This window comes from Burkholderia sp. COPS, from assembly GCF_019425585.1.
Lineage (GTDB): Bacteria > Pseudomonadota > Gammaproteobacteria > Burkholderiales > Burkholderiaceae > Burkholderia > Burkholderia cepacia.
This window is the reverse complement of the sequence record NZ_WIXR01000066.1, coordinates 1-46,315: the sequence shown is the minus strand read 5'-3', so window position 1 is coordinate 46,315 and position 46,315 is coordinate 1. Positions and strand designations below refer to the sequence as shown.

Here is a 46,315-nt window from a genome sequence, read left to right as displayed (position 1 = left end):
ATGCAGTCGAAGGCCGAGCACATCGTGCACATCGAGCAGCCGTCTGGCTTCGGTGAGGCCGCGACGGGCGACACGCCGGCGGCGTTCGGCCTGGCCCGCGCGCGGCCGCTCGGGGCGAAGGTCCTCGAACTCGGCGCGGAAAACGTCGGGGCGTTCATCGGCGAGCCGTTCCAGGGGGCGGGCCAGGCCGAACGCTTCCGGCGTTTCGCCGGTCGCGGCCTCACCGAAGAAATACGGCTGGTCGATGTGCACGATGTGCTCGACCTTCGACGGCATCTGCTCGTGCATGTAGCCCATCCCGCCGAGCGTGCCGCCCGCGATCGTCGAGCCGTGGTAACCGTTCTTGCGCGAGATCACGAACTTCTTCTGCGGCTGGCCCTGCACGCGCCAGTACTGGTGCACGAGGCGCAGCACGGTGTCGTTGCCTTCCGAGCCGCTGTTGCAATAGAAGAAATGGTTGAAACCCTTCGGCGTGACTTCCGCGAGCATCGCGGAGAGTTCGATCACCGGCGGGTGCGTGGTCTTGAAGAAGGTGTTGTAGAACGGCAGTTCCTGGATCTGGCGATACGCGGCGTCGGCGAGTTCCTTGCGGCCGTAGCCGACGTTCACGCACCACAGGCCCGCCATCCCGTCGATGACCTTGTTGCCGTCCGAGTCCCACAGGTAGACGCCGTCGGCCTTCACGATCACGCGGCTGCCCGCGCGGTTCAGTGCCCCCATGTCCGAGAACGGGTGGATGTGGTGCGCGGCGTCGAGCGCGCGGTATTCGGCGGTCGAATGCGGTGAGAAGGCTTCGTTTCGATCGGTCATGTTTCCTCCGGATAACGCTGCCGCACGCTCAGACGTGCAGCAGCAGATGGCGGCGTTCCCACGAGCTGATCACGCGGAAGAACGCTTCGTATTCGGTGTCCTTCAGCGCCAGGTAGGCCTTCACGAACTTGTCGCCGAGAATGCCGGCCAGCGGCGTGCACGCCGCCATCAGCGAGATCCCCTCCTCGAGATTGCGCGGCAGCTGGTACGGCAGGTTGTAGCCGTCCGACGCGATCGGCTCGGTCGGCGCGAGCTGCTGCGACAGGCCGAGATAGCCGGCGGCGAGCGTCGCCGCGAACGCGAGGTACGGGTTGCAGTCGACACCCGGAATCCGGTTCTCGATGCGGCGCGCCGATGCACCCGACTGCGGGATGCGGAAGCCGACCGTGCGGTTGTCGTAGCCCCACTGCACGTTGATCGGCGCGGCCATGAAGCGCGACAGGCGGCGATACGAGTTGATGTACGGCGCGAAGATCGGCATCAGCGCGGGCGTGTACTTCTGCAGCCCCGCGAGATAGCTGTGGAACATCGGCGACACGGCGCCGTCTTCGCCCGAGAACAGGTTGCGCCCCGTGCGCGCGTCGGCCAGGCTCTGGTGGATGTGCATCGCCGAGCCGGGCTCGTCCTGCATCGGCTTCGCCATGAAGGTCGCGTACATGTTGTGGCGCAACGCGGCCTCGCGCACCGTGCGCTTGAACAGGAACACCTGGTCGGCCAGCGACAGCGCATCGCCGTGCACGAAGTTGATCTCCATCTGCGCGGCGCCGACTTCATGGATCAGCGTCTCGATATCGAGCCCCTGCATCTCGCAGTATTCGTAGATGTCCTCGAACAGTGAATCGAACTCGTTGACGGCCTCGATCGAATACGACTGCCGGCCGGTTTCCGCGCGCCCGGTGCGGCCGACCGGCGGACGCAGCGGCAGGTCGGGGTCCTTGTTCATGTCGACCAGGTAGAACTCGAGCTCGGGCGCAACGACCGGCTGCCAGCCTTTCGCCTTGTACAGGTCGAGCACACGGCGCAGCACGTAGCGCGGCGAGATCTCGACCGGCGAGCCGTCGAAGTGCACGCAGTCGTGAATCACCTGCGCGGTCGGATCGACGGCCCACGGGATCAGGCAGATCGTCGACGGATCGGGCACGCACACCATGTCGGGATCGGTCACGCCGGTCAGCGTGCCGTCCTCCGGATAGTCGCCGGTGACGGTCTGCACCATCACGGCCTGCGGCAAGCGCATCGATTCGCCGGATTCGAACTTGTTGCGCGGAATGATCTTGCCGCGCGCAATGCCGGCCATGTCGGGAATGATCGCCTCGACCTCGGTGATGCGGTGCTGTCGCAGGAATTCGCTCAGTTCGGGTTGCATGATCGGCCTCTATCAGTCGACGTCGGATGCGGCCGGCGACGGCATAGCGCCGCCGGCCGCATGAATGCGATGGGTCATGCGCGCGCGGCACGCCGCGCCGAATGCCGCGAAGATGTCGCGCGACAGCGGCTGTTCCGCGTAGCGCCATTCGGGATGCCACTGCACGCCGAGCGCGAACGCACGCGCGCCGCGCACGCTGATAGCCTCGACCAGCCCGTCGGGCGCGCTGGCTTCGACGACGAGCCCCGCGCCGAGCTGCGCGATGCCCTGGTCGTGCAGCGAATTGACCGTCGCTTCAGGTGCGCCGCGCGCGATCCGCTGCAGCAGGCCGCCCGGCGCGAACTGCACGACGTGCGCGGGGCCGTACTGCCGTTCGAGCGGATCGGCCGGCCGCTCGCGGTGATCGTCGAAGCCGGTCGTCGCGTGCAGCCGCTGATGCAGCGTGCCGCCGTAGGCAACGTTCAGCTCCTGCATGCCGCGACAGATCGCGAGTACGGGCACGCCCGCGTCGATCGCCGCGCGGATCAGCGGCAGCGCGGTCGCATCGCGCGCGGGATCGTGCAGCGTGTCGGGCGCGCTCGCGGCACCGCCGTAATGATGCGGCTCGACGTTCGAATAACTGCCGGTCAACAGCAACCCGTCGACCGCCGCGACGATCGCATCGGCCGGCTGGCGCGCGCCGAGCGCGGGCAGCACGAAGGCAAGCGCACCCGCGCCGTCGACGAGCGCGGCCAGGTACTTCTCCCCCGCCGTGTGGTTCGGATGCGCACCGCGCAGGATGCGGTCGGCGGTCACGGCTACGATCGGTCGCGCATGCATGGGTGTCTCTCCGGCAATCGCGCGCGACACGTTCGCACGCGGGACGATGAAGGTTCGCGCCGGCACCGCACGCGCGCACCACGATGCGCCGCATGCCCAAACGCGATCGCGCCGCGCGGACGTTGCGGCACCAGGCGGTGCGGCCCGGAACGGACGTGGAAAGGGACGCTAGGGCAACAACGATGCGCTGCCGTCGCACTGCACCGCGCTGAATACGCGGGCAGCCACGAGGTTGAAGCGGCGCAGGCCGCGACGGGAAATGGCGAAGAAACGAGGTTCGCGCAAAGAGGCGGCACGCGTGCCGCGATCAGCATGCCGGATCGGCCCGGCCTGAGGCGGCGCGCCCGCCGACGGACTTCGCGTCCGGCGTATCGAAGGGCTGGCGGCTTTCACGATCGTACTCGACTGACGAATGCAGGACACGTGTCGCGATGAAGCGCATGCGGCAATGCCGCGCGGCGACACGTCGGCAAGGTGTCTCGCCGCGCATTCCGGTGCGGTGCGGCCACGATCGATGGCCCGCCGCCGGTGCGCGCGTGACGACTTCCTGACATTCAGCTTATATCACCCAAAAATTGCGTCAAATTTTCAGGTGCGGATGACGACATCGATCAGACGAAACCCGGACGAAAAAAAACGGCACCGATCTCGTGGATCGATGCCGTATTGTGCAGTGCATCGGTGCGTCACGCTGCGGGCCGGCGGGCCGGCGAGCCGTCACGCACCTGCTCCGCCGCGCTGCCGCATCCGTGCGGCCCGGGTTCAGCGATACGCGAGCGCGGTTTCGACGAGCGTCTGCAATAGCGGCACAATCCGCGCCGCACGCGTTTCGTCGTACGCGTAAGGGCGCGTCTCTTCCATGTAGGTGATCTGCGAGAGCTCGAGCTGCACGGCCTCGACGCCGGTTTCGGGCACGCCGTAGTGGCGCGTGATGTAGCCGCCCTTGAAGCGCCCGTTCGCGACGGCCGTATAGCCGCCATGTTCGAGCACGCGCGCGGCGAGCGCCTCCGCCAGGCCCGGCGCGGCACTTGCACCGCTCGACGTGCCGAAGTTGAAGTCCGGCAGGCGGCCGTCGAAGAAGCGCGGCACGTGCGAGCGGATCGAATGCGCTTCCCACACGAGCACGCGGCCGTGCTCGCGCTTCAGGCGTGCGACCTCGCGTTGCAGCGCGTCGTGATACGGCAGCCAGTAGCGATCGCGGCGGCGCATGATCTCGTCGTTGCCGGGCAGCGCATTCGCCGGATACAGCGGCGCCTTGTCGAACGTATCGACCGGCACGAGCCCCGTCGTGTCCTGCCCCGGGTACAGGTTCTCGTTGTCGGGCGGACGGTTCAGGTCGACGACGTAGCGCGCATGCGACGGGACGAGGATCGATGCGCCGAGGCCGGCCGCGAAGCCGTACAGCCGTTCGAGATGCCAGTCGCAATCGTCGACGAAACGCGCGTCGGCCGTCATCGTCGCGGCGATGTCGTCGGGGATGTGCGTGCCTGCGTGCGGAATCGAGATCAGCAGCGGCAGCGTGCCCTGCTTCAGCGTGAATACAGCCGGTTGTTCAGTCATGTCGCATCACCGTTGAAGGTCTGCCGGCGCACGCAGGCGGCGTGCGCCGGTTGCCGCGCGTCAGCGCAGCAGTTGCGCCAGCGCGGCGCGGTAGTCGGCATACGCGGCGGCTTCGTCGCGATGGCGGCGGCCGCTCACGACGCGCTCGCCGCCCGTGTAGACGTCGAGCACCGGCGTCTCGCCGTGCTCCGCGAACACGATACCCGACAACCACGACGTGCTGTCGTGTTCGGCGATCGCCGGATGATCGGGATCGAGCACGAGCCAGTCGGCGCGGCACCCTTCGCGCAGCGCGCCGACGCGCCGCCCGCTGGCCTGCGCGCCGCCCGCGAGCGACGCGTCGAACAGGCGATCGGCGACATGTGCCTGCGTGTCGCTCGCCAGCACGTTGCGCGCGCGGTGCACGAGCCGTTGCCCGTATTCGAGCAGGCGCAGCTCGGCACGCCAGTCGACCGACGCGTGGCTGTCCGAGCCGACGCCGATCACGCCGCCTTGCGCGAGATAGTCGACGGCCGGGAACACGCCGTCGCCGAGGTTCGCCTCGGTCGTCAGGCACAGGCCGGCGACCGCGCGACGCTGCGCGAGCGCGGCCGTTTCGGCCGCGTCGACGTGCGTCGCGTGCACGAGGCACCAGCGTGCGTCGACATCGAAGCGATCGAGCAGCCATTGCACGGGGCGCGCGCCGTAGGCACGCACGCAGTCGTCGACTTCGGCCGTCTGCTCGGCGATATGGATATGCACGGGCGCGTCGTCGGGCAGCCCGTCGAGCAGCACGCGCAACCCGTTCTCGGACACCGCGCGCAGCGAGTGCGGCGCGACGCCGTAGCGCAGCCCGCCGTGCTCCGGCACCGCGCGACGCATCGCGTCGAGCAGCTCGAGCAGGCCGTCGGGCGTATTGATGAAGCGGCGCTGATCGTCGCGCGGCGGCTTGTTGCCGAAGCCGGCGAACTGGTACGACACGGGCAGCATCGTGATGCCGATGCCGGCCGAGCGCGCGGCGTCGACCACGCGCGTGCCGAGTTCCGCGATCTGCGGATAACGCGAGCCGTCCTGCGCGTGATGCACGTAGTGGAATTCGCACACCGACGTATAACCGCACTTGAGCATCTCGACGTACAGCCAGCGCGCGATCGCGGCGAGTGCGTCGGGCGTGATCTTCAGCGCGAAGCGGTACATCAGGTCGCGCCAGCTCCAGAAGCTGTCGGCCGGATTCGCGCGGTATTCGGTGAGCCCCGCCATCGCGCGCTGGAACGCGTGCGAATGCAGGTTCGGCATGCCGGGCAGCACCGGCCCGGCCGCATGCGCGACGCCTGCCGGGGCGTCGGTGTCGGGCGTCACGCCGGTCAGCGTGCCGGCCGCGTCCCAGCGCAGCAGCACGTTACGGCGCCAGCCGTCGGGCAGGTACGCATGGTCGGCGAACAACAGGGTGTCGGTCATAAGGCTATCTATCCATTCATCCGGCGAAACACGGTCGTGCCGCCGCGTACGACCTGCTCGCACAGCGGCCGGCCGATCCAGTAGGCGAGCTCCGCCAGCGAGCCGACCGACCATGCGGCGAAATCGGCCTGGCGACCGACCTCGAGCGCGCCGTGGCGATCCGCGCGGCCGAGCGCCGCGGCCGCGTGGCGCGTCACGCCCTGCAGCACTTCGGGCACCGTCATGCGGAACAGCGTGCAGCCCATGTTCAACGTCAGCAGCAGCGATTCGAGCGGCGACGTGCCGGGATTGTGATCGGTCGCGAGCGCGATCGGCACGCCGTGCTTGCGCAGCAGCTCGATCGGCGGCAGTTGCGTCTCGCGGATGAAGTAATACGCGCCGGGCAGCAGCACGGCGACCGTGCCGGCCGCCTTCATCGCCTCGATGCCGGCTTCGTCGAGAAATTCGAGGTGGTCGGCCGACAGCGCGCGGTAACGTGCGGCGAGCGCCGTGCCGCCCGCGTTCGACAGTTGCTCCGCATGCAGCTTCACCGGCAGCCCGCGCCGTGCCGCGGCTTCGAACACGCGCTCGGTCTGGGCAAGCGAGAAACCGATGCGTTCGCAGAACACGTCGACCGCGTCGACGAGCCCCTCGTCGGCCAGCGTCGGCAGCATCCGGTCGCACACTTCGTCGATGTAGTCGTCCGCGCGGCCCGCGTATTCCGGCGGCAGCGCATGCGCGCCGAGGAACGTCGTGTAGACCGTGACCGGGAAACGCTCGCCGAGCTGGCGCGCGACGCGCAGCATCTTGCGTTCGCTCGCGAGGTCGAGCCCGTAGCCCGACTTGATCTCGATCGCGGTCACGCCTTCGGCCAGCAGCGGCTGCAGCCGCGCGGCGGCCTGCACGAACAGCGTCGTCTCGTCGGCCGCGCGCGTCGCGCGCACCGTCGACACGATCCCGCCGCCCTGCCGCGCAATCTCCTCGTAGCTGACGCCCGCGAGGCGCTGCGCGAATTCGTCGGCACGCGTGCCGCCGTACACGAGGTGCGTATGGCAGTCGACGAGGCCCGGCGTCACCCACGCGCCGTGCAGGTCCTCGCGCCTCCAATGCGCATAACCGTGCGGCAGCGCGGACATCGCGCCGAGCCAGACGATCGTGCCGGTTTCGTCGACGGCGATCGCCGCGTCGTCGATCGTCTCGTCGGGATGGCCGTGCGGACACAGCCTCAGGTGATGCCAGACAGTCGGTTTCATGCGTTCAGTCTCGTTCGCCGATGGCGAGCGACACGGCGAGCAACGCGCCGCTACCGCTCACGACGACGTCAAACGCACGCCGCGGCCCGTCGAGCCGCAACGTGTCCATTTCTTCCAGTGTGTAGCGCGTGCCGTCGATTTCAACGGCGACCTCGCCGGCCGCGCAAAACAGCAGCACGGTATCGGCATGCCCGATGCGGTGCGCGCCTGCGCGCCACACGTCGAGCGTGCCGCGCGCGGCCGAACGGCGCGTCATCAGGTTGAAGTCGCGCGTCGCGCCGTCGTGCAGCGTCGCGTCGATCGCCGCCTCGCCCGCGAAATCCGCGCGGGCCAGCGGTGCGTCGAGCACGTGGCGTGCGCCGCCTTCCTCGGCGAGCGTCATGCCTGCGCCGGACAGCAGCACGAGCGTGCGGTCGACGCCGTCGAAACGCGAGAACGGGCCGTCCGTGCCGACGTCCGCGACGCTCACGCGCCACGCGAACGCGTCGAGCGCGGCGCCCGGCGGCGCCCCGAAGGAAGTCCCCTTGGGGGAAAACGCCGCGATTTCGCGCGTCACGCCGCCGCCGTTCTTCCATGGCGACGCGACAAGATCCGCTGCGCGCATCATCGTCGCGTTCACCGGCGCCTGATCGAGCGCCGTCATGCTCAGCGGCCGAGCATCGGCAGCTTCAGGCCGGCTTCGCGGGCCGTCTGCTGCGCGAGTTCGTAGCCGGCATCCGCATGGCGCATCACGCCCGTCGCCGGGTCGTTCAGCAGCACGCGGCCGAGACGCTCGTGCGCTTCGGCGGTACCGTCGGCGACGATCACGACGCCCGAGTGCTGCGAGAAGCCCATGCCGACGCCGCCGCCATGGTGCAGCGACACCCACGATGCGCCGCCCGCGGTGTTCAGCAGCGCGTTCAGCAGCGGCCAGTCGCTCACGGCGTCCGAACCGTCCTTCATCGATTCCGTCTCGCGGTTCGGGCTCGCGACCGAACCGGTGTCGAGGTGGTCGCGGCCGATCACGATCGGGGCCTTCAGTTCGCCGTTCTTCACCATCTCGTTGAATGCCTGGCCGAGGCGATAGCGATCCTTCACGCCGACCCAGCAGATCCGCGCCGGCAGGCCCTGGAACGCGATGCGCTCACGTGCCATGTCGAGCCAGTTGTGCAGGTGCGGATCGTCGGGGATCAGCTCCTTCACCTTCTGGTCGGTCTTGTAGATATCTTCCGGATCGCCCGACAGCGCGACCCAGCGGAACGGGCCCTTGCCTTCGCAGAACAGCGGACGGATATAGGCCGGCACGAAGCCCGGGAAGTCGAACGCGTTCTCGACACCCATTTCGAGCGCCATCTGGCGGATGTTGTTGCCGTAGTCGAGCGTCGCCGCGCCGCGCTCCTGCAGCGCCAGCATCGCGCGCACCTGGACGGCCATCGACTGCTTCGCGACCTTCACGATGCTCTGCGGATCGACCTTCTGCGCTTCGCGCCATTGCGCGACGGTCCAGCCTTGCGGCAGGTAGCCGTTGATCGGGTCGTGCGCGCTCGTCTGGTCGGTCACGCAATCCGGCGTGATGCCGCGCGTGACGAGCTCCGCGAACACGTCGGCCGCGTTGCCGAGCAGGCCGACCGACACCGGCTTGCCGGTGCGCTTCGCTTCCTCGATCATGCCGAGCGCCTCGTCGAGCGTCGTCGCCTTCTTGTCGACGTAGCGCGTCTTCAGGCGGAAGTCGATGCGCGTCTCGTCGCATTCGACCGCGATCATCGAGAAGCCGGCCATCGTCGCGGCCAGCGGCTGCGCGCCGCCCATGCCGCCGAGGCCGCCCGTCAGGATCCAGCGGCCCGACGGATCGCCGTTGAAGTGCTGGTTCGCGACCGAGAAGAACGTTTCATAGGTGCCCTGCACGATGCCCTGGCTGCCGATGTAGATCCAGCTGCCGGCCGTCATCTGGCCGTACATCATCAGGCCCTTGCGGTCGAGCTCGTGGAAGTGGTCCCAGTTCGCCCAGTGCGGCACGAGGTTCGAGTTCGCCAGCAGCACGCGCGGCGCATCCTTGTGCGTGCGGAACACACCGACCGGCTTGCCCGACTGGATCAGCAGCGTTTCGTTTTCCTCGAGATCCTTCAGCGACGCGAGGATCTGGTCGTAGCATTCCCAGTTGCGCGCCGCGCGGCCGATGCCGCCGTACACGACGAGCGCATGCGGATGCTCGGCGACTTCCGGGTCGAGGTTGTTCTGGATCATCCGGTAGGCCGCTTCGGCCAGCCAGGTCTTGCAGACCTTCTCGCTGCCGCGCGGCGCGCGGATCGTGCGCGTCGGATCGAGACGGGGATCGATGTGTTTCGGATGGTTCATGACGACTGCTCCCGAGGGAAATGAATATCAAATAGGAATCAGAAATGCCCGGTGAAGCGATAACGGCTGCCGGGATGCCACAGATTCGCCACCGAGGCGACGACGCCCTGCGACCAGGTGCGCCGATGTAAAACCAGACACGGCTCGACGTCGTCCATCCGCAGTTGCTCGCGCCGCTCCGGCGCCGGGGCCGCCGCTTCGATCCGGTACTCGACGCGCTGCAGCGGAGCCGCGCGCATCAGGTACAGGTTCGGCGTCGTGTTCGTGAAATCCTGCTCGGCGTAATCCGGCGCGACCGCCGGATTCACCCACCGCTCTTCGAGCTGCACCGGCTCGTCGTTCTCGAAGTGCAGCACCTGCGAATGAAACAGCTTCGTGCGCACGGCCACCTGCATCTCGTCGGCGAGCACCTCGTCGGCGCGGATCGTGTCGAGGCCGAGCACGCTCGCGCGATACGCATGCCCGCGCGCGCCGACCTCCTCCGAGATGCTGCGGATCGCCACCAGCGTCGACTCGTACTTCGGCCGCGCGACGTAGGTGCCCGCACCCTTCATGCGCGTGAGCACCTGCTCGGCCGTCAACTCGCGCAGCGCGCGGTTGACGGTCATGCGCGCCACCTTGAACTCGCGCGCCAGCTCGTTCTCGGACGGCACCTGGTCGCCCTCCTCCCACTCGCCTGCGTGGATGCGGGCCAGGATGAAATCCTTGATCTCCTGGTAGACCGGCGCGCTCATGGGCTTACTGTTCCGACGCGAACGAGAACGGCGCGACCTTCGCGAACGCACGCTCGCCGACCAGCTTCGCGATCACCGCGATGTCCGGTGCGAAGTAGTGGTCGAGCTCGTAGTGCGCGACCTTGCTGCGGATCGTTTCCATCACCGGCGCGAGCTTCGGGCTCGTGTGGTGCGGCGCGCGCAGGTCGACGCCTTGCGCGGCGGCCAGCAGTTCGATCGCGAGGATGTGCTTCGTGTTGTCCGCGATGTCGGCGAGCTTGCGTGCGGCGAACGTCGCCATCGACACGTGGTCTTCCTGGTTCGCCGAGGTCGGCAGCGAGTCGACCGACGCCGGGTGCGCGAGCGTCTTGTTTTCCGATGCGAGTGCGGCAGCCGTCACGTGGGCGATCATGAAGCCCGAGTTCACGCCGCCGTCCCGCACGAGGAACGGGGGCAGGCCCGACAGCGTCGCGTCGATCAGCAGCGCGATGCGGCGTTCGGCCAGTGCGCCGATTTCCGATGCTGCCAGTGCGAGGTTGTCGGCCGCGAACGCGACGGGCTCGGCGTGGAAGTTGCCGCCCGACAGCACTTCGCCGGTATCCGGGAAGATCAGCGGGTTGTCCGACACGGCGTTCGCTTCGATCAGCAGCACGTCGGCCGCGTGACGCATCTGGTCCAGGCACGCGCCCATCACCTGCGGCTGGCAGCGCAGGCTGTACGGGTCCTGCACCTTGTCGCAATCGCGGTGCGACTGGTTGATCGGCGAGCCTTCGAGCAGGTCGCGATACGACGCTGCCGCGTCGATCTGGCCTTGATGGCCGCGCAGTTCATGAATGCGTGCGTCGAACGGCTTCACCGAGCCGGCAGCCGCGTCGACCGACAGCGCGCCCGCGACGAGCGCGGTGCGGTACAGGTCTTCGATCGCGAACATGTTGTCGAGCGCGAGCGCGGTGGATGCCTGCGTGCCGTTCAGCAGCGCGAGGCCTTCCTTCGCCTGCAGCGTCAGCGGCGCGAGGCCCGCGACGCGCAGGCCGTCGAGCGCGCTCGCGCGCTCGCCGCGGATGAACACTTCGCCGACGCCCAGCAGCACGGCCGACATGTGCGCGAGCGGCGCGAGGTCGCCCGATGCGCCGACCGAGCCCTTCACCGGGATCAGCGGCAGCACGTCCGCGTTGAACAGCTTGATCAGCGCGTCCATCACTTCGCGGCGGATGCCCGAGTGGCCGCGGCCGAGGCTCGACAGCTTCAGTGCCATCAGCAGGCGCACCGACGAACGTGCCATCGGCTCGCCGACGCCGACCGCGTGCGACAGCACGAGGTTCTTCTGCAGCAGTTCGAGCTGGTCGTGCGGGATGTGCGTGCTCGCCAGGCGGCCGAAGCCCGTGTTGATGCCGTAGGCCGGCTCGCCCTTCGCGGCGATGTCGGCGACGGCCTTCGCGCCGGCGTCGATCTTCGCGAAGCTGGCCGGATCGAGCGCGAGCTGCACGGATTCGCGTGCGATCTGGCGCAGTTGCGGGAGGGTCAGGTGGCCGGGGGTCAACGTAATCATGTGAGCAATCCTGTCTAGACAAGTTCGGAGTGGTTTGAAGTGTAGCCACCTGAACTTGTCTAGACAACCCGTTTTTCACCGATTTCGACTTGGGAGTTTCCCTGATGCCCGGTGCGGCCCGCCGGAGCGATCGGCGGGATCCGGCTCTTAACATATGTTGCGGTTATTTTATTTTTGGCAACATACGAATCGCCACTTGCCACGGAGCCCGTCATGCCCTTCCCGCCCCGTTTCATCGCCCGGTTCATTGCCCGGTTCATTGCCCGTTTCGGCCGCCCCCTGCTCTTCGCCGCGTGCGCATTCGCATGCGGCGCCTCGTTCGCCGCGGAGCCGCTCTCCGGCACGCTCGAGAAGATCCGGCAAAGCAACCTGATCTCGATCGGCCACCGCGAAACGTCGGTGCCGTTCTCCTACGTCGACGCGAGCGGCAAGGTCATCGGCTTCTCGCAGGACTTGTGCGACCGCGTGATCGCCGCCGTGAAGGCGCGCATCGGCAAGCCCGACCTGCAGGTGCGCTTCATCCCCGTCACGTCGCAGAACCGCATCCCGCTCGTGCAGAACGGCACCGTCGATCTCGAATGCGGCGTCACCACGAACCTCGCCGCGCGTCACGCGCAGGTCGCGTTCTCGACAACCTTCTTCGTCGCGACGACGCGCCTGCTCACGCGCACGAGCTCGGGCATCCGCGACTTCCCCGACCTCGCCGGCAAGACGGTCGTGACGAACCAGGGCACGACGTCCGAGCGCCTGCTGCGCAGGATGAATGAGGAAAGGAAGATGAACATGCAGATCATCAGCGCGAAGGACTACGGCGAAGGACGCCTCACGCTCGAATCGGGCCGCGCGGCCGCGTACATGATGGACGACGTGCTGCTCGCGGGCGTGCGCCAGCTCGCCGCGAAGCCGGCCGACTGGCAGATCGTCGGCACGCCGCAGTCGTCGGAGGCCTACGGGTTCATGCTGCGCAAGGACGATCCGCAGTTCAAGGCGCTCGTCGACGGCGTGCTCGTGCAGTCGATGAAGCGCGGCGAGATCGATGCGCTGTACGACAGGTGGTTCATGAAGCCGGTGCCGCCGAAGGGGCTCGCGTTCGACTTCCCGATGAGCGACGTGATCAAGGCGCGCTACGCGGCACCGAACGACGCGCCGCTCGAATGAGCGCAGCGCGTGGACGCCGGCTCACGCACGCGTCCACGCGATGCACGCCGCGTAGCCGGGCGCCGCGTCGAGCCACGCCGCGTCGAACGCCGCGACGCCGGCGGCGGGCGCGGCCGGCTCGACGATCGTCGTCGCAGGGGTCGCGACATCGCGCGGCGGCACGACCGCGAACGCTCGCAACCCGCCGACGATGCCGGTGCCGAGCGCCTTGAGCAGCGCTTCCTTCGCCGCCCACACGCGCATGAACGCCGCCGCGCGCGCGGCGGGCGACACGCTGTCGAGCCACGCAGCCTCGGCAGGCGCGCAGACTTCGCGTGTCAGCGCGCGCCAGTCGGCCGCGCGGTCGCAGCACTCGATATCGACACCGACACGACCCGCGGGCGCCCACGCGAGCAAGGCATGATCGCCCGCATGCGACACGTTGAAATCGAGTGACGTCCGATGCGCGGGGGCCGGCGACGGCCGCCCCGATGCGTCGACGACGATCGCGACCGCATGCGGCGCGACACCGAGGGCCGCGCCGAGCACGTCGCGCAGCGCGGCACGCGTCGCGGCGCTGCGCACCGCATCCTCGTGACGCATGAAGCGCGCGGCGCGCGCGCGCTCGTCATCGCTCAGCGCCGCATAGGCCGGCGACGCGAGCGGCACGCTCCAGTCGAAATCGATACGCGCGACCCGCACACCCGCGCGTGCAGCGGCGGGCGGCACATCGAGCGCGTGCACGCGCCATGCGCGGGCGGTGTCGGCCGGAGAGGCGGAATCGGACGGAATGGACATCGGTGCGCAGCAGCCTGTGCCGTGAAAGGAAACGCCCGATGTTAATCGATCGCGCCGGCGTATGAACCGGCCCGGGTGCGACTCGTCGCGGCCGCATCGAATCGGAGCGGCTTCATGAGCCGCATGCGAAGGCCGAGCACGGCAGCACGCCATGCCCGCGACGCACCGGGCAGCCGCCGCGCCTCACCCGTTCGCGGCGACGCCCGGCACGCCGCTGCCCGCCCCTCGCCCGCGCGACGCCGGGTGAAGCGCATGCACGTGGCCCGGCGCATCGGCCGGCAGCACGCCGTGCTGCAGCCAGTACAACGCGAGCGGCCACAGCGTGTCGGTGAAGCGGCTGTGGAAAAACGCGAAATGGCCGATCGCATCGACGCCGATGTCGGCCGGCGCGATCCGCAGGTGCGTGACGTCGCTGCCCGTGTAGTAGCCGACCAGCCGCTCGATCGCCTCGACCGTGCCGAACCCGTCGTCGTCGAGGCCGATCGCGAGCATCGGCGCCGACAGTCCCGCGAAGCGGGTGGGCAACGCGGCGCGGCTTGCGACGGGTTCGGCGAGCAGGCCGCGCGTATAACCATCCTCGAAGCGCGCCTGCGAGCGCACCCACGACAACGCGACGCCGCGCGGCGTGTCCTCCATCCAGCCGAGCCGCTTCGCGGGCACGTAGCCGAACACGGCCGCGAGCAGCGGCATCGCAACGTGCCACTTCCACCACATGCGCCGCCGTTCGGCCGGCAGGTAATCGCGCCAGTACGCGTACTGCGCACCGACCGTCACTGCGTGCCGCACGTGAGCGTTCGATGCCGCGAGCCCGAGCGCGAAGCCGCCGATGCTGTGCGCGACCACGTCGATCGGCTGGCCCGGAAACGCGTCGCGCGCGTACTGCAGCGCGGCGTCGCAATCGAGCCGCCCCCAGTCGAGCCAGTTCGCGCGCAGCTTCGCGAGCTGCGCCGGGCGCGACCCGCCGATGCCGCGATAGTCGTAGACGAGCACGTCGCGCCCCTGTGAAAACAACCAGGCCGCGAAACGAAAGTAGTAGTCGCAACGCACCGATGTCGCGCAATTGATGACCGTCACGGGCCGCGCGGCGCTGCCGCCGCGATGGCGCCACACATGGCCGCGCAATTCATAGCCGTCGGCCGCGCGCAGCGTCACGGGCTCGGGCGGCAATGCGCCTGCCGCACGGCTGCCCTGCGTCGTCCCGCTGCTTTCGTTCGAAATCGTCATCGAGTCTCCTGTCGGTCCGAGTTAGCGCTTTAGCGCTTACTCGGACCCCATGCTTCGCGGTCGGTCCGAGTTAGCGCTTTAGCGCTTACTCGGACCCCATGCTTCGCGGTCGGTCCGGGTTGGCGCTTTAGCGCTTACTCGGAACCCATGCTTCGCGGTCGGTCCGGGTTGGCGCTTCAGCGCTTACTCGGAACCCATGCTTCGCGGTCGATCCCGGTTAGCACTTCAGCGCTTACCCGAACCCCATGCTTCGCGGTCAGCCCCGCACTCCCCGCGCCAGCCTCCATTGAACTTGACGCGCCCCGCGTTCTCAACCAATCTTGCTGCTCCGTTCGCATGAGTCACGCGCATGTCAACGCCACTCGTCCGCCTCCCGTCGCTCGACCTCGTCCGCGGTTTCGTCGCCGTCGGCCGCCGCATGAGCATCACGCTCGCCGCGCAGGATCTGTGCGTCACGCAATCGGCGGTCAGCCGCCAGGTGCACGCGCTCGAAGCGCATCTCGGCGTCGCGCTGCTGCAGCGCGGCTACCGGAAAATCGCGTTCACGCCGGAAGGCGAGCGGCTGTTTCGCGTCGCCGATGCGGCCCTGCACAGCCTGCAGGACACCGCCGCGTCGCTCGCCGCCGCACGCGAGCGCCAGCCCGTCACGATCACCGCGAGCATCGGCGTCACCGCGCTGTGGTTGCTGCCGCGGCTCGGGCGGCTGCAGGCGCGCCTGCCGGAGATCGACCTGCGCGTCGCCGCGAACGACAAGGTACTCGATTTGCGCGCCGAAGGCATCGACCTCGGCGTCCGCTATTGCCCGCGCGAGCGCGCGCCGGCCGGCGCGCTGCACCTGTTCGACGAGATCGTCGTGCCGGTCGCCCATCCCGCGCTCGCCGCACGGCCGGTCACGAACGCGGCCGAGATCGCCGACCACGTCCTGCTCGAATTCGACGGGCCGCCGCAGCCGCAACTGCAATGGCGCACGCACCTGCTCGCGGCCGGGCTCGGCGACGCGCGCCCGAAAGGCGTGCTGCGCTTCAACCAGTACGACCAGGTGATCCAGGCCGCGATCGCAGGCCAGGGCGTCGCGCTCGGGCGGCTCGCGCTCGTCGCGCCGATGCTCGCGGACGGGCGGCTCGCGGTGCTCGGGCCGCACACGCAGGCGCTGTCGGAGGCTTACGGCTACTGGCTGTTCCAGCACGATCCGGCACCGCGCCGCGAAGTCGCCGAGGTCCGAGACTGGATGCTCGCCGAAGCAGCCGAATGCGATATCGCAATGCGTGCGCACGATACGGCGTCGGCATAGGCCGAAGCCGGAGCCGGAGCCGGTTCGGCGAATGCCGCCGGCCCAGGCCGGGCACGCCCGCCCGATCCCCCGCGCCCTTCGTCGCATTCCCCACACGCATGCCAACCTGACCGAATGATCGCTTGAGGGTCGACGGGCCCGATCGTTTAATCGGATCGAGCGCGGCCGTTTTGCCGCGCCCCTTCCGGAGACACGCATGACCCCGATCGAGCACGAAGTCCGCCGCCGCTGGCTGCCCGTACTGGCCGGCGGCCTGATCATGGGCGCCGCGCTCGGCATCCGCCACGTGCAGGGCCTGTTCCTCGCGCCGGTGTCGCTCGACCACGGCTGGTCGCGCGAAGCGTTCGGGCTCGCACTGGCGTTGCAGAACCTGATCTGGGGCGTCGCGCAGCCGTTCACGGGCATGATCGCCGATCGTTTCGGGTCGCTGCGCGTGATCGTCGCCGGGATGCTGCTCTATGCGGCTGGGCTCGTCACGATGGCGCATGCGGCGACGACCGGCATGTTCACGGTCGGTGCCGGGCTCGTGATCGGCATCGCGCTGTCGGGCTCGGCGTTCGCATCGATCTATGGCGCGCTGAGCCGCCTGTTTCCCCCCGACCGGCGCGGCTGGGCGCTCGGCGTCGCAGGCGCGATCGGCGGGCTCGGCCAGTTCTGCATGGTGCCCGTCGCGCAGGAACTGATCGGCGGCATCGGCTGGCGGCATGCGTTCGTCGCACTGGCGCTCGTCGCGGTGGTGCTCGCGCCGCTCGCCGTGCTGCTGCGCGACCGGCCCGCGCAGGTTGCCGGCGCCGCCGCCGGCCCCGACCAGTCGATCGGCGAAGCCGTGCGCGAGGCGTTCGCGCATCGCGGCTTCTGGCTGCTGAACGCGGGTTTCTTCGCGTGCGGCTTCCAGCTCGCCTTCATCGCGACGCATCTTCCCGCGTACCTGCTGGATCACGGGCTACCGGCGCGCCACGCGAGCGTCGCGCTCGCGCTGATCGCGCTGACCAACGTGGCCGGCACCTATGCGTGCGGCCATCTCGGCGGGCTGCTGCGGCGCAAGTACGTGCTGTCGGTGCTGTACCTCGTGCGTGCGCTCACGATGGCCGTGTTCGTCGCCGCGCCGCTGTCGCCCGCGAGCGTCTACGTGTTCGCGGCCGTCATGGGGTTCACGTGGCTCGGCACCGTGCCGCTGACGAACGGCGTGATCTCGCAGGTGTTCGGCGTGCGCTACATCGCGACGCTGTTCGGCTTCGTGTTCTTCGGGCACCAGCTCGGCAGCTTCTTCGGTGTCTGGCTCGGTGCGCTCGTGTACGACGCGACGCATTCGTACATGCCGCTGTGGATCGGCTCGATCGCGCTCGGCGTACTCGCGGCGCTGCTGCACCTGCCGATCAACGACGCGCGCGTCGCGCGTCCGGCAGCGGGCAACGCGGCGTGGGCATGATCCGCGCGGCACTGGTCGCCGGCACGCTCGCGTTCGTCGCGTGGTGCGGCGCGGCCTACTTCGATTCGGGCGTCGCGTACGCGCTGCTCGAACACGTCGCGTTCTGCAATTGACGCGGCAACCCGGGGCGGGCGGTCAGCGGCGCTTCGGCAATGCGGCCAGTGCATCGAGCGCGCGGGCACGCGCCGCCGCATGCTCGACGAGCGGCTCCGGATAGTCGACGCCGAGCCGCACGCCGGCCGCTTCGAGCTCCAGCGGCGAGGCCTCCCACGGCGCGTGGATCGATGCGGCGCCGACGCCGGTCAGCTCGGGCACCCAGCGCCGCACGTACGCGCCGTCCGGGTCGAACTTCCGCCCCTGCGCGACCGGATTGAAGATGCGGAAATACGGCGCGGCGTCGGCACCGCAGCCGGCCACCCACTGCCAGCTCGCCGCGTTGTTCGCGGGATCGGCGTCGACCAGCGTGTCCCAGAACCACGCTTCGCCCGCGCGCCAGTCGATCAGCAAATGCTTGATCAGGAACGACGCGACGACCATCCGCACGCGGTTGTGCATCCAGCCGGTCGTCCACAGCTCGCGCAGGCCCGCATCGACGAGCGGATAGCCGGTCAGCCCGCGCTGCCACGCGCGCAGCGCGGCGGGATCGTCGCGCCACGGCATCGCATCGAACTGCGCGCGGAAATTGTCGGTCGCGAGTGCCGGAAAGTGGTACAGCAGCGTGTAGCTGAATTCGCGCCAGCCGAGTTCGCTCAGGAACTTGTCGGCACCCGCCGCGCATGCCGCGCCGCCGGCCTGCGCGGCGCCCTGCACCGCGTGCCACACCTGTCGCGGCGACACGTTGCCGAAGCGCAGGAACGGCGACAGCCGGCTCGTCGCGGGGCGGTCTGGACGGTCGCGCGCATCCGCGTAATCGGCGAGCGACGTCGTCAGAAACGCGTCGAGCTGCGCGTGCGCGCCGCCTTCGTCGGGCGCGGGCCATGCGTCGCGCAGGCCGCCGGCCCAATCCGGCGCCGACGGACGCAACGCCAGCGCATCGAGCGCCAGCGCGCGGTCGCTCAGGGCCTTCGGCCAGCGATGAAACCCGATCCGTTCCGGCTCGGGCAGCGGCGCGGCCACCGCGCGATCGCGGCGTGCCGCGCGCCAGTACGCGGTGAATACCTGGTACGGCCCGCCGCTGCCCGTCAGCACCTCCCACGGCTCGTTCAACAGGCTGCCGTTGCTGCTCTCGACCGTGACGCCGCGCGCCTTGAGCGACGCCTTCAGCGCCGCATCGGCGTCGCGCTGCGGTTGCGCATAACGACGGTTCCAGTAAACCGCTTGCGCACCCGTGTCGTGCACGACGCGTTCGATCTCGCGCGGCGCGTCGCCGCGCAACAGCAGCAGGCGGCCGCCATGACGCGCAAGCGCCGCGTCGAGCCCGGCCAGCGACCCGTGCAGCCACCAGCGCGCCGCGCCGCCGGGCGCGCGCCCGGCGGCGGCGTCCGTGTCGTCGACGAATACGCATACGAGCGGCCGGCCCGACGCCACCGCGCGCGTCAGCGCGGGCTGATCGGTCACGCGCAGATCGTCGCGGAACCAGACGATCGCGGGAGCAACGGACGACTTGGCGGACACGGGCACCTCGATGACGAAAGCAGGAAGAGACGCGTATTGTCGCGGCTGTGCCGCGCGGTGTCGATGTTCGGCACGCCGGCGGATCGACGACGGTCACGGCCGTCGCGTTCCCCTGCCGCCCCGGTGAAACGCCTTAGTCCATTCCGACGATTCTTCTCCGCATGCGCCGGCCTACGCTCGATGTCGGGTACGCCGCACGGCACCTGCCGGCCACTACCGGCACCGCGCGTCCCGCCCCTGCCACGCACGCCGGCCGATGCCGGCGCGGACCTTTCCGACTGCTGCGGCGCCCGGCCGGGCGCGCGGCCTCACCCGATACTCACCCCCAACTCATCCCCTACTCACCCGATACGCCGCCATGACCAAACCCTCGAATCTCGTCACCTCGATCACCGTCGACATCGACGCACCAGCCTCCGTCGTCTGGGAAGTGCTGACCGACTTCCCGCGCTACGGCGAATGGAACACGTTCTGCGTCGGCTTCGAAACGACCGGCAGGCTCGGCGATTTCGTGCACATGCAGGTGCGCATTCCCGGCACGGAAACCGTGATTCCCGTCGACGAGATCCTCGTCGCGTGCGAACCGGAACGCCTGCTGTCGTGGGAGCAGCGCCCGACCGACGACAACAAGGACGCCGCGCGCCGCGACCAGTACATCGACGCGATCGGCGCGGAACGCTGCCGTTATTTCACGACCGACCAGTTCCTCGGCATCAACGCGGACACGATCATGCAGAACCACGGTGCGTGGGTGAAACAGGGTTTCGACCAGTGCGCGCGCGACGTGAAGCGGCGCGCCGAAGCGCTCCATGCGGCACGCCGGCGCAACGGCGCCTGACCGGGAGCCGCCGATGCCCGATCTGCACACGCTGTCCGACCATCACGACATCCGCGAACTGATCGTCGCGTATTCGACCGCGATCGACACGCGCGACTTCGACGCGCTCGACGCGGTGTTCACGCCCGACGCGGCGATCGACTATCGCGCGATGGGCGGCATCGCGGGCCGTTATCCGGACGTGAAGGCGTGGCTGCGCACCGTGCTGCCGCGGTTTCCGCAGTACCAGCACCTGGTCGGCAACCTGTCGATCCGGCTCGACGGCGACACCGCGCGCGGCCGCACGATCTGCTTCAATCCGATGGAAGTCGCGCTGCCGGACGGCGGCACGCAGGTGATGTTTCTCGGGCTGTGGTACGTCGACCGGTTCGCGCGTACCGCGCTCGGCTGGCGCATCGCCGAGCGTGTCGAGGAGCGCTGCTACGGCCACAACGTGCCGGCCGCGCTCGCGGGCGCGACCGGTTGATCGCGCCGCAACCCGGCGGCCACGATCCGCCGCCCGCGACGCGCATACCGTGCGCGGGATGCACGGCGTGCGCGTCGCGGGCCGTTGCGTCAATCGAGCCGGAACGCCGCCTCGAACCGCTCGGCGAACGCGTCGAACTCGGTTTCCGGCAGATGATTGATGCCGCCCGCGCGCTTGCGCCCGCCGCCGGTCGGAAAACCGAGACAGAACTCGTCGGCGCCGAGCGGCCGGCCGTCGGGCACGCGCACGCTGACGACGAGCCCGCCGTCCGCGCGCGGCGACAGCACCGCGAGCGCCGCATGCGGCGCGTTGCGCATCCGCTCGTTCGCGAGCATGCCCGTCGCGCGCCGCGCCCATGGATGATCGGGCATCCGGACCAGCGTCGCGCCGGGCACCTCGCGCAGCGGCGCGAGTGCGCACGCCCGTGCCATGTCGTCGCGGTAGCCGTCGCGCAGCGCGGCAAACACGGCGGTCTCGCGCACGAACTCGAGCGGGTCGACGCACGGCAGCATCGCGTCGGCAAGTGCCGCCGGGTCGAAATGCAGATCGCCGACACACTCGCCGTACGCGTTGTAGTTCAGGTAGAGGCCCAGTTCGGCGAGCGTGTCGCGCTCCGCGTCGTCGATCCCGTGCTCGCGCGCGAGCGCGCCGCCGAGCGCCGGCAACTCGTCGCCGAATGCCGCGACGATCGCCCAGCGCACGTGCCGGCCGCCGAGATAACGGTTCACGATCGCGCTCGTGCAGACGTCGGCCGCCGTGTCGATATGCGCGTCGAAACGCGGATCGTCGGGTAGCTCGCCCGCGAAGTGATGGTCGAAATAGCGGACCGTCGCGCCGTCGCGCAGCAGCCGCGCGCAGGCATCGCGATTCTGGTCGTGCGACACGTCGAGCACGGTGACGATGTCGCCCGCGCGCGCGTCGATCCGCTCGAGCAGCCGGATGTCGCGCTTTACGCCGGTCACGAGCGTGCCGCGCACGCCCTCCGCGAGCCGCAGTTGCTGAAGCGCGCACAGGCCGTCCGCGTCGCCGTTGAACGCAAGGAAGTGTCGTTCGTCGTGGTTGTCCTGCATGATCCTTTGCTCCGTCGTCAGGGCATGAAATCGCCGCCATTCGCGTCGAGCGTCGCGCCCGTCACCGCGTTCGCGTAGTCCGACGCGAGGAACAGCGCCGCGCGCGCGCAGTCGTCGTCGGTCGGCAGCTTCGCGAGCGCGATGTTCGACGCGACCGGCGCGATCACCTGCTCTTCCGTCATCCCGTATTCGGCCGCCGCCTGCCGGAAATACGTCCGGGTCGGCACGCCCCACATCCACCCCATGTGGATGCTGTTCGCGCGAATGCCGTGCACGCCGAGTTCGCGCGCCAGGTATTTTGCCGCAACGGCGAGCGCTCCCTTCGATACAGCGTAGCCGCCTTCCCCTGCAAACGGCTTGCGGGTCGCCTGCGTGTTGATCATCACGATCGCGCCGCGCTTGTGCCGCTTCATGTGCGGCACGACTTCCTGCGTAAGCGCCATCGTGCCGAACAGGTTGGTGTCGAACACCGCGCGCCAGCCGTCGAGGTCGGCGTCCTCCACCGGTTCGGGAAACCTGCCGTGCACGAATGCGCTGTTCACGAGCGCATCGATCCGGCCGAAGCGCTCGACGGCCTGCGTCGCGAGCTGCCGGCATTGCGCGCGATCGGTGATGTCGGTCTTCACCTTCAGCACGTCGCAATCGACGCCGAGTGCACGGATCCGCGTTTCGGCGTCGTCGAGCTTTTCCGTCGTGCGCGCCGCGACGACCACGCCGCACGCGCCCTCGCGCGCGGCCTCGACGGCGAGCTTCACGCCGAGCCCCGGCCCGATCCCGGAAATCACGACGATCTTGTCCTTCAGCAACATGGCTTGTCTCCTGGTTGTCGTTGGTGTCGCGAGCCCGGCCGTCAGCCGGCCGCCCGCAGGTGCCGCGCGCGATACGCGGCGAAGTCGCGCGCGAGCTGCGCATCGGTGAAGCCGAAGCGCGCGATCGAATAGTCGTGCGCGGCACGCTTGTCGCGGCCGTTGCGCGCCATCCAGTCGGCCATCGCCGTGCGCCGCCGCGCATCGAGCGGCATGCCGGCAAACGCGTACACGGCCTCTGCCACGCCGAGCGGATTCGACACCGTGTCCTCGAAACGCACGTCGAGGAAGCGGCCGGCCGGCAGCGCGTCGCGCGCGGCCATCGCGGCGCCGATCGCGCGTGCCATTCCGGCGTTCCACTGCGCGCCGACGGCAAGCGGATCGGGATCGTCCGCATACATCTGCCACAGCGTGTGCGCCATGCTGGCCATCGACGGAATCGTCTGCGCCGGGTCGCGGTGCGTGAGCACGACCTGCGCGCGCGGGAACACGCGGCACAGCACGTCGAGCGCATGCAGGTGCTGCGGCGTCTTCAGCAGCCAGCGCGTGGCCGGCGCGACGCCGCGCCGCGCCTTCTGCCATTGCAGGAACTGCAGCATCCGCTTCAGGTACGTATAGACCGGCGTGAGATCCTGTCGCGCGAGCCACGCCGTATAGCGCGGCACGTTGGCGTACGAATCCATCGCGCATACGAACGAGTGCTCCATCAGCATGAACTCCTCGTCGGCGAGCATCGCATCGAGCGGATGAATCGCCAGGATCTGCGGAATGCAGTCGATCATCGTCGCGACTTCGGCCTGCGCGCGGGCGATGCGCACCGCCGGCTCGGCCAGCGTCTCGCCCGCGAGCGGCGCCGGGTAGCGGGTTTCCCACCACGCGGCCGCATGAAAGCGCGGATCGACGGCCAGCAGCCGCTGCAGCAGCGTCGTACCCGTGCGCGGCAGGCCGACGATCACGAGCGGATCGTCGATCGCGATGTCCGCGATTTCCGGATGGCGCCGGAAGTAATCCTCGACGACCAGCCGGTTCACGAGTTGCCCGACGAGCTTCTCGCGCATCATCGCCGCGCCGCGTTCGGACAGCCCAGCTTCATCGATCAGCGACGCGCACATCACGTCGAGCGCCTCGCGATACGGTCCGTCGCCGAACGCGGTGAGCCCGCCCGTGCGCGACACGGCCTCGGCGATCAGTCCGCCGGCATCGAGCCGCGAGCGGACCAGGTCGATCGGCGCGTTCATGCGGCCTCCTTCAGCGCGGCGAGCTTCACGACCCGCGTGCGCGGATGCACCGGCTGCGCGGCGCCGACCCAGCGCCAGCAGATCGTGCCGGTGCGATGCCCGGCCGTATCGAGCCAGTTCGCGTCGCCCGGCCGCGCGGCCGCGACGACCACCGTCACGCCACCGTCCGCATTCCGTCGCGCGCCGTGCTTGTTCACGCAGATGTCGAAGTGCCGGTAATCGAGCGACTCCATCCAGTAGTTGTTGAGCTGCACGTTCCAGAAATCGCAGTCGGGCACCGTGTCGACGTCGATCACGAGCGCCTCGTCGTCGGCCAGCTCCCAGCACGAGTGGTAGTAGTAGATGTTCGGGTCGCCGCCGACCGACTGGCACAGCGCCTGGTCGGCGGGCGGCAGCGCGTTCACGTGCGACCGGTAGCTCGCAGCCCAGTCGGCGAACAGCTTCGCCGTCTGCTCGACGAACTGCGCGGCGCGCGTGAGGCCGCCCTGCAACGCGAGCGGATCGAGCGGCGCCGGGCGGTCGTGCGCGCCGATGCGTTCGATCTTCAGTTGCGCGGGTGTCTCCGTGCGCCGGTCGAGGAAAGTCTGGCGCACCAGCAACGCGTTGGTGCCGGGCTCCATGCGTACCCAGTTGCCCGCGCGCGGTGTCTCGCCGAGCACGATCTCGAAGCTGCCGTCCGGTGCGATCTCGAGCTGCTTCGCATCGAGAAAGCCCGTCTGCAGCATCTTGCCGTCGGTCTCGTAGCCGCCCTTCTGCGTGCCGAAGCTCAGGTAGGCCACGGTGCCGCGCCGCCCCGTCACGCGGTATTCGCAACGGCCGTCGAGCCGCGCGTACTGGTACAGGTTGTCGGGATTGTCGGCGCCGATCTTCGCAGTCTCGTGCGACGGCGAGAAAAAGCCGGGCCACGCGCCGTCCGCGAATTCGACGTGCATTTCGAGCGCGATGCGCATCAGCCGGCTCAGGTAACGGAAGCCTTCCGCGCGTGTCAGCGGATCGTCCGGCGCCTCGGCGCGCAGGATCTGCTCGCCGCTGCGTTTCAGGGTGTCGCAGAAATCGGCCCAGGTCTGGCCCGAAAGCAGTTGCGTGGCACGTGTGTCGTCCGTCATGTGTCGTCTCCGCCGATGGTCGAGCGCTCACCTTAAGCGCCGGCGTCGCGCACCTCTTCGTCCGGGTGGACTAAGGAAAGATCCGCTCCACCGCCGTGCCGCGGTTTAGTCCACCCGGACGAAGAGCGGCATGCCGCTCGCTCGATACCGTTGGCGTCATGCACGAAACGCCGCACATGTCGCGCGGCGCCGGCATGAAACAAGGAGACGAACGATGTTGACCCACTTGGAGCGACTGGAGGCCGAAAGCATCCACATCATGCGCGAGGTGGTGGCCGAGAGCGAGAACCCGGTGATGCTGTATTCGATCGGCAAGGACAGCTCGGTCATGCTGCATCTCGCGATGAAGGCGTTCTACCCGGCGAAGCCGCCCTTTCCGCTGCTGCACGTCGATACGACGTGGAAATTCCGCGAGATGATCGCGTTTCGCGACGAGACGGCCGCGCGCCTCGGCCTCGACCTGCGCGTGCACGTGAACCCCGACGGCGTCGCGAACGACATCAATCCGTTCACGCACGGCTCGGCCATGCACACCGACGTGTGGAAGACGCAGGGGCTCAAGCAGGCGCTCGATCATTACGGCTTCGATGCCGCGTTCGGCGGCGCGCGCCGCGACGAGGAGAAATCGCGCGCGAAGGAACGCATCGTGTCGCTGCGCTCCGAGCAGCACCGCTGGGACCCGAAGCGCCAGCGCCCCGAACTCTGGTCGCTGTACAACGCGCGCAAGCGCAAGGGCGAAAGCCTGCGCGTGTTCCCGATCTCCAACTGGACCGAGCTCGACATCTGGCAGTACATCCAGCTTCACGACATCCCGATCGTGCCGCTCTACTTCGCGAAGGAACGGCCCGTCGTCGAACGCGACGGCGCGCTGATCATGGTCGACGACGAACGCCTGCCGCTGCGCCAAGGCGAAGTGCCGCAGATGCGCAAGGTGCGCTTTCGCACGCTCGGCTGTTATCCGCTGACGGGCGCGATCGACAGCGACGCGAGCTCGCTCGACGACATCCTTCGGGAAATGCGCGAGACGGGCACGTCGGAACGACAAGGACGCCTGATCGACAGCGATTCGGCCGCCTCGATGGAGAAGAAGAAACAGGAGGGATATTTCTGATGGCACACGTTCTCACCGCGCCCGAGGCACACGCACACGCGACGCCCAACATGCACGCCGACGATGCGCAGACGAAGGACCTGCTGCGCTTCATCACGTGCGGCAGCGTCGACGACGGCAAGAGCACGCTGATCGGCCGCCTGCTCTACGAATCGAACATGCTGTTCGACGACCAGCTCACGCAGCTCGAAGCCGATTCGAAGAAGGTCGGCACGCAGGGCGGCGAGCTCGATTTCGCGCTGCTCGTCGACGGCCTGTCGGCCGAGCGCGAGCAAGGGATCACGATCGACGTCGCGTACCGCTTCTTCGCGACCGCGCGCCGCAAGTTCATCGTCGCCGACACGCCCGGCCACGAGCAGTACACGCGCAACATGATCACCGGCGCGTCGACCGCCGATCTCGCCGTGATCCTGATCGACGCGCGCAAGGGCGTGCTCACGCAGACGCGCCGTCATAGCCATCTCGTCGCGCTGATCGGCATCAGGCGCGTGGTGCTCGCGATCAACAAGATGGACCTGGTCGACTACGACCGGGCCGTGTTCGAGCGCATCGACGCCGACTATCGCGCGTTCGCGGCCGAGCTCGGGCTGGCGGAGATCGTCAGCATCCCGCTGTCGGCGCTGCGCGGCGACAACGTGATCGCGCCGGGCGCGCGGATGCCGTGGTACGCGGGCCCGACGCTGATGCAGCATCTCGACACGCTGCCGCTCGCCGCGCGCGTGACGCGCGACGAGCCGTTCCGGCTGCCGGTGCAGTGGGTCAACCGCCCGCACCTGAATTTCCGCGGCTACGCGGGCAGCATCGCATCGGGCGAGATCCGCGTCGGCGAGCGCGTGCGCGTGCTGCCGTCCGGCAAGGAGAGCCGCGTCGCATCGCTGATCACGCAACGCGGCGAAAGCGACATCGCGCACGCCGGCGACGCGGTGACGCTCACGCTCGCCGACGAGATCGACATCAGCCGCGGCGACATGATCGCGCGCGCGGATGCGCCGCCCGAGGTGGCCGACCAGTTCGAGGCGACGCTCGTGTGGATGCACGACGCGCCGCTGCTGCCCGGCCGCCCGTATCTCGTGAAACTCGGCACGCAGACGGTCGGCGCGACCTGCGCGACGCCGAAGTACAAGGTCGACGTGAACACGCGCGAGCATCTCGCGGCGCGCACGCTCGCGCTCAACGAAATCGGCGTGTGCAACCTGAGCTTCGACCGGCCCGTGGCGTTCGATCCGTACGACCGCAACCGCCACACGGGCGGCTTCATCGTGATCGACCGCTTCACCAACGACACGGTCGGTGCCGGGATGCTGCACTTCGCGCTGCGCCGCGCGCACAACGTGCACTGGCAGGCCGTCGACGTCGACCGCGCCGCGCGTGCCGCGCAGAAGACGCAGACGCCGCGCATCGTGTGGCTGACGGGGCTGTCGGGCGCCGGCAAGTCGACGATCGCGAACCTCGTCGAGAAGCGGCTGCACGCGCTCGGCAAGCACACGTACCTGCTCGACGGCGACAACGTGCGGCACGGGCTCAATCGCGATCTCGGCTTCACCGAGGCCGATCGCGTGGAGAACATCCGGCGCGTCGCCGAAGTCGCGCGGCTGATGCTCGACGCGGGGCTCATCACGCTCGTGTCGTTCATCTCGCCGTTCCGCTCGGAACGCGAGATGGCGCGTGCGCTCGCCGGCCCCGACGAGTTCGTCGAGGTGTTCGTCGACACGCCGCTCGCGGTCGCCGAGGAGCGCGACCCGAAGGGCCTGTACAAGAAGGCGCGGCGCGGCGAGCTGAAGCATTTCACGGGCATCGATTCGCCGTACGAGCCGCCCGCGCGGCCCGAACTGCGCGTCGATACGGTCGCCGAGTCCCCTGACGAAGCGGCCGGGCGCATCGTCGCTTACCTGCTGCGCGAGCGCGCGGCGTAGGCGCCGCAGGCGGGCAGCCCGGCGGCTGCCCGCCTGCCCGCCGGGGCGCGCCGCCTCCTCCGTTCGGACGACGCGGGCCGCCGGGCGGCCGGTATGCTGGCTCGGGAACCCTCCCCCCCGATCCAGGAGAACACGAGCATGCCCATCGCGCTGGCACCCGGCGATCCGGCCGCGCACGACGGCTTCGACGACGCGGCGTGGACGGCGCGCGAACTCAGCGCGTGGCTCGGGCTCGTCTATCAGGGCCCGTCGGAAGCGACCCCGTGGGCCGGTTTCCTCGAAGCGGTCCGCGTGCGGCTCGACGCGCGCTTCACGACACTGGTGCTGCGCAACCCGGGCGGCGCACGGCACGGGCTCATCATCAACGCGTCGGCGCACGGCCCGCTGCTGCCCGGCGAGCCGTCGTACAGCGAGCAGTTCTATGCGCTGTGCCCGTTCCTCGACCAGCCGCCCGGCCAGGTCTTCACGGCCGACCGGCTGTTCGGCGAAACCGCGTGGCGCGCGCACGATTTCTACCGGCAGTATCTACAGCCGCTCGACCTGCGCTACATCCTCGGCGCGAACCTGCGCGGCGAACGCGGCGTCGAATGCGCGTTCTTCGTGAGCCGCGCGCACGGCGGGCAGGACTTCGACGCGGCCGAACGCGCGCAGGTCGCGACGCTGCTGCCGCACCTGCAGCGGGCAGTCGAACTGCACGCGGCGTTCGACGTGCTCGACGCCGAACGCGCGCTGTACGCGGGCACCGTCGACCGGCTCGATGTCGGCACCGCGATCGTCGACGAGGACGGCCGCGTGATCGAGCGCAACCGCATCGCCGAGCGGCTGATCGAGCAGCAGGACGGGCTGTGCGTGCGCCACGAGCGGCTCCACGCCTCGTGCCCGCTCGACGAGCGCCGGCTGCAGAAGGCGTTGCAGGCCGCGCTCGAGCATTTCCGCGCGGGCGCGCTCGCCCGCATCGAAGCCACCACGCTGTCGCGCCCCGGCGGCGCGATGCCGTTGAGCGTGCTGCTGCGCCCGCTCGCGCCCTACCGCGGTGCCGAGGACCGCCGGCACCGGCCGGCCGTCGCGGTGTTCGTGCGCGATCCCGCGTCGTCGCCGCAGAGGTCGCGCGACATGCTGCACCGGCTGTTCCGGCTCACGCCGATGGAAACCGAAATCGCGCTGCTGCTCGTCGACGGGTTGACGCTCGACGAGGCCGCCGCCGCGACCGGCATCACGAAGAACACCGCGCGCGCGCACCTGCGCGGCATCTTCGCGAAAACGGGCGCAACGCGGCAAGCCGTGCTCGTGAAGACGCTGCTCAACAGCGTCGTGTCGATGGCGTAGCGGCCGCGAGAGTAACCGCCGAACGGGTTGCCGGGGAGTGCACCACGCGCGCGGGTCGCCACCGGGTACCCCGGCCACTGGTACGCACTCGTTTCATGTCATATGTCATCAGACATTGACAACCGCCCGGCGAATCGCATGAATCTCCCCAATATCTGGGCATTTCCCGGGTAAACCCGCGACGTCTTCACCGGCACTCAGGCGTACCATGTCATACGACGACATACTACACGACCCCGCCCGACCGGAGACACGCTTGAACCCGCCCTCGCCCGCCCTGCCCGGACGCGACCCGCTCGCGTCCGCCGTCTCGAAAGTGAAGTGGCATGTACTGCCGCTCGTGCTGATCATGTTCATCGCGAACTACATCGACCGCGTGAACGTCGGCTTCGTCGACCGCCACCTCGAAGCGTCGATCGGTATCGGCGCGGCCGCGTACGGCCTCGGTGCCGGGTTGTTCTTCGTCGGCTACGCGCTGTTCGAGGTGCCGTCGAACCTGCTGATGCAACGCTACGGCGCCCGCGTGTGGCTCGCGCGGATCATGGCGACGTGGGGCATCGTCGCGGCCGCGATGGCGTTCGTGTGGAACGACACGTCGTTCTATGCCCTGCGCTTCCTGCTCGGCGCGGCCGAGGCCGGTTTCTTTCCCGGCGTCGTGCTGTACCTGTCGCAATGGCTGCCGCCGCAGGAGCGCGGCAAGGCGATGGCGATCTTCCTCGGCGGCTCCGCGTTCGCGTCGGTGCTGTCCGGGCCCGTCACCGGTGCGCTGCTGTCGATCCGCGGCTTCGGCCTCGAAGGCTGGCAGTGGATGTTCCTGATCGAAGGGCTGTTCTCCGTCGCGCTGTGCGGCGCGAGCTGGCTGCTGCTGAAATCGCACATCCGCGACGCGACGTGGCTCACGGCCGAGGAACGCACGGCGCTGCAGAACGCGCTCGACGAGGAACGCGCGACGCGCGACGTGCGCTCGAACGTGCCGGTGCGCGCCACCGCGCTGCTGCGCGATCCGCAGATCGTGCTGTTCTGCTTCCTGTATTTCTCGATCCAGCTGACGATCTACGCGGCGACGTTCTGGCTGCCGACGATCATCCGCAAGATGGGCGGCCTCACCGATTTCCAGGTCGGCCTGTACAACACGATTCCGTGGATGATCGCGATCGGCGCGATGTACGGCTTCGCGGTGCTGTCGTCGAAATGGAAGCATCCGCAGCGCTGGCTCGCGTTCGCGCTCGTGCTCGCCGCGTGCGGGCTGTTCGCGTCGACGTCGCACGATCCGGCCTGGTCGTTCGCGTCGATCTGCTTCGCCGCACTCGGCTTCAAGGCCGCGGCGTCACTGTTCTGGCCGATCCCGCAGGGTTATCTCGACACGCGCGTGGCCGCGGCCGTAATCGCGCTGATCAACTCGGTCGGCAACCTCGGCGGCTTCGTCGCGCCGACGGCCTTCGGCTATCTGAAGCAACATACGGGTTCGATCACGGGCGGGCTGTATGCGCTCGCGATCGCGTCGCTCGTCGCCGCCGTGGCCGCGCTGTTCGCGCGCACGCACCGGCGCAGCGATCCGCCGCGCGGCCTGCCGGCCGACACCGCCCTGACGAACGCATCGATGCTCCGCCATGCCGAACACTGACCGCCTGACCGTCGTCGTCTCGAACGCCGCCGACGCCGACCTCGCCACGTTCTCCCTCGCGGCCGACGGCACGCTCGCGCCGCTCGCCCGCTATCCGGCAGCCGACGTCGCGATGCCGATCGCCGTGCAGGCCGACCGCGCGCGGCTCTATGTCGCGACGCGCGGCGAACAGCCGACGATCGTCGCGTTCCGCGTCGTGCCGGCCACCGGCGCGCTCGTGCGCATCGGCGCGGCCGCGATCGACGCGAGCCATGCGTACCTGTCGCTCGACCGCGGCGGCCGCTGGCTGCTCGGTGCGTCGTACGGCGGAAATTCGCTGAGCCTCTACGACGCCGCGCGCGTGCGCGACGGCGACGGCACGCCGCTGCAGGTCGTGGGCGGCATCGCGAACGCTCACTCGGTGATCGTGTCGCCGGACAACCGTTTCGCCTATGTCAGCTCGCTCGGATCGGATCGCGTGTTCAGCTTCGCGCTGGTCGAGGACGCGGCCGGCCTGCGCGCGCTCGAACACGGCGAAACGCGCGTGCCGGCCGGGCTCGGCCCGCGCCACCTGCAGTTCGCGCGCGACGGCCGAACGCTCGTCGTCGTCAGCGAATTCCAGGCCACGCTCGCCACGTTCGCGTGCGACCCCGACACCGGCCGGCTCGGCGAGGTGCACGTGAGTGCGCGCCATCCGGCCGTCGCCGAACTCGCGCCGGGCCATGCGCGACCACCCGCGCCCGCCGAGCCCTCCGTCTGGGCCGCCGACCTGCACCTGAGCCCCGACGGGCGTTTCGCCTACGTCAGCGAACGCACGTCGAGCCGCCTGCTCTGCTATCGCCGCACCGCTGACGGCACGTTCGAGCCCGCGCACGCAACGGCCACCGAGACGCAGCCGCGCGGGTTCGCGATCGATCCGTCGGGGCGCTGGCTCGTCGCGTGCGGCGAACAGTCGGAATACGTGTCGGTGTATGCGATCTCGCAGGACGACGGCGCGCTGTCGCCGCACGCACGCGTGCCGGGCGGGCGCGGCGCGAACTGGGTCGAGATCGTCTGAAGAAGGGATACGTGGAGCATGAAGCGGCAGTCCCGCCAAGCGGGCCGGCGCATGCCCGCGTTCAGCGCCGCTCGCTCGGCGCGACACCCGTCCAGCGCTTGAACGCACGCGTGAAGTTCGCGCGATCCGTATAACCGACGCGCGCGGCGATCTCGTCCACCGGCAGCCGCGTTCCCTCGAGCAGCCGCAGCGCGTCGCGCAACCGGATCTCGTCGAGCAGCGTCGAATAGGTCGCACCGTATTCGGCGAGCTTGCGCTTGAGCGTACGCGCCGATACATGCAGCTCGCGCGCGACGTCGTCGACCGCCGGATAGCCGCCCTCGCCACAGATCAGCAGGTTGCGCACGCGCTCGACGATGCTTTCCGCATAACCGAGCCGCGCGAGTTCGGCCTCGCACTGCTGCACGATCATCTGCGCGGTGTGCGCGTTCGCGGTGCCGATCGGTTCGTCGAGCAGCGCGGCATCGCAACGGATGCGGTTCGCGCTCGCGTCGAAATGGCAGCGCGGCAGCCGCGCGCGATAACGCTCGAACCACGGCGGCTCGGGCCATTCGAAATGGAGTTCGGCGCGCGACTGCAACGTGCGTCCGGGCACCGGATACAGCAGCGAATTGAACAGGATCGCCGTCTCGACCAGGAAGTTCTCGACCGCGAACTGCCGCAGCCGGCCGAGCGGAAACGCTTCGAGCACGTCGATGTCGACGGTCCCGTCGAGCCGTGCGAGCCGCACCGAGAAGAACGGCACGCGCGTCGGCAGGTAGCGGATGCCGAGCGAGATCGCCTCGCCGAGCGTCGCGCAGCTCATCAGCCCGAAGCCGATCAGTCCCGCTTTCGTCAGGCTGCTGCGCAGGCCGATCTCGATCGCGATCGACGGATCGTCCGTCGCGTCGAGCAGGTTGAACACGATCGCCGCCTGTTGCAGCGGCGTGATGCGCGCATCGGGCTGCGCGAGCCGGTCGCGCTCGACACCCGAGCCCGCGAGAATGCGTCCGCCGTCGATACCGCGCTCCTCGGCCAGCATCAGCATGAACAGCGCATACGCGGACGACACCGTCGCCTTGTTCAACTGGCGCGCGGCATCCGGGACGGACAGGGCCATGCGGAGGACTCCGGAGCGGTTTCGGCGGATTGTAGCGCCGCTGGCCCGCAATGACACCGGGGCGAGACTCTAGCCGCGCCGGCCGGGCAACGTGGCCCGAAATGACACCGCCATTGGCACCCGCGGCCCTCGCGGGCGGCCCGGTGCGCGCCTATGCTTGTCACATCGGCATAACGCCCCACTCTTTCCGCAGGAATCCGGTCGATGAGCCAACCCGCACGAACCGCCTTTCGCCACGACGCGGACAAGGTCGCGTACGTCCGCCGCGAGGTCAACGCCGCGAGCGACGCGATCCGCGCGCGCTTTCCGCTGCTCGACAACCAGAACCTCGTCGGCGCGACCGTGATGGCCGTGTCGGTGAGCGCGATGCTCGCGATCGCGTGGCTGTATGCGCGCGGGGCGATCGCGTGGTACGTCGCGCTGCCGCTCGCCGCGTTCGTCACGTCGCTGATCCACGAGCTCGAGCACGACCTGATCCACCTGATGTACTTCAAGAAGACGCCGTGGGCCTATCACCTGATGATGGCGCTGTGCTGGCTCACGCGGCCCGGCACGATCAACCCGTGGACGCGGCGGCGCATGCACCTGCATCACCACAAAGTGTCGGGCGGCGAATCGGATCTCGAGGAATTCGGCATCACCAACGGCGAGCGCTGGGGTGTGAAGCGCCTGCTGATGATCGCCGACGGCATGCTCGCCGTCGTGCTGCGGCCGGCCGCGATGCGCCGCAAGGTGAAGCAGTACGTGGCCGCTCAGCCGGTGCAGGACCCGTCCGAACGCTTGCAGTTGCGCGTCGAGCAGGTGTCGTCGTACATGCCGGTCGGTCACGTGTATTACGTGCTGTGGCATGCGTTCATCGTCTATCACGCCGGCCTGTTCGCGCTGCATGCGTTCGGCTACGCGGTGACGGTGCCGGCCATCGTCGCGCGCGTGATGAGCGTCGTCGATTTCCTGGCCGTGGTGTGGCTCGGGCCGAACTTCGTGCGCAGCTTCTGCATCAACTTCGTCAGCTCGAACATGCATTACTTCGGCGATATCGATTCACGCAACGTGATCCAGCAGACGCAGGTGCTCAACCCGTGGTGGATGCTGCCGTTCCAGCTGTTCTGCTTCAACTTCGGCAGCACGCATGCGATCCATCACTTCGTGGTGCGCGACCCGTTCTACATTCGCCAGCTGACCGCGCACACCGCGCATGCGGCGCTGCGTGAAGTCGGCGTGCGCTTCAACGACGTCGGCACCTTCGCGCGTGCAAATCGCTGGGGCCCGCATCGACCGTCGCGCCGCGCTCGCCACGCGCAAGCCGACGCGTGATGTAAGACCGGCGCCGCGCCGGCTCAGCCGCCGATCGGCGGCATCGGCCCTTGCCCGCGGATCCACGACCAGTTCGCGAGCTCGGCCATTTCCTTGTCGCCGCGGCTGTCGCCGTACGCGAACAGCTGTTTCGGCGGCCGGTTGCCCCACCACCCGCGCAGCCGCACGACCTTCTGCGGCCCCCAGCAGTTTTCGCCGTCGAGCCGGCCGGCAAACGTGCCGCGCTCGAACGCGAGCCGCGTCGCGAGCACCGCATCGAAGCCGGCCGTCTTCGCCCACTTCTCCAGGTACAGCGACGGCGACGCGCTCACCAGCACGACTTCATGCCCGCGTGCCCGGTGCTCGCGAATGCGTTCGAGCATTTCCGGACGCACGAGGCCCGGCAGGTAGGTGTCGACGAACGTGCGTGCCTGCGCATCGAGCGCGTCCTCGCGCACGGGCCCGAACGCGAACGACGCGAACTTCGCTTTCGCATCGCCACGCGACAGCAGCCCGGCCTTCATCGCGACGATCCACGGCAGTGCACGCAGCCCGGCCCATGCGAAGCGCGGCGTGCCGACCGCATAGCGGACGAAATGGCGGAAGCTGTCGGTCGTCGTGATGGTGCCGTCGAAATCGAATGCGGCAACGATGCGGTCGGTCATGGAGAATCGGCGGGAAAGCAATGAGATGCCCGGGAAGATAGCAGACTCGCGCCGGGGCACGTGAAATGGCGTGACGTGGCGTGGTGGGCCCGCGCAGCGAATGCGCGCGCCACGGCGCGCGCATTCGTGCGCTTCGTGCCCAACGCGCCGTTCGCTCAGCGCTGCGGCCGCGCCGCCAGCGCCGCCGGCAGCACGACGTTCATCAGGTGATCGGCGCGCGACAGCAGATCGGTCACGCGCTCGTCGAGCCCGCGCAATTGCGCGGGTTGCATGCGGATCTGCTGCACCGCCTGCCCGACGATGTTGCGGCGGTCGAACAGCGTGCGCTCGACACCCGCATCGTCCGGTGCGCGCACGACGTCCGACACCGCGCTCAGCGCCGCGAGCACGACCACGAGATTTTCCTCCGCATGGCGAACCTTCGCGGCGAGTTCCTCGGTGCGGCGCGGAAAGAAGCCGAGCGACTGCTTGAGCGCACCGAGCGCCGCTCGATAATCGACATGCCCGGCGGCCCCGCCGAACCAGCGTTCGAACATGCCGGCCTTGCGCGTCGCCTGCGCGAGCATGCCGGCCATCATGTCGGCCGCGCCGAGTTCGTTGAATTCGCGCGTGGTGGCTGCGACGGCTTCGACGAGGTTGCCCGCCGTCTCCAGCGCGCCGTCGCCGATCGTCGCGACCGTCGTGAGCTTCAGCGGCACCAGTTGCCGGATGTGCCGCTCGATGCGTGGCGCGTAGTCGGGATAGAGATTCGGGAAGCTGGCCTGCGCGGCGCGGAAGCATGCTTCGAGCTGCGGATGGTTCGACTCGCCGAACACCGCGCGGCCGACCGCCTCAGCCGGCGCGGTGCGCACGGGCCTGTCGGGCGCCGGCCCGAAGTCGAGCGCCTGCGGTGCCGGCCGCTCGGGCGCGCGCGTGCCCGGCGTCGTCGCGGCCGCGGGCGGCGCGTCGAACGCAAGACGCCCGGGCGTGCGCTCGGGCGTCGTATCGAACTCGAGCCGTTTCGGCTCGTCGGACGGATTCGTCATCGCTGCTTCCTGCCCGGCGCGGCGGTGTCCCGCCGGCCGGACTGCCGACAGTCAGACCGCGCCGCCGTACGCGCGCACGAAGTCGCCCAGGCCGCGGTTGTAGCCGGCGCCGACCGCCTTGAACATGAAGTGGCCGTCGCGGCGATAGAAGCTGCCCACCTGCACCGACGTCTCCATCGAGAAGTCCTCCTCGAGCGCGTACTTCGCGATCACCGCGCCCGACACCTCGTCGGCGATCTGGATGTAGCTGTTGCGCACCTGGCCGAAATTCTGGCGGCGCGCTTCGGCCTGGTCGATCGTCACGACCACCGAGATTTCCTCGATGTCCGCGGCGAGCTTCGTCACGTCGATGAAGATCACCTCGTCGTCGCCGCCGCCGCTGCCCGTGCGGTTGTCGCCGCTATGCACGACACCCAGGCACTTCGACGCGGGCATCCCGCGCTTCGGGAAATCGTCGCCCGGCTGGATGAAGGTTTCCTTGCGCTCCATCGTGCGCACTTCGCTGTTGTAGAACACGAAATGCTGATCCGAGATCAGCTTCGGATTGCTCTGCGCGTCGTACTTGCACAGGAACACCGACACGTCGAGATCGAAATCCGTGCCCGTGTCCGTCGCGTTCGCGTCCCAACCGAGACCGATGCGGAACTTCTGCGTGCCGGGCGCTTCCTTCGACAGGTTGACGCGACCGCCTTTCGACAAATTGATCATCTGAACCTCTTCTGCTGGAACCGCCGTTGCGCCGGCGGCAATGCCGGGCCGCCCTGCGCGGCCCCCTCGTTGATGGTTTTCGTGCGGCGCGCGCCTATTCGCCGGCCACCGCGGTGCGATCTTCCTTGCGCTGCACGACGATCGACGACCACACGGCCGCGGCGATCATCGCCGCGCCGACCAGGCCCGTGATGACCTCGGGCACCTCGAACTTCACGCCGAGGAACATGATCGTTGCGAGCGCACCGATCGCCCAGAACGCGCCGTGCTCGAGATAGCGGTACTGCGCGAGCGTGCCCTTCTTCAGCAGCACGAGCGTCATCTCCCGGATATAGGCCGCGCCGACGCCGAGGCCGAGCGCGATCAGGAAGATGTTGTTCGACAGCGCGAATGCGCCGATCACGCCGTCGAAGCTGAACGACGAATCGAGCACCTCGAGATACATGAAACCCGCGACGCCTTCGCGCACCACGCGCGTGCCCGTTTCCTCGCCGCCGATCAGGTCGCCGATACCGTGTGCGATCACGAAGCTGATCACGCCGAACGCGCCCGCCAGCAGGAAGGCGACCTGTTCCGCCGACGGCACGTAGAACGACGCGACGATCACGATCGCGAGCGTCAGCGCCACTTCCAGCGCGGTGATGCGGCCGAGATGGCGCATCGGGCTTTCGAGGAAGCCGATCCAGTGCTCGTCCTTCTCGGTGTCGAGCATGAACTTGAAGAACACCATCAGCAGGAACGCGCCGCCGAACGCCGACACCTGGTGATGCGCGGAAGTCAGGATCGCCGCGTACTTCTCCGGCGACTCGATCGCGAGCGTCAGCGCATCCCACATGCCGATGTGGCCGATCACCGCGACGATCAGCAGCGGGAACACGAGCCGCATGCCGAACACGGCGACCGGCAGGCCGAACACCATGAAGCGGTTGCGCCACTTCTCCGACCAGTTCTTGAGCACGGAGGCGTTGACGACCGCGTTGTCGAGCGACAACGAGATTTCGAGCACGCACAGGACCGCGACGATCAGCATGTCTTTCACGCCGCCGAGGAAATACGCGGCGACCAGTGCGAGCGCCGTGAGCGACAGCGGGATCTTGAAGTCTTTCAACATGATGTGGGGTTCGAGTTTCGGGAAAAAATGACGTGCGGGCCGCGCTTACTTCGCGCGCACCCAGTCGCAGAATTCCTGCGTGATCAACTGTTCGTAGATCTGTTCGTCGCTGATGTCGAGCGATTCGAGATGCAGGAAGCCGACGTTCGGCATCTCTTCCGCGATTTCCGCGAGGAAGCCGAATTCGCTCGGGTCGCCGACGCCGACGAGCGACCAGTACAGCGGGTAGTGCTGCGACTCGGCCAGCAGCTGGCGCACGCGCTTGCGATCGTTCTTCGGGTTCTGCCCGTCGGTGACGAACAGTACCCATGCGGGCAGATGGCCGTTCACCGGCGCGGAAGCCGCCGGTGCCGGCGTCTCGTCCGCGCCGCCGAACAGCCGGCTCAGGAAACCGCGCTTCTCTTCGCGTCGCGGCGACGGCTGCGGCGCGCGGAAGAAGAAGTCGACGATGTCGTTCATCACCGGCGCGTACTGCGTGCCGCCCCATTTGTCGATCCGCGCTTCGAGCACGTGGTCGGAAATGTACGAACCGTAGTTGTCCGGCGTCGCGGTCGGCAGCCGGTTGTAGCCTTCGGTGAAGGTCCACGTGTCGACTTCGCCGTTGTCGTCGAACTTCAGTGCGATGCCGAGGATCCGGTCGTGCGTCTCCTGGATCACGCCCGACTGGTAGAGCGGCTTCGCGGAGCCGGAGATGTCGAGCGCCGCGCCGACGCGCACGACGGGCGGCTTCAGGATCTGGCGTTTTTCGAGGACGATCGCGACCTTCGCCGCGCGTTTCTCAAGCGTAATCATGCGGTGTTCTCTCAGTTCTCTCAGTTGTGCTTCGGAGCGAATCGGGTGATCAGGTCCTGTTCGAGCTGGCGCAGGCGCGGCGCGTCCTGCTCGCGCTGGCGCTTGCCGTCGGCGATGATCTGCGTGATGTCGTCGAATGCGCCGAACAGCTGCTGCTGCGCGTATTCGAACGTGTCGGTCGAGATCACCGGGCGCTGGCCGAGCTTCGCGACTTCCTGCGCGTTCTGGCGGTTCAGGTCGGCCTGCGCGCGGATCGCCTCGTCGGCCGCGTCGTACGTCGCGTTCGCGAGTGCCGCCGCGCGCTTCGTGCTGAGCTGCTCGAGGTAGAGCGCGAACGCATTGGTCCACGCGGGGATCAGCACGGTCTTGATCGTCATGAACTTCGACGTCAGCGTGCGTTTCTGGTCCTGCTCCATGCGGATCTGCGGCGCGAGCTGCTTCGACATCAGCATCGCGCGGTCGAGGTCGTCGAGCTTGCTTTCGAGCGCGTCGACCTTGCGCTGCACGTCGAGCAGGCGTTGTGCGGCGAACGCGTCGTCCGCCGGCTGCTGGCCGGCCGCGAGATGCGCACGCAGCGTCGCGAGCGCCGTTTCGCCGAGCGCCTTCGACTGCGCGAGCTCCTGGTGCAGCGCGTAGTTGTCGTTGTACATCCGCTCGAGCTCGTCGATGCCGGCCTTCTGGCGCCGCGCATGGCTCTCGAGCTCGACGACGAGCGTGTCCATCCGCTTGCTCACCGATTCGTATTGCGACAGCAGCTTCTCCTTGGTCGAGCGAAACAGCCGCGTGACCTGCGTGAGCAGCCCGCCCTTGTCGGCACCGCGCGGATCGAGCCCCTTCGCGGTCGCGATCAGTTCGTTGAGCTTGTCACCGAACTGGTCGGCATCCGACGCGCGGACGCTCGCGAGAATCTGCTGGGAAAAAGCGGCGATTCGCGTGCCCTGCGTCGCGCCGAGCTGGTCGATCTCGTCGACGGTGATCAGGCGGACATTCTCCGTCGGGCGCGCGGCCGGCACGGTGACGGCGGCGGCAGGCACGGCGACGGGTGACGAAGACGGGGTGGAAGGACGATCGCTGACCGCATCGGAGTTCTTGTCATCGAATAGCGGCTTCATGTGGCTACCACGTTTCCTTTTCTGCTTTCTGCTGCGTGTTGTCGTGCGCGCGTGGCGCGCATCCGCGATAACCGCCGTGCTCTCTCACGGGCGGCAGACGGACAATAAATGGCCCGAGCGCCTTGCGTCAAGGGAAGGAATTCTTTCAATTTCCATTCATTTTGTAAGGTGATGAACGGACGTCGTGCCCGGGTGCCCCCGCTCCTGCCGCGATGCGGGCTGGCCACGCGAGATTCGGACACGCCGAAACTTACATGTCCGATCAATGCGAAAGAGAAATGAAACCGCCTGTTTGAGCGGGTTTCAGGCGGCGCACTCACGGGGCCAATCCCCTCGCGGACACCGATCGCGCATTAGCGATCCCGCACGCGATTCATCCCGAGCCTGGGCAGGATGAACGGCACCGATCGGTCACGAATCGTAAAATCCCATCGTCCGTCGATGTCCACGAACGTCGCGCTGAAATGCCGGTCGTCGGCCCACGCGAGGTCGTCCAGATGGCACGACGCATACATCGCGCCGACCGTGCGCCGCGCGATTTCCGTCAATGGATCCTTCGACACGAGCGTGAACGTGACGGCCTCCTCGAACAGGCAGTCGTAGTCGGTGACGAGCAGATAAGCGGCCGGCGTCTCGAACTGGCGAAGCAGCACGTAACCGGAAACCGTGAGGCCGGAGCGCTCGCCGTTCACGAGCACGGCGGTGCGCGACGGCCACGTTTCGTACGGACCGTCGTGCGTTTCGAGCGCGAAGCGTTCGATCGGCTTCATCGCCGGGCCGGTTGGCCGAGATCGTGTGCCGGAAGCATCGTCGCGTCAGTTCGCGGCCTTGCGGTACAACGCGACATATCCCGCGAGAATCAGCAGCAGCGACCCGCTGACGCGGTTCAGCCACTTCTCGCCGGCCGCTTTCCACACGCGCACCGAGTGCACGCCGAGCAGCGCGTAGCCGGTCATCCCGGCGACGTCGATCGCGACGATCGTCGCCGCGAGGATCGCGTACTGCGGCGCGATCGCGTGCGACCGGTCGACGAACTGCGGCAGCAGCGCGGACATGAACAGGTAATACTTCGGGTTGCTCATGGCGACGAAAAAACTCTTCAGGAACGCGGTCCGCCGATCGGGCATCGCCTGACCGACTGCCTGCGCGGCAGCACGACCGCCGGACGAGAGCAGCATCCGCACACCGACATAGGCGAGCCACGCGGCACCGGCCAGCTTCAGCGTGACGAACGCCGTTTCCGATGCTTCGAGCAGCATCCCGAGACCGAACCCGACCAGCGCGACCATCACGACATCGGCGGTAACGGCGCCGAGCATGCCGACCAGTGCGTGACGCAATCCGTACCGTGAGCCGTTGCTCATCGCGAGCAACACCGTCGGGCCGGGCGTCGCGACGCCGACGGAGAGGATCAGGGCAAAAGCGAGCAAGGCGGACAGCGACATGGCGTGGCGTTCCTTCTGAAGGGAGCTTGCGAACGGGATGGCGTCGCCGTCTTCGGCCGCGCAGGCCGCTGCCGGCACGCGCGAACAATGGCGACGCATTCGAACGGCTCATGATCGCATGTTCGCCCCGAGGTCCGCTCGGCGGTCGCGTGGCGTCGATCCCGGCGTGGGACCGCTATGATCTCGGTGCGCGTTGTGCGACGGCGCTGTTCGGCAGGAAGACGACGTTGCGCGCAATCGTACGCAATGTCACGAACAAGTCGTACTGGCCGCCGACGACCGGCGGGTACCCGATACAAGGCGAGCCGCGGTCGGTATGGCTGTCGATGACGACGGATTTCCGAAGATCGCCGAAGGGAGTGGCGGGCTGCCGCCAGAGTTTGCTATACTCTCGGTCTTCCGGAGAGATGGATGAGTGGTTTAAGTCGCACGCCTGGAAAGCGTGTATAGGTTAATCGCCTATCGGGGGTTCGAATCCCCCTCTCTCCGCCAGAACAATGTCGAAAACCCCGCAAAGTCAATGACTTACGGGGTTTTTTGTTTTTCGGCTCACAAGCCGACCATCAAACGTCGATTCCTCGACTTGCCAAGAGCGTCGCAAGGACTCTTCGGTCATCCGTTGCGCGCGAGACTCGGCGATATGTGCACTGGTCGAGCCGGTCCGGGGACGTGCGTCCCGATCTTCCGATTCAACTGGGTCTCAGCACAGAGGGGCGGTGTTGTCTGCCACACCTTTTCCATTGCCCTGAGTGATGCCCAATTGTTCGCGATCGAAGAAGTGCGGACAGGCGGAAACATCGAGCTGAGGTTGAATCCCGTAGCAGCGGGATTCTCTGCTCAATACGGTCAGCTAGTCATCCCGGACAATTCCTTGTGCGGTGAACCTTAGCGACTGGCGCGAAACTTGAAAGAGCTCGGGCACGGCGATGTAATCGTGCTCGGCGTTCACCGTTCCATTTGGGAGGAGGCGGTCCCGCTACGCTCAGCCATCGAGTTTCTCCACCAGGCCAATCCAATAGGCATCTGTTAAACAGCGCCGTCCGTCATAGACGAATCACCGCCTTTGCGTGCGACATACCGGCCGTCGAATCGAATTGACGTAGAACCAGTTTCGACTTTGATCCGTGGCCGGGTGTCACCTCCGATACGAATTAAATTCATCACGTCAGGCTACTATTTCCCGAGAAGAGTCCTTAAATAATCAACTCGCTGTTTTGTTATCGTGGCAAGGCAATCTTTTGTGATCAGACCGGAGCCGGCGCCTTGGGATTGCGACGCCTCGGCTGCAATATAACCGTTGCACTGCTTGTCCCGGTAATTGAGCCAAGCCTTCTGAGATTGCTCAAATTCATTCTTGTACTGCGTGGCAGAGTAAAGTTTTTGATAAATCAAATTGAGTTCTTTTTTTGATTTATCGAGGGCTTGGTTGGTACATGACAAGTCGCCGTATACGTTCCCGCTATTGGCACACGCGTCAGCAAAAGAGGTTATGGGTAAAATTAAAAACACAAGCGGGATGATTTTTTTCATGGCTTCATTAAAAATGATTGATTGCATGATTCAAGAATTATTGTAAAAGGTCGCGCCAAAAAGTCCGAGAAATATTTGCCGACTTGACGCAAGCTGACGCTGAGTCTGGAAGATCGTGCGGAAGTTTCTCGGTCAACTCGTTGCCGCTGGCGTGAACCCTGATCTACTCCAGGAATCCTGGACACAACCGGGTGTTAGTGTGTCGGCGGCAATTTTCCCGTTAGGAACGGGAGGTTGGCGATGAAACGCAAGCCATACTCGACGGAGCAGATCGTGGCCGCGCTCACGCGGACCGTTGCCGGCACACCCGCTCGTCCGGTCCGCTGCGTCGACCGAGCACCCATCGCACATCGAACCCCGAACACCGCTCGCTAAAGATGTGTATTCTTCTGACGATATCCGAGGTTTCAGCTCCGCGAGTCAGATCCATGCGATTCAGTCCAGGGTTCGCCATGACGATTGTCGCTTCGACGATGCTGTCAGCTTGCGCAACGGCATTTTCGCCGCCGTCGATCACCACCACCGTCGCGGTGACCTCTCCCCCGCCGGTCGACAAGGCGCTGCGCGACGGCGGATCGTCTACCGACCTGTCGGTCATCGGTCAGCCTGCATCCCCGTTTCGCACGCTGCTTTCCGTTCGCGAGTGCGCTGCCGGCAAATGCGCGGCGGGAATCGCCATGCCGACGCTCGCGGTCACGGTTCAACGCGTGTCCGAGGGACAGGCGGCGATACGCTTCTCGGTCAGCGGAGAGATCGGCAGCAGCCAGACGCTGAAATCGCAAACCGGGAACGCCGCGTCGGAAGTGACGATGTCGATCCCGTCGAGCGCGACACCGATCAACGATCGCTTTGCCGTCGACCGGGTCGCGACGATCAAGGTCGGCGAGTTTCGCCACGTGGCACTGCCTCATGGCATCCGTGCGTACGTGTGCGTCGCGATACCGAACGCCAAGGGGATGACGGACGGAAGCTGCGATTTCAGCCGGGTGCAGACGACCAAGGGCGCCGAACTCGGCATTGCCGCGCTCTGACCCGCCCGTCACGACGCCGATACCGGCTGCCCCGGCACGCGAGCATGCCGAACGACACCCGCGTCACGGATGCCGGATGTAATCCACCAGCGCCCGCGTGTAGTCATCCGGCTTTCGATCGAACAGACTCACGACGATCGCCACCGCGAACCCCGCCGGCACCCCGAATACTCCCGAACTGATCGACTCGATCCCGAACCACGTGCGCCCCGCGAATCCCGTCAGCTGAGTGAAGTACGGATAGGTCGACACGATGTAGTACACGCACACCGCGAGCCCGGTCACCATCCCGGCGATCGCACCGCGCGTCGTCGTGCGCTTCCAGAACACGCCGAGCACCAGCACCGGAAAGAAGCTCGAGGCCGCCAGCGAGAACGCGGCGCCGACGAGAAACAGGATCTTCCCCGTATTGAGCGACGCGACATACGACGCGAACAGCGCGACGCCGAGCAGCAGCACCTTCGAGATCGTCACGCGCCGCTGGCTCGATGCGTCGGGCGCGACCATGCAGTAGTAGACGTCGTGCGACAGCGCGTTCGCGATCGTCAGCAGCAGCCCGTCCGCGGTCGACAGCGCCGCGGCAAGCGCACCGGCCGCGATCAGTCCCGACACGACGTACGGCAGCCCGGCAATCTCCGGCGCGGCCAGTACGACCATGTCCGGCTGCATCTGGATTTCCGACCAGTGCACGATGCCACCGCGAATCACCTCGACGACGCTGATCAGGTCGGGTTCGAAGTGATGCCACTGCGTGACCCACGCCGGCAATTCGGCGAACGGCCGCCCGACGAGGTTCGCGAGGATCTCGTACTTGATCAGCACCGCGAGCACCGGCACGCTGAGGTAGAACAGCGCGATGAAGAACAGGGTCCACCCGACCGAGCGCCGCGCAGACGCGACCGACGTGGTCGTGTTGTAACGCGTCAGGATGTGCGGCAGGCTCGCGGTGCCGAGCGACAGGCACAGCAGCAGCGCGAGGAAATTCCGCTCGCGCGGCTTGCGCTCGTCATCGCTCGCGGCGGGAAACGGTTCGTGCATCGGCACGGGCGGCTCGGCACGGGCCAGCAGGTCGTCACGCGCCTGCGTCCACGCGACCCGCGCCGCCGCCGGATCGCGCGGAAAGTCCGCCAGCTCGCGCTCGCGCTGGCTGATCTCGCGCAGCGGCCCGTTGTGGCGCCGCAGGTCGGCCAGCTGGTCGGCGAGATGGCGGCGTGCATCCGCATACGACGAAGGCAACCGGTCGAGCCGCGTCTGGATGTCCGCGGCTTGTCGTCGATACGCGTCGCGCACCTGCTGTTCGTCGGACGCATCGCGCACCTGCGCCTCGCGCGCCGCGACGCGCTCCATCAGCTTGCCGTAGCTGAACTGCGGCACCGGGCCGAGCCCGTTCTTCATCGCGATCAGCGACACCGGAATCAGGATCGCGCTGATCAGGATGATGTACTGCGCGACCTGCGTCCAGGTGACCGCGCGCATTCCGCCGAGAAACGAGCACACGAGAATGCCCGCGAGCCCGCAGAAGATCCCGATCGCGAAATCGACGCCGATGAAGCGCGTCGCGATCAGGCCGATCCCCTGGATCTGCGCGACCAGGTACACGAACGAACACAGGATCGCCGCGCCGGCCGCGAGCGCACGCACGGCCGTGCTCGAAAAGCGCGTACCGAGAAAATCGGGAATCGTGTAGCGCGCGAGCTTGCGCACATACGGCGCAAGCAGGAACGCGACGAGGCAGAACCCGCCCGTCCAGCCCATCACGTATGCGAGCGCATCGTAGCCGGTCGTATAGAGCGAGCCGGCCAGGCCGATGAACGACGCGGCCGACAGCCAGTCGGCCGCCGTCGCCATCCCGTTGAACGCGGACGGCACGCGCCGCCCGGCCACGTAGTATTCGACGAGATCGGACGTGCGCGACAGCAGCCCGATCACCGCGTACACCGCGATCGGCACGAACAGGAACACGTAGCCGATCCAGACGCCGGAGCCGGTGGCGCGCTCGATCCGCCACATCAGCAGCACGAACCCGAGAAACCCCAGCGTGTAGAGCGCATACGCGCGGATCAGTCGATGCGTCAGCATGAATCAGCGCCCGCCGTTCGGATGGCCGGTACGTGCCGCATGATCGTCGTACGCGCGGCGCAGCGTGCGGTCGGCGCGTTGCATCAGCCCGATGTACGCGACGATCAGCACGAGATACACGAGAATCGCGCCCTGCGCACCGACGTAGAACGGCAGGCTGAACCCGGCGAAGCGCACGCTCGCGAGCGCGGGCCCGAAGAACGGCACGATGAACGACACGGCGAAACCGATCGCCATCAGCACCGCGATCAGCGCGACGTTGAAGCGCCAGTAGCGTGCATGGGCACGCGCGAGCGGCTCGGGAACGGGCGGTGGCGCGGCAGGCGCGGATCGGGTCGGAACGGTCATGCCGTTATGTAACAAAAAGCCCCTGCGCGGGCAATCGGGATTGCCGCGCAGGGGCTCGTGCGCGTGATGCGCAACCGGTACGGTCAGCGCACTTCGGCGAGCTGCTCGAGGATGGCCGGGTTCTCGAGCGTGGACGTGTCCTGCGTGATCGCTTCGCCCTTGGCGAGCGAACGCAGCAGGCGCCGCATGATCTTGCCCGAGCGCGTCTTCGGCAGGTTGTCGCCCCACCG

The 46,315-nt window shown here is 67.9% G+C and carries 42 protein-coding genes, 1 tRNA gene and 2 pseudogenes; 14 read left to right on the top strand and 31 right to left on the bottom strand.

Annotation, left to right across the window (positions count from 1 at the left end):
- The 11 genes from FOZ70_RS35570 to hutH form a co-directional block, all read right to left on the bottom strand.
- The coding region (locus FOZ70_RS35570) for an aminotransferase class III-fold pyridoxal phosphate-dependent enzyme (protein WP_258025824.1) at positions 1-810 on the bottom strand (810 nt) is incomplete at its 3' end.
- Positions 811-838: 28 nt separating this feature from the next.
- Entirely contained in the window at positions 839-2,176 is a 1,338-nt protein-coding gene (locus FOZ70_RS35565) for a glutamine synthetase family protein (RefSeq protein ID WP_219707766.1), read from the bottom strand.
- Between the two features lie 12 nt (positions 2,177-2,188).
- Positions 2,189-2,995 carry a gamma-glutamyl-gamma-aminobutyrate hydrolase family protein gene (locus FOZ70_RS35560; RefSeq protein WP_219707765.1) on the bottom strand — a complete coding sequence of 269 codons (807 nt, stop codon included), beginning with the start codon at positions 2,993-2,995 and terminating at the stop codon, positions 2,189-2,191.
- Between the two features lie 168 nt (positions 2,996-3,163).
- Entirely contained in the window at positions 3,164-3,388 is a 225-nt protein-coding gene (locus FOZ70_RS38575; RefSeq protein ID WP_080982012.1) for a hypothetical protein, read from the bottom strand.
- A 369-nt stretch (positions 3,389-3,757) separates the two neighbouring features.
- A complete protein-coding gene (hutG, locus tag FOZ70_RS35555; RefSeq protein ID WP_048026187.1) occupies positions 3,758-4,555 on the bottom strand; it encodes an N-formylglutamate deformylase in 798 nt (265 codons plus the stop codon).
- A gap of 60 nt (positions 4,556-4,615) precedes the next feature.
- Positions 4,616-5,992: a formimidoylglutamate deiminase gene (locus FOZ70_RS35550; RefSeq protein ID WP_219707764.1), complete on the bottom strand. Its 1,377-nt coding sequence runs from the start codon at positions 5,990-5,992 to the stop codon at positions 4,616-4,618.
- 8 nt (positions 5,993-6,000) lie between these two features.
- On the bottom strand, positions 6,001-7,224 hold the full coding sequence (gene hutI, locus FOZ70_RS35545; protein WP_219707763.1) for an imidazolonepropionase: 1,224 nt from the start codon (positions 7,222-7,224) through the stop codon (positions 6,001-6,003).
- A 4-nt stretch (positions 7,225-7,228) separates the two neighbouring features.
- A complete protein-coding gene (locus tag FOZ70_RS35540; RefSeq protein WP_059675842.1) occupies positions 7,229-7,867 on the bottom strand; it encodes a HutD family protein in 639 nt (212 codons plus the stop codon).
- Between the two features lie 2 nt (positions 7,868-7,869).
- Positions 7,870-9,558, bottom strand: a complete 1,689-nt coding sequence (hutU, locus tag FOZ70_RS35535) for a urocanate hydratase (RefSeq protein ID WP_027786936.1) — start codon at positions 9,556-9,558, stop codon at positions 7,870-7,872.
- A gap of 38 nt (positions 9,559-9,596) precedes the next feature.
- Positions 9,597-10,292 (bottom strand): histidine utilization repressor, encoded by a 696-nt coding sequence (gene hutC, locus FOZ70_RS35530; protein WP_027786935.1) that lies wholly within the window; start codon positions 10,290-10,292, stop codon positions 9,597-9,599.
- Between the two features lie 4 nt (positions 10,293-10,296).
- Positions 10,297-11,820, bottom strand: coding sequence for a histidine ammonia-lyase (gene hutH / locus FOZ70_RS35525; protein ID WP_059486414.1), 1,524 nt, complete (start codon positions 11,818-11,820; stop codon positions 10,297-10,299).
- 213 nt (positions 11,821-12,033) lie between these two features.
- Between hutH and FOZ70_RS35520 the strand changes: the two genes are divergently transcribed.
- Positions 12,034-12,978 (top strand): glutamate/aspartate ABC transporter substrate-binding protein, encoded by a 945-nt coding sequence (locus FOZ70_RS35520; protein WP_155771109.1) that lies wholly within the window; start codon positions 12,034-12,036, stop codon positions 12,976-12,978.
- A gap of 21 nt (positions 12,979-12,999) precedes the next feature.
- On the opposite strand, the gene FOZ70_RS35515 is transcribed toward FOZ70_RS35520, so the two are convergent.
- Both FOZ70_RS35515 and FOZ70_RS35510 read right to left on the bottom strand, forming a co-directional pair.
- A complete protein-coding gene (locus tag FOZ70_RS35515; protein WP_059587934.1) occupies positions 13,000-13,755 on the bottom strand; it encodes a 4'-phosphopantetheinyl transferase superfamily protein in 756 nt (251 codons plus the stop codon).
- 183 nt (positions 13,756-13,938) lie between these two features.
- Complete coding sequence (locus tag FOZ70_RS35510) at positions 13,939-14,979, bottom strand: alpha/beta fold hydrolase (RefSeq protein WP_059816382.1); 1,041 nt, start codon at positions 14,977-14,979, stop codon at positions 13,939-13,941.
- A gap of 349 nt (positions 14,980-15,328) precedes the next feature.
- Between FOZ70_RS35510 and FOZ70_RS35505 the strand changes: the two genes are divergently transcribed.
- Both FOZ70_RS35505 and FOZ70_RS35500 read left to right on the top strand, forming a co-directional pair.
- The gene (locus FOZ70_RS35505; RefSeq protein ID WP_219707762.1) at positions 15,329-16,270 is read left to right on the top strand and encodes a LysR substrate-binding domain-containing protein; all 942 of its coding nucleotides are present in this window, start codon (positions 15,329-15,331) and stop codon (positions 16,268-16,270) included.
- A 196-nt stretch (positions 16,271-16,466) separates the two neighbouring features.
- Positions 16,467-17,699 (top strand): MFS transporter, encoded by a 1,233-nt coding sequence (locus FOZ70_RS35500; RefSeq protein ID WP_258025823.1) that lies wholly within the window; start codon positions 16,467-16,469, stop codon positions 17,697-17,699.
- A 135-nt stretch (positions 17,700-17,834) separates the two neighbouring features.
- Here the strand turns inward: FOZ70_RS35500 and FOZ70_RS35495 are convergent, their stop codons facing one another.
- Positions 17,835-19,313, bottom strand: a complete 1,479-nt coding sequence (locus tag FOZ70_RS35495) for a deoxyribodipyrimidine photo-lyase (protein ID WP_219707761.1) — start codon at positions 19,311-19,313, stop codon at positions 17,835-17,837.
- Between the two features lie 358 nt (positions 19,314-19,671).
- On the opposite strand from FOZ70_RS35495, the gene FOZ70_RS35490 reads away from it, so the two are divergent.
- Positions 19,672-20,151, top strand: a complete 480-nt coding sequence (locus FOZ70_RS35490) for an SRPBCC domain-containing protein (protein ID WP_048026203.1) — start codon at positions 19,672-19,674, stop codon at positions 20,149-20,151.
- Positions 20,152-20,164: 13 nt separating this feature from the next.
- Positions 20,165-20,617, top strand: coding sequence for a nuclear transport factor 2 family protein (locus tag FOZ70_RS35485; protein WP_059619910.1), 453 nt, complete (start codon positions 20,165-20,167; stop codon positions 20,615-20,617).
- A gap of 89 nt (positions 20,618-20,706) precedes the next feature.
- Here the strand turns inward: FOZ70_RS35485 and FOZ70_RS35480 are convergent, their stop codons facing one another.
- From FOZ70_RS35480 to FOZ70_RS35465, 4 genes are read right to left on the bottom strand one after another with little or no spacing between them, the layout of a single operon-like run.
- Positions 20,707-21,687 (bottom strand): acetyltransferase, encoded by a 981-nt coding sequence (locus FOZ70_RS35480; RefSeq protein WP_111999082.1) that lies wholly within the window; start codon positions 21,685-21,687, stop codon positions 20,707-20,709.
- Between the two features lie 17 nt (positions 21,688-21,704).
- Positions 21,705-22,496, bottom strand: a complete 792-nt coding sequence (locus FOZ70_RS35475; protein ID WP_060126076.1) for an SDR family oxidoreductase — start codon at positions 22,494-22,496, stop codon at positions 21,705-21,707.
- 41 nt (positions 22,497-22,537) lie between these two features.
- Positions 22,538-23,731, bottom strand: coding sequence for a sulfotransferase (locus tag FOZ70_RS35470; protein WP_111999083.1), 1,194 nt, complete (start codon positions 23,729-23,731; stop codon positions 22,538-22,540).
- The gene (locus FOZ70_RS35465) at positions 23,728-24,837 is read right to left on the bottom strand and encodes a DUF1214 domain-containing protein (RefSeq protein ID WP_048026211.1); all 1,110 of its coding nucleotides are present in this window, start codon (positions 24,835-24,837) and stop codon (positions 23,728-23,730) included. Before FOZ70_RS35465 ends, FOZ70_RS35470 begins: the two co-directional genes overlap by 4 nt.
- A gap of 130 nt (positions 24,838-24,967) precedes the next feature.
- On the opposite strand from FOZ70_RS35465, the gene cysD reads away from it, so the two are divergent.
- The 5 genes from cysD to FOZ70_RS35440 all read left to right on the top strand — a co-directional run bounded on the left by cysD (position 24,968) and on the right by FOZ70_RS35440 (position 31,847).
- Positions 24,968-25,948 (top strand): sulfate adenylyltransferase subunit CysD, encoded by a 981-nt coding sequence (gene cysD / locus FOZ70_RS35460; RefSeq protein WP_258025822.1) that lies wholly within the window; start codon positions 24,968-24,970, stop codon positions 25,946-25,948.
- Positions 25,948-27,861 carry a sulfate adenylyltransferase subunit CysN gene (gene cysN, locus FOZ70_RS35455; protein WP_111999085.1) on the top strand — a complete coding sequence of 638 codons (1,914 nt, stop codon included), beginning with the start codon at positions 25,948-25,950 and terminating at the stop codon, positions 27,859-27,861. The genes cysD and cysN overlap by 1 nt, the downstream gene beginning before the upstream one ends.
- Positions 27,862-27,999: 138 nt before the next feature.
- Positions 28,000-29,187 carry a helix-turn-helix transcriptional regulator gene (locus tag FOZ70_RS35450; protein WP_219707759.1) on the top strand — a complete coding sequence of 396 codons (1,188 nt, stop codon included), beginning with the start codon at positions 28,000-28,002 and terminating at the stop codon, positions 29,185-29,187.
- A gap of 256 nt (positions 29,188-29,443) precedes the next feature.
- Positions 29,444-30,811 (top strand): MFS transporter, encoded by a 1,368-nt coding sequence (locus FOZ70_RS35445; protein ID WP_111999086.1) that lies wholly within the window; start codon positions 29,444-29,446, stop codon positions 30,809-30,811.
- The gene (locus FOZ70_RS35440; RefSeq protein ID WP_124923982.1) at positions 30,798-31,847 is read left to right on the top strand and encodes a beta-propeller fold lactonase family protein; all 1,050 of its coding nucleotides are present in this window, start codon (positions 30,798-30,800) and stop codon (positions 31,845-31,847) included. Before FOZ70_RS35445 ends, FOZ70_RS35440 begins: the two co-directional genes overlap by 14 nt.
- 61 nt (positions 31,848-31,908) lie before the next feature.
- Here FOZ70_RS35440 and FOZ70_RS35435 read toward each other — a convergent pair whose 3' ends face one another.
- On the bottom strand, positions 31,909-32,946 hold the full coding sequence (locus FOZ70_RS35435; protein WP_059528420.1) for an AraC family transcriptional regulator: 1,038 nt from the start codon (positions 32,944-32,946) through the stop codon (positions 31,909-31,911).
- 204 nt (positions 32,947-33,150) lie between these two features.
- Between FOZ70_RS35435 and FOZ70_RS35430 the strand changes: the two genes are divergently transcribed.
- On the top strand, positions 33,151-34,260 hold the full coding sequence (locus tag FOZ70_RS35430; RefSeq protein ID WP_219707758.1) for a fatty acid desaturase: 1,110 nt from the start codon (positions 33,151-33,153) through the stop codon (positions 34,258-34,260).
- Positions 34,261-34,283: 23 nt separating this feature from the next.
- On the opposite strand, the gene FOZ70_RS35425 is transcribed toward FOZ70_RS35430, so the two are convergent.
- From FOZ70_RS35425 to FOZ70_RS35390, 8 genes are all read right to left on the bottom strand, one after another.
- Positions 34,284-34,904, bottom strand: a complete 621-nt coding sequence (locus FOZ70_RS35425; RefSeq protein ID WP_021162444.1) for an HAD family hydrolase — start codon at positions 34,902-34,904, stop codon at positions 34,284-34,286.
- Between the two features lie 155 nt (positions 34,905-35,059).
- Positions 35,060-35,929 carry a hypothetical protein gene (locus tag FOZ70_RS35420; RefSeq protein ID WP_059619892.1) on the bottom strand — a complete coding sequence of 290 codons (870 nt, stop codon included), beginning with the start codon at positions 35,927-35,929 and terminating at the stop codon, positions 35,060-35,062.
- Between the two features lie 51 nt (positions 35,930-35,980).
- Positions 35,981-36,637: a TerD family protein gene (locus tag FOZ70_RS35415; RefSeq protein WP_021163605.1), complete on the bottom strand. Its 657-nt coding sequence runs from the start codon at positions 36,635-36,637 to the stop codon at positions 35,981-35,983.
- A gap of 94 nt (positions 36,638-36,731) precedes the next feature.
- Complete coding sequence (locus tag FOZ70_RS35410) at positions 36,732-37,748, bottom strand: DUF475 domain-containing protein (protein WP_021163606.1); 1,017 nt, start codon at positions 37,746-37,748, stop codon at positions 36,732-36,734.
- A gap of 45 nt (positions 37,749-37,793) precedes the next feature.
- Entirely contained in the window at positions 37,794-38,540 is a 747-nt protein-coding gene (locus tag FOZ70_RS35405; protein WP_059493155.1) for a VWA domain-containing protein, read from the bottom strand.
- Between the two features lie 20 nt (positions 38,541-38,560).
- Entirely contained in the window at positions 38,561-39,652 is a 1,092-nt protein-coding gene (locus tag FOZ70_RS35400) for a toxic anion resistance protein (RefSeq protein WP_048026225.1), read from the bottom strand.
- Positions 39,653-40,005: 353 nt separating this feature from the next.
- Positions 40,006-40,422 carry a hypothetical protein gene (locus tag FOZ70_RS35395; RefSeq protein ID WP_021163609.1) on the bottom strand — a complete coding sequence of 139 codons (417 nt, stop codon included), beginning with the start codon at positions 40,420-40,422 and terminating at the stop codon, positions 40,006-40,008.
- 45 nt (positions 40,423-40,467) lie between these two features.
- Positions 40,468-41,097: a LysE family translocator gene (locus tag FOZ70_RS35390; protein WP_059486461.1), complete on the bottom strand. Its 630-nt coding sequence runs from the start codon at positions 41,095-41,097 to the stop codon at positions 40,468-40,470.
- A 155-nt stretch (positions 41,098-41,252) separates the two neighbouring features.
- Between FOZ70_RS35390 and FOZ70_RS38350 the strand changes: the two are divergent.
- Positions 41,253-41,438, top strand: a pseudogene (locus tag FOZ70_RS38350) (hypothetical protein); the annotation flags it as partial.
- Between the two features lie 60 nt (positions 41,439-41,498).
- Positions 41,499-41,589 (top strand) — tRNA-Ser (locus FOZ70_RS35385).
- 567 nt (positions 41,590-42,156) lie between these two features.
- Here the strand turns inward: FOZ70_RS35385 and FOZ70_RS38345 are convergent.
- Together FOZ70_RS38345 and FOZ70_RS35380 are read right to left on the bottom strand one after the other, a co-directional pair.
- A pseudogene (locus tag FOZ70_RS38345) lies at positions 42,157-42,261 on the bottom strand (PAAR domain-containing protein); the annotation flags it as partial.
- Between the two features lie 9 nt (positions 42,262-42,270).
- Complete coding sequence (locus tag FOZ70_RS35380; RefSeq protein ID WP_226233751.1) at positions 42,271-42,654, bottom strand: lysozyme inhibitor LprI family protein; 384 nt, start codon at positions 42,652-42,654, stop codon at positions 42,271-42,273.
- A gap of 350 nt (positions 42,655-43,004) precedes the next feature.
- Here FOZ70_RS35380 and FOZ70_RS35375 point away from each other — a divergent pair, with 350 nt between their 5' ends.
- Entirely contained in the window at positions 43,005-43,658 is a 654-nt protein-coding gene (locus FOZ70_RS35375; protein ID WP_225723123.1) for a hypothetical protein, read from the top strand.
- Positions 43,659-43,721: 63 nt separating this feature from the next.
- On the opposite strand, the gene FOZ70_RS35370 is transcribed toward FOZ70_RS35375, so the two are convergent.
- A complete protein-coding gene (locus FOZ70_RS35370; RefSeq protein WP_048026243.1) occupies positions 43,722-45,737 on the bottom strand; it encodes a sodium:solute symporter family protein in 2,016 nt (671 codons plus the stop codon).
- 3 nt (positions 45,738-45,740) lie between these two features.
- Positions 45,741-46,085 (bottom strand): DUF4212 domain-containing protein, encoded by a 345-nt coding sequence (locus FOZ70_RS35365; RefSeq protein WP_021163615.1) that lies wholly within the window; start codon positions 46,083-46,085, stop codon positions 45,741-45,743.
- Positions 46,086-46,315 lie beyond the last annotated feature (230 nt).

Excerpts from the sequence above, each read along its gene's own strand:
- FOZ70_RS35390 (WP_059486461.1), bottom strand. The coding sequence starts at position 41,097 with ATGTCGCTGTCCGCCTTGCTCGCTTTTGCCCTGATCCTCTCCGTCGGC.
- FOZ70_RS35480 (WP_111999082.1), bottom strand. The coding sequence starts at position 21,687 with ATGCAGGACAACCACGACGAACGACACTTCCTTGCGTTCAACGGCGAC.
- hutI (WP_219707763.1), bottom strand. The coding sequence starts at position 7,224 with ATGAAACCGACTGTCTGGCATCACCTGAGGCTGTGTCCGCACGGCCAT.
- FOZ70_RS35430 (WP_219707758.1), top strand. The coding sequence starts at position 33,151 with ATGAGCCAACCCGCACGAACCGCCTTTCGCCACGACGCGGACAAGGTC.
- FOZ70_RS35500 (WP_258025823.1), top strand. The coding sequence starts at position 16,467 with ATGACCCCGATCGAGCACGAAGTCCGCCGCCGCTGGCTGCCCGTACTG.
- FOZ70_RS35520 (WP_155771109.1), top strand. The coding sequence starts at position 12,034 with ATGCCCTTCCCGCCCCGTTTCATCGCCCGGTTCATTGCCCGGTTCATT.
- cysN (WP_111999085.1), top strand. The coding sequence starts at position 25,948 with ATGGCACACGTTCTCACCGCGCCCGAGGCACACGCACACGCGACGCCC.
- FOZ70_RS35465 (WP_048026211.1), bottom strand. The coding sequence starts at position 24,837 with ATGACGGACGACACACGTGCCACGCAACTGCTTTCGGGCCAGACCTGG.
- FOZ70_RS35380 (WP_226233751.1), bottom strand. The coding sequence starts at position 42,654 with ATGCAATCAATCATTTTTAATGAAGCCATGAAAAAAATCATCCCGCTT.
- FOZ70_RS35365 (WP_021163615.1), bottom strand. The coding sequence starts at position 46,085 with ATGACCGTTCCGACCCGATCCGCGCCTGCCGCGCCACCGCCCGTTCCC.
- FOZ70_RS35450 (WP_219707759.1), top strand. The coding sequence starts at position 28,000 with ATGCCCATCGCGCTGGCACCCGGCGATCCGGCCGCGCACGACGGCTTC.
- FOZ70_RS35560 (WP_219707765.1), bottom strand. The coding sequence starts at position 2,995 with ATGCATGCGCGACCGATCGTAGCCGTGACCGCCGACCGCATCCTGCGC.
- FOZ70_RS35490 (WP_048026203.1), top strand. The coding sequence starts at position 19,672 with ATGACCAAACCCTCGAATCTCGTCACCTCGATCACCGTCGACATCGAC.
- FOZ70_RS35410 (WP_021163606.1), bottom strand. The coding sequence starts at position 37,748 with ATGTTGAAAGACTTCAAGATCCCGCTGTCGCTCACGGCGCTCGCACTG.
- FOZ70_RS35565 (WP_219707766.1), bottom strand. The coding sequence starts at position 2,176 with ATGCAACCCGAACTGAGCGAATTCCTGCGACAGCACCGCATCACCGAG.
- FOZ70_RS35510 (WP_059816382.1), bottom strand. The coding sequence starts at position 14,979 with ATGACGATTTCGAACGAAAGCAGCGGGACGACGCAGGGCAGCCGTGCG.
- cysD (WP_258025822.1), top strand. The coding sequence starts at position 24,968 with ATGCCGCTCGCTCGATACCGTTGGCGTCATGCACGAAACGCCGCACAT.
- hutC (WP_027786935.1), bottom strand. The coding sequence starts at position 10,292 with ATGAGCGCGCCGGTCTACCAGGAGATCAAGGATTTCATCCTGGCCCGC.
- FOZ70_RS35505 (WP_219707762.1), top strand. The coding sequence starts at position 15,329 with ATGTCAACGCCACTCGTCCGCCTCCCGTCGCTCGACCTCGTCCGCGGT.
- FOZ70_RS35425 (WP_021162444.1), bottom strand. The coding sequence starts at position 34,904 with ATGACCGACCGCATCGTTGCCGCATTCGATTTCGACGGCACCATCACG.
- FOZ70_RS35470 (WP_111999083.1), bottom strand. The coding sequence starts at position 23,731 with ATGAACGCGCCGATCGACCTGGTCCGCTCGCGGCTCGATGCCGGCGGA.
- FOZ70_RS35405 (WP_059493155.1), bottom strand. The coding sequence starts at position 38,540 with ATGATTACGCTTGAGAAACGCGCGGCGAAGGTCGCGATCGTCCTCGAA.
- FOZ70_RS35400 (WP_048026225.1), bottom strand. The coding sequence starts at position 39,652 with ATGAAGCCGCTATTCGATGACAAGAACTCCGATGCGGTCAGCGATCGT.
- hutU (WP_027786936.1), bottom strand. The coding sequence starts at position 9,558 with ATGAACCATCCGAAACACATCGATCCCCGTCTCGATCCGACGCGCACG.
- FOZ70_RS35420 (WP_059619892.1), bottom strand. The coding sequence starts at position 35,929 with ATGACGAATCCGTCCGACGAGCCGAAACGGCTCGAGTTCGATACGACG.
- hutH (WP_059486414.1), bottom strand. The coding sequence starts at position 11,820 with ATGATTACGTTGACCCCCGGCCACCTGACCCTCCCGCAACTGCGCCAG.
- FOZ70_RS35375 (WP_225723123.1), top strand. The coding sequence starts at position 43,005 with ATGTGTATTCTTCTGACGATATCCGAGGTTTCAGCTCCGCGAGTCAGA.
- FOZ70_RS35370 (WP_048026243.1), bottom strand. The coding sequence starts at position 45,737 with ATGCTGACGCATCGACTGATCCGCGCGTATGCGCTCTACACGCTGGGG.
- FOZ70_RS35395 (WP_021163609.1), bottom strand. The coding sequence starts at position 40,422 with ATGAAGCCGATCGAACGCTTCGCGCTCGAAACGCACGACGGTCCGTAC.
- FOZ70_RS35415 (WP_021163605.1), bottom strand. The coding sequence starts at position 36,637 with ATGATCAATTTGTCGAAAGGCGGTCGCGTCAACCTGTCGAAGGAAGCG.
- FOZ70_RS35475 (WP_060126076.1), bottom strand. The coding sequence starts at position 22,496 with ATGTTGCTGAAGGACAAGATCGTCGTGATTTCCGGGATCGGGCCGGGG.
- FOZ70_RS35435 (WP_059528420.1), bottom strand. The coding sequence starts at position 32,946 with ATGGCCCTGTCCGTCCCGGATGCCGCGCGCCAGTTGAACAAGGCGACG.
- FOZ70_RS35550 (WP_219707764.1), bottom strand. The coding sequence starts at position 5,992 with ATGACCGACACCCTGTTGTTCGCCGACCATGCGTACCTGCCCGACGGC.
- hutG (WP_048026187.1), bottom strand. The coding sequence starts at position 4,555 with ATGACTGAACAACCGGCTGTATTCACGCTGAAGCAGGGCACGCTGCCG.
- FOZ70_RS35440 (WP_124923982.1), top strand. The coding sequence starts at position 30,798 with ATGCCGAACACTGACCGCCTGACCGTCGTCGTCTCGAACGCCGCCGAC.
- FOZ70_RS35515 (WP_059587934.1), bottom strand. The coding sequence starts at position 13,755 with ATGTCCATTCCGTCCGATTCCGCCTCTCCGGCCGACACCGCCCGCGCA.
- FOZ70_RS35485 (WP_059619910.1), top strand. The coding sequence starts at position 20,165 with ATGCCCGATCTGCACACGCTGTCCGACCATCACGACATCCGCGAACTG.
- FOZ70_RS35540 (WP_059675842.1), bottom strand. The coding sequence starts at position 7,867 with ATGACGGCGCTCGATCAGGCGCCGGTGAACGCGACGATGATGCGCGCA.